Here is a 57671-nt window from a genome sequence, read left to right as displayed (position 1 = left end):
TCCTGCGTGGGCTGCGGCGACGCACCTTCCTCACCGGGGGTGGCAGCGCCTTCCTCGCCCGCCGGCTCCGCCTCGGTCCCCCCCGCGTCCACCGGCTGCGTCGGGGTTCCCGCCTCGCCGCCGGCGGCGGACTGGTCGGCCATCTCGACGGTCAGGGTCCCCTCCATGCCCGCCTCACGATGACCGGGCACCGAGCAGTAGTAGGTCCAGGTCCCGGCGAACAGCTCGAGGGTCGCCTCGTCGGTCCCACCGGGAGGGGTGTTGCCCTGCGGGGGGACGGAGTTGACGTCTCCGAAGGCCTCGTCGATCGTGAAGTTGTGCTCGGCCGACCCGACGTTGTGGAAGGTGACCTTGATGGAGCCCTCGACCGCGTTCGCCGTGGTGAGCTCGAAGAAGAACTCGCCACCGTCGGCGACGATCTCCCCACCGGGGCCGATCGGCTTGGGCGGGTCGTAGCAGTCGCTCCCGCTGGGACACTCCAGCGCTTCAGCGTTCTTCAGCTCATCGGGCGCCCCCCCACAGGAGGCCACAACGAGGACGGCCGCAGCGGCGACCGCGAGCGGCGCCAGCGAGCGGTGCACGGGGATCTCCTTGATCCGTCGGACGAGCGAGGCTATCCGACGGTGAGGGTGCCCTCCATGCCGGCGGGACGGTGGCCCGGCACGTCGCAGTAGAAGGTGTAGGTCCCCGGCTGCAGCTCGATCGAGCCGGCATCGGTCTCCCCCGCGTTGGCCGACAGCTTGAGGTCGTCCTCGCGGCCCTCGATCACGAAGGTGTGTCGTTGCTGGGTGCGGTTGTCCAGTGCGACGCTGACCTCACCGGCTTGGACGCTGACGTTGTCGGGTTCGAAGTCGAACTCCCGCACCGCAGCGACGGTCGCGTCGGCGTCGGCGGTCTCACCTCCGCCTCCGCCGCAACCGGCGAGCGCGACGGCCATCAGGACGGCGAGGAGCAAGGCGAGCGGACGCAACACGGGGATCTCCTGGACGGACGGGGCCGGGAGCCGACATGGTCGCGGTTGGCGCCCTGGCGTGCAAACCTGGGGAACAGCCGCTCGGCGGTAGCGTGACGGGCTCGGGCCGGCGTCGAGCATGCGCCGGGCCGCTGGTTACGATGGCGTCTCGAGTCCGTGCGCCATCCCGGAAGGTCCGTGTCAGGTGTTCGACGCCGTCCTCGTGGCCAACCGCGGCGAGATCGCCGTGCGGGTGATGCGCGCCTGCCGCGAGCTCGGCGTCCGCACGGTCGCCGTCTACAGCGAGGCGGACCGCGACGCGCTCCACGTGCGCTACGCCGACGAAGCGTTCCTGGTCGGTCCCGCCTCGGCCGCGGACTCCTACCTGGCCACCGAGAAGCTCCTCGACGTGGCGGAGCGGGCCGACGTCGACGCGATCCACCCAGGTTACGGCTTCTTCAGCGAGAACGCCGACTTCGCCGAGGCGGTCCAGGCCGCGGGGTTCGTGTTCGTGGGACCATCTCCACGGTCGATCCGCCGGATGGGCGACAAGCTCTCGGCGCGCCGGGCGGCACTGGCCGCGGACGCTCCGGTCGTGCCGGGCACCCCCGAACCGCTCACCGACATCGCTGCCGCCGTCGCGTTCGCCGACGACCACGGCTACCCGGTGGCGGTGAAGGCCGCGTTCGGCGGGGGCGGTCGAGGGATGCGGGTCGTGCGATCCGAACCGGAGCTGCGCGACGCGGTCGCGTCGGCGTCGCGTGAGGCCCAGGCGGCGTTCGGCCGCGGCGAGGTGTACCTCGAGCGGTACCTGGAACGGCCCCGCCACGTCGAGGTGCAGGTACTGGGCGATCTGGACGGGACGGTGATCCACCTCGGCGAGCGTGACTGCTCGCTGCAGCGCCGCCACCAGAAGCTGATCGAGGAAGCCCCGGCCCCCGGCGTGTCGGACGCACTGCGCCAGCGTCTGGGGGCGGCTGCGGTGAGGATCGCCCAGCAGGTGGGCTACCACAACGCCGGGACGTGCGAGTTCCTCCTGGCCAACAACGGTCACGACTTCTACTTCCTGGAGATGAACACGCGGCTGCAGGTCGAGCACCCCGTCACCGAGTTCGTCACCGGCGTGGACCTGGTCCACGCGCAGCTACGCATCGCCGCCGGTGACGGGATGGGCCTGACCCAGGACGACGTCTCGATCCGGGGACACGCCATCGAGGTGCGGCTCAACGCCGAGGATCCCGGGGAGGGGTTCTCACCCGGTCCGGGGCGGATCACCCGTCTGGCGCTGCCGCAGGGGCCGTGGGTCCGCTTCGACGGAGGCGTCGAACAGGGCTGGGAGATCCCGCGGCTCTACGACTCGATGATCGGGAAGCTGATCGTGTGGGGCGGGGACCGCGAGGAGGCCCGCCGACGGATGCTGCGGGCCCTGGACGAGCTGGTCGTCGAGGGGGTCCCCACCGTGGCGCCCTTCCACCGTCTCGCACTCGAGCACCACGACTTCGTCAAGGCGACCCACTCGACCGTGTCGGTCGAGCACGAGTGGGACCTGTCGACCCTCGAGCGGCACGAGGCGGTGGCCGCCACCCAGGAGCCCACTGCCGCCGGCCGCACGATCACGGTGGAGGTGGATGGTCGCCGCTTGGAGGTGACCGTCTTCGGGGACCTGGGGGACCCGGCCGGCTCCGGGGAGCCGTCCGTGTCGGATCGGGTCCGCCGCCGCGCGTCGGGGGTCGGTGGCGGCCAGGTCAGCGCCGGCGGGGCGGACGTGGTGGCCCCGATGCAGGGGACTCTGGTGACCTACGCCGCCGCCGAGGGCGACACGGTGGCCGCCGGTGACCTGGTCGCGGTGCTCGAGGCCATGAAGATGGAGAACCACGTCATCGCCCACCGCGACGGGGTTGTGCACGACCTGCGGTTCTTCCCCGGGGACACGGTCCCGTCGGGCGCGGTCCTCGCGCGGATCGGGGACACGCCGGCGCCGCCCGACGACGAGGCGGACGTCGCCGAAGCCGCCGGCTGAGCGAGGACCTGCTCGTCGCCGAGCGGGCCGCTCACGAAGGGGGCCCGTGCACCCACGCGACCGCCCGCGGGGAGGCTTCGTCGCCGGCCATGCCGACGACGGCCACGCGCGAGCCCAACGACGTGACGGCCAGAGCCCGGGCGCCGGTGACCTCCTCGAACGCGGACCCGTGAACCAGCTCCCACTTGACGCCCTTGTTCGACAGCCACACCGCCGCCCGCCGGCTGTCACCTGAGCCCAGCGCACCGGCCGCCACCAGGAACCCTTCCGGGCCCGCCACGATGCCGCCCATGCTGGCGTGCTGCTCCTCGGTGGGGATCTCGTGGCTGGTGTGCCACTTGCTGGCCTCCTTGTCGAGGGACCGGAACGCCGCCACGGTCTGGGCGTCGGGCGGGCCGATGTCGGCGACCGCGATCAGCGTCGCTTGTGCGCCTGTCGTTATCCCCCGGATGACGGTGTCGGCGGGGAAGATCGGCTCATCCTGATTGGACACCTGCTTCCACTGGCGGCCGTCTTGGGAGGTCCACACCGGGGTGTGCACGACCGTGGTGCCGGCCGTTCCGGGATCCTCGGACGCACCGCCCACGACCACGCCCGGCCCACCGGCGGTGACCGTCAACAGCCGCTGGTGAGCGTCGTCGGCGACGACGGGCGGGACGATCCGCTCCCACAGGAAGGCGTCGGGCGAGCGCCATACCTGCCCGACCGTCCGGTCGGGGTCGCGGATCTCGCCGACCGCCACCCAGCGGCCCTGGCCGCGGGAGGTGATCGCGGTGATCTCGCCCGGCCCGAACACGTCCGGGTCGTGCGGCAGGCGGTCCCAGGTCTCGCCGTTGTCGGGGGAGTGCCAGATCGCCACGACCGACTCCTCATCGGTCCACTCACGACCGGCGGCCAGCACGTCCTGCTGTCCGAACCCCACCGCGGTGAGCTCGATGTTGGCGTCCTCGCCGAGGCGCTGCGCACTGAACGGACCGGTGTCCGCCTCGCGCCAGTGGTGGCCGTCAGTGCTCAGCCACACCGCGGCCTCCTGACGTCCGTCCACCAGGCGGTGGCCGACCGCGACGAAACCCTGGCTGGTATCGCTGGCCGCGCGCATGACGGCGTTCTCCGAGCCGTCGACCCCGGCGACGTGCCAGTTCTCGATCAGGAACGGTGGCTTCTCCGGCCAGAAGGTCGCCACCACAGCGGCGATCAGCAACACCGCACCGATACTGAGCGTGATGCCACGCCAGGGCGGACGCCGCCCCTCCTCCGCCATGACTGCCTCCTGCGTGCCTCCGTTGATGACTGCGTGGGAACGAGCCGTCGCCGTTGGCTGAAGCGACAACAAGGCAGCCTAGCGGCGCGTCCCGGCCGGGCAGCCAGGCGCCGCCCGCCGAAGGCCACCGGCGCCCGCTCGACACGTCGTGTCAGTCGGACATCAGCAGCCGCGCCGCCTCCGACACGGACCCGGCCATGGACGGGTAGACGGTCGACGTCCGAGCCAGCTGCAAGACCGTCAACCGGTTCTCGACCGCGACAGCCAGTGGCTGGATCAGGTCGGATGCGGCATCGCTGACCACCACCCCACCGAGGACGGTCCCGGAGCCGGGCATCGCCACGACCTTCACGAAGCCGTCCGTGCGAGCCGCCATCTTCGCCCGAGGGTTGCCCGAGAAATCCAACCTCGTGGAACGGAACGGCAGGTCCCGCTGACGGCAATCCGCCTCCGTGTACCCGGTCGTGGCCACCTCGGGGTCGGTGAAGATGGTCGACGTGGTCGCATCCCAGCGGATGGGCGAGACCGCCTGCCCCAGCGCGTGCCACATCGCCACCCGCCCCTGCATCGCAGCCACGTTGGCGAGCATGACCCGGCCGACCACGTCCCCGGCGGCGTAGATCCACGGCACGTTGGTGCGTGAAACCCCGTCGACCTCGATCCCCCCCCACTCGGCGATCCGCACCCCGGCCTGTTCGAGCCCGATCCCGCGGGACCGCGAGATCTGTCCGACGGTGAACAGGACGTGACTGCCCTCGACGTGATCGCCATCGCCCAACCCGACCACCACCCCGGCGGAGGTCCGCTCACACGACACGGCGCGGACCTTGCGCAGGATGGTCATCCCGCGCCGCTCGAAGACCTCCTCGATGACCTGAGCAGCGTCGGGATCCTCCGTGGGCAGGATCAGCTCCCGCGAGGACACCAGGACGACGTCCGATCCGAACCGCACGAACGCGTGGGCGAACTCCGCACCGGTCGCACCCGACCCCACCACGATCAGCCGCTCGGGGACCTCGTGCAACCCGTAGACGTCCTTGGCGGTCAGCACCCGGTCACCGTCGGGCTCGAAGAACGGCAGGATGCGCGGCGTCGACCCGGTGGCGATCAGCAGGACGTCGGCGCGAAGCGTGCGGGTCACCCCGGCCGTGAGCTCGACCGAGACCTCGTGAGGGCCGGTGAGGCGTCCCCAGCCGCGGACGATCACCGCCCCGCTGGCGACGACCTTCTGCTCGATGTCGCGTGACTGATTGTGGGCCAGGGCCATCACGCGCCGGGCAACAGCCGGGTAATCGACGTAGGTGCGGTCGAGTTCGCGAGCCTCGGGAACACGAACACCGAGCTCGGCCGCGGCTGAGATCCACCCCATCGCCTCGGCGGAGACGATCAGCGTCTTCGACGGGACACAGTCCCACAGCACGCAGTTGCCGCCGAGCCCTTCGTCGGTCACGACCGTGACGTCCGCGCCGAGCTCCGCGGCGACGAGTGCCGCCTCGTACCCACCCGGCCCACCGCCGAGGATCACGATCCGCTGGTGTTGCACCATGGCCGCACGGTAACCCAGGTCGGTGGTGCGACCGACCGGCGCGCTGTCGTCGGGGGCCTAGATCGTCTCGTGTGGGACGTACGTGCCGAACTCGTCGCGGAGCACGTCGCAGACCTCGCCGACCGTCGCCAGCAGCCGCAACGCCTGCTTGATCGGTGGGAGCAGGTTGCGGTCACCACGTGCGATCTTGCGTACCTGCTCCAACGCGTCGTCGACGGCGTCCTGATCGCGCTCCTGACGCAGCCGGCGCGTGCGTTGTAGCTGTCGGGCGATCGCGTGCGGGTCGCCCCGCTGCAGCTCGACGTCGACGTCGTCGTCGGTCTGGTAGCGGTTCACCCCGACGACGACCTGGTCCTGGCGTTCGATGCGCTGCTGCAGCTCGTAGGCGGCACGCTCGATCTCGCGCTTCTGGAAGCCGGCTTCGATCGCCTCGACCGCACCTCCGAGCTGTTCGATGCGGGACAGGTAGTCCCGGGCCAGCTCCTCCACCTGATCGGTCATGGCCTCCACGGCGTACGCGCCCGCCAGCGGATCGACGGTCGCGGTGACGTCGGTCTCGTGCTGCAGGACCTGCTGGGTGCGGACCGCGAGCGTGGCGGCATGCTCGCTGGGCAGTGACAGCGCCTCGTCGTAGGAGTTGGTGTGCAGCGACTGCGTCCCGCCCAGTGCCGCGGCGAGCGCCTGGATCGTCACGCGGATCAGGTTCACGTCCGCCTGCTGGGCGGCCAGCTGCACCCCGGCGGTCTGCGTGTGGAATCGCAGCTGCATCGACCGGTCACTGCGCGCACCGAACCGCTCCTTCATGATGCGCGCGTACAGACGCCGTGCAGCACGGAACTTGGCGATCTCTTCCAGCAGGTTGGTGCGGGCCACGAAGAAGAAGCTCAGCCGCGGGGCGAACGTGTCCACGTCCAGGCCCGCGTCGATCGCAGCCTGCACGTACGCGATGGCGTTGGCCAGGGTGAAGGCGATCTCCTGCACGGGCGTCGCCCCGGCCTCACCGATGTGGTAGCCCGAGATCGAGATGGTGTGGAACTGTGGCAGGTGCTCCGCGCAGTACGCGAACGTGTCGCTGACCAGCCGCAGGCTGGGTCGGGGCGGGTAGATGTAGGTCCCGCGGGCGATGTACTCCTTGAGGACGTCGTTCTGGATGGTGCCGCGGAGCTTCACCGGCTCGACGCCCTGCTCCTCGGCGACGAGCTCGTAGAGGAGCAGCAGCAGCGCCGCCGGGGCGTTGATCGTCATCGAGGTCGACACGTCGCCCAGCGGAATGCCGTCGAACAGCAGCCGCATGTCCGCCAGCGAATCGATCGCAACACCGACCTTGCCGACCTCCCCGTCGGCGCGGGGATGGTCGGAGTCCAGACCCATCTGCGTGGGCAGGTCGAAGGCCACCGACAGGCCGGTGGTGCCCTGCTCGAGCAGGTACTGGTAGCGGCGGTTGGTCTCCTCAGCGGTCCCGAACCCGGCGTACTGGCGGATCGTCCACGGCCGCCCGCGGTACATCGTGGCGTACGGACCACGCGTGTAGGGGTACTCGCCCGGGCTGCCCAGATCCCGTCCGGGATCGAAGGCCTCCGGGTGTCGGGGTCCGTACACCACCGGAACGTCGAACCCGCTTGCGGCCTGACGCGGTGGCACGTCGCTCATACCGCCAGCGTAATTCACGCGTCGTCGGGGGTCTGTCCGGCTCGGATATGCGCGCGGAGCAGGTCGTCCCCGAAGTCACCGAGGGGATCCCGGCAGACCGTGTGGACGTGGTTGGCGTCGTTCTGAGTGTTGTCCAGCTCGATCAGCAGCCGGGACCCTTGCAGCCGGTAGTAGTGGGGCTGGCCGGGCTGGTCGCCGCCGGCCCACGCGAACCGCAGCTGATCCCGTCCGGCGGTGATCCGGTCACGTCGCGTGTCGTCTCCGCCGGTCGTCCGCTCGAGGTACACCTCGAGGAGGGTGTCGGCGAGGCGGTCGGCCTCACCGACCAACGCCCCCAGCGCCACACCCTGCGCGTCGACGCTGCCGTCCAGCTGCGCCGCCGCATCGGTGAGGACGTCCCCGGGCGCGTCCATCGAGACCCAGGCCTGATCGCGTCGGCCCGGTGGCAGGGCCCACAGCAACGCGAACCCGAGCTCCTCCTCGCGGCCGAGCGGCGCCAACACCGTCCCGCCAGGGGCGGCGAGCCGTGCCGGGTTGGCGCCCAGGAACAGCGGTTCGCAGCGCACATCGCCCGCCGCCACGGTGACGTTGAGCGACACGTGATGGCCCTCCAACCGCCAGCCCCACGCGGTGGCCCCCGGCTCGCCGTGCACGATCATCCAGTAGTCGCCGGCGTGACGGTCCCGCCGCCCACCCTCCAAGCCGTCGAGCACGTCCTCGAGTCCCATGATCGCGGCCACCTGCGCGTGGACGTGGGGGCGGAGCACGCTGGCCAGGAGCCGGTGCGCAGCCTTGGCCTGATCACGCGGCATGCCGGCGAACGCCACCCCGTCCCTGCGGCCCGGCGTGTACGCCCACTGCCGGCGGGCGTCGTCGAACGGCCTGCTCGCCTGTTGTCGGCGCGTGTCATCGAGCGTGTCGAGCCAGGCCTGTGCGGCCTGGGCGAGCTGCGCGCTGGTGGTCACACCTGGCGCTTGCGGCGGATGTGGAACTGTGCCTTGAGGTAGTCGCGGTTCATCATCGCGATGAAGTCGATCGAGATCGCCTTGGGGCACGCCGCCTCGCACTCGGCGAAGTTGGTGCACGACCCGAAGTACTGCTCCATCACGTCGACCATGTCGGCCGCACGCGAGTACCGCTCGGCCTGACCCTGCGGGAGCATGTCGAGGTGTGCCACCTTGGAGGCGGTGAAAAGCTGTGCAGCGCCGTTGGGGCACGCGGCCACGCACGCCCCGCACCCGATGCACGCAGCCGCGTCGAAGGCCCGGTCGGCGACGTCCTTGGGGATCGGGATGAGGTTCGCGTCCGGCGCCGAGCCGGTGTTCACCGAGACGTAGCCGCCGGCCTCGATGATCCGGTCCAGGGAACTGCGGTTGACCACCAGGTCCTTGATCACCGGGAACGCCGACGCCCGCCACGGTTCGACGACGATCTCGTCGCCGTCGCGGAAGTGACGCATGTGCAGCTGGCAGGTCGCCGTGGCGGTCAAGGGGCCATGCGCCCGCCCGTTGATCATCATGCCGCAGGACCCGCAGATCCCCTCCCGACAGTCGCTGTCGAAGGCGATGGGCTCGTCGCCGTCGCTGATCAGCTCCTCGTTGATCTGATCGAGCATCTCCAGGAACGACATCTCGCCGCTGACTCGGTCGGCCACGTACGTCTCGAACCGCCCCGGGGCGGAGGGACCGGTCTGGCGCCACACGCGCACGGTGATCCGCATCCCGTCGCTGGCTGCAGGGCTCTTGCTGGCACCGGGCTCGGTCACTCGTAGGTCCTCGTCTTGAGCTCGACGTACTCGAAGGTCAGATCCTCCTTGAGCAGGTCCCATTCCCCGACCCGGTTGAACGCCCATGCGGCGACGTAGGAGAAGTCGTCGTCGCGACGCTGCGGCTCGCCATTCTCCGTCTGGTACTCCTCGCGGAAATGCCCGCCTGCGGACTCGTCGCGGTGCAGCGCGTCGATGCACATCAGCTCGGCGAGCTCGAAGAAATCGGCGACCCGCCCCGCCCGCTCCAGCGCCTGGTTGAGGGTCTCGCTGGTCTGGGGGAGCACCCGCAGGTCGTTGCGGAACTCGTCGCGCAGTCCCCGGATCTCCGCGACCCCCTTCTCCAAGCCGGGGCGGCTGCGCATCATCCCGCAGTGCTCCCACACGATCCGGCCGAGCTCCCGGTGGAACCACGCCGCCGAACGGGTGCCCTTGAGCGCGATGAACCGGTCGATCTGGTCGCGGATCGCCCGTTCGGACCGCTCGAACTCGGGATGGTCGGTTGGGACGGGGGCCTCTCCCAGCAGCGGTGCGAGGTAGTCCCCGATCGTGGTCGGGATGATGAAGTAACCGTCGGCCAGGCCCTGCATCAGTGCGCTGGCACCCAGCCGGTTGGCACCGTGGTCGGAGAAATTCGCCTCACCGATCGCGTACAGACCCGGGACCGTGGTCGACAGGTTGTAGTCGACCCACAGGCCGCCCATGGTGTAGTGGGGCGCCGGGTAGATCCGCATCGGGACCTGGTAGGGGTCGTCACCGGTGATGCGCTCGTACATCTGGAAGAGGTTGCCGTAGCGGTCGGCGATCGTGTCGCGCCCCAGACGCCCGATGGCGTCGCCGAAGTCGAGGTAGACGCCGTTGTTGAGCGGACCGACCCCGCGTTCCTGGTCGATCATGCGCTTGGCCGCGCGGGACGCGACATCGCGCGGGACGAGGTTGCCGAACGCCGGGTACATGCGCTCCAGGTAGTAGTCGCGTTCGTCGGCGGGGACCTGGTTGGGTGGCCGGTCGTCGCCGGGATCCGCCGGGACCCAGATCCGCCCGTCGTTGCGGAGCGACTCGCTCATCAACGTCAGCTTCGACTGGAACTCCTCCGACTGGGGGATGCAGGTCGGGTGGATCTGGGTGAAGCAGGGGTTCGCGAACAGCGCGCCCTTCTTGTGCGCCCGCCAGATGGCGGTCGCGTTGCTGTTCACGGCGTTTGTGGACAGGAAGAAGGAATTGGAGTAGCCGCCCGTGGCCAGGACGATCGCGTGTGCGGAGTGGGAGGTGATCTCGCCGGTCAGCAGGTCGCGAACGACGACGCCGACGGCGCGGCCGTCCACCACGACCACGTCGAGCATCTCGTGACGGGTGTGCAGCCTCACCGTGCCGGCGTCGACCTGCCGCAGCATCGCCTGATAGCAGCCCAGCAGCAGCTGCTGACCGGTCTGCCCACGGGCGTAGAAGGTCCGCGACACCTGGGCGCCACCGAACGATCGGGTGTCCAGCAGCCCGCCGTACTCGCGGGCGAACGGCACACCCTGCGCCACCGCCTGGTCGATGATCTCCAGGCTGAGCTGCGCCAGCCGGTAGACGTTCGCTTCACGCGAGCGGTAGTCACCCCCCTTGACCGTGTCGTAGAACAACCGCCAGATCGAGTCACCGTCGCTGCGGTAGTTCTTGGCCGCGTTGATGCCGCCCTGCGCCGCGATCGAGTGCGCGCGACGCGGGGAGTCGTGGTAGGTGAAGGCCTCGACGTTGTACCCGAGCTCACCCAACGTCGCGGCAGCGGATGCGCCGGCCAGGCCGGTGCCGACCACGATGATCGTGAAACGACGCTTGTTCGCCGGGTTGACCAGCTTGATGTCGAACCGGTGGTTGTCCCACTTGTCGTGCAGAGGTCCGCGTGGAATCCTGCCGTCGAGCACATCACCGGACGCGCCCGGCTGTGACATCGACCCCGGCGGTTGATCCGGCGACCGCGTCGGCAGCTCGGACGGGGCGTCCTCGGAGATCGGGCCGGCGGGCCGGTGACGTTCCGAGGACGGGGGACGGCTGGGCTGCTCGCTCATCGCACGAGTCCCCCCAGCACCGCGATCGGGAACGACACGTTACCGACGCCGATCACGACCGCGAACGTCACCGCGAAGCCGTTCCGCCAGCGGTTGAAGCGAGGTGCGTTCCATCCCATGCTCTGGAACAGGCTCCACGCTCCGTGGTAGATGTGGTAGGCGAGCGCGATGTTGGCCGCGATGTAGAACAGCGAGACCGGCCAGCGCGAGAAGCTGACGACCACGTTGTCGTACACCTCTCCGCGGTCGAACCCGGGGTTGGCGAACCCCCACGTCAGGTCGGCGAGGTGGAACACCACGAACAGGCCGACGATGACCCCGCTCCAGCGCATGGTCCGCGCCGCGAAGTTCGCCGCGACGTAGTCGCGTCTCGACTGGTACGGGACCGTGCGCGCTCGCCGATTCATCACCGTCAGCGCGTAGCTGGCGTGGACGTGGAAGACGAACGACGCGATCAGCACCGAGCGCATCATCCACAGGAACACGGTCTCGGGCAGCGCCGGAACCATCAGCCCCCGGAGCCACTCCGCGTAGTGGTTCATCTCGTCCTCGCCCACGTACAGCTTGAAGTTCCCGATCATGTGGGCGAGGACGAACGCCAGGAGCACGATCCCGGTCAACGCCATGACGTACTTCTTGCCGAGAGCCGACCGGTACAGCTCCAGCAGCCAGAAGGAGCGGCGGCTGCGGCGCGGTTGTTTCCTCGGCGCTCGCCGCGTCGGGTCGATGCGCGCCGATTCGGTCGGCGTTGGCGTCGGCATCGATCTTCTCCTGCGGCGGCGCGACGAGGCTAGCAACGCCGCCCTGGCGGCCGATCAGCCGCGATGCGCCCGGGGCGGTCGGCTGCCACCATGGACGCGCACCCGAGCGGGAGCCCACGGTGGTCGAGCTGCGCGACGCGATGACCCCCTTCGAGGCGGTCAACTACTTCTTCGAGGAGGCCGCGGACGTCGTCGGCCTGCGCGCTGCCGTCCGTGACGCGTTGCGCGGCACCTACCGCGAGCTGCGCGTGCAGGTCCCGGGCCGCCGCGACGACGGGGCCGTCGACCTGTACGTGGGCTACCGGGTGCAGCACAACGGTGCGCGCGGGCCGTACAAGGGCGGCCTGCGGTACCACCCCAGCGCCCACATCGAGGAGGTGCGCGCGCTGGCGTCGCTCATGACGTGGAAGACCGCCCTGGTGGAGCTGCCGTTCGGAGGCGCCAAGGGCGGGATCGAGGTGGATCCCACGGGGATGTCAACGCGGGAGCGGGAGGGGATGACGCGGCGCTACACCGACCAGATCAGCCACATCATCGGCCCCAACCGTGATATCCCGGCTCCGGACGTCAACACCAACGCGCAGGTCATGGCGTGGATCATGGACCAGTACGGCCGCAGGATGGGTCACACCCCGCAGATCGTCACGGGGAAGCCGATCGCGCTGGGTGGCTCCTACGGCCGTGAGGCTGCAACCGGCCGTGGGGTGGTGGCCCTCACCGACGAAGCCGTCCGCGACGCGGGTCTGAGCGGGTCGCTGACGGTGGCGATCCAGGGCTTCGGCAACGTCGGGTCGTGGGCCGCGCGGCTGGCGCACGACGCGGGGTACCGGGTCGTGGCGGTGTCCGACGCCGCCGGTGGCGTCTTCCACGGTGACGGCCTGGACGTGGACAAGCTCCTGGACGAGGTTCGAGACAGCGGTTCCGTGGCGAACTTCCCCGGCGGGGAGCCGCTCGACCGCCCCGACGACGTGCTGTTGCTCGACGTCGACATCGTGATCCCTGCCGCCCTCGGGGAGGTGATCACCGCCGACAACGCCGACCGTGTGCAGGCGAAGCTGGTGGTGGAGGGCGCCAACCATCCCACCACCCCGGCCGCCGACCGCATCCTGGCTGACAACGGGATCACCATCATCCCGGACATCCTCGCCAACGCCGGTGGCGTGACCGTCTCCTACTTCGAGTGGGTGCAGAACGTGCAGGAGTTCCGCTGGGACGAGGACGAGGTCAACGCCCGGCTGCACAAGCGGCTCACGCGCGCGTACCACGAGGTCCGTGACTTCGCCGAGCGGAAGGGGGTGTCCCCGCGCCAGGCAGCGTTCGCGCTCGCGGTCGACCGAGTCGCCGAAGCCGCGACGCTACGCGGCTACATCTGACGCGGGCTCACCACGCCGGCGAGGTGTCCTGCTGGGGTGCCGCCAGCGCCACGTCGGTCCACCGCTCGCCGACCGGGGGGACCAGCCCGACGGCGTCCTTGGCTGCGGCGAGCGTCGCGGACGCCACCTCGTGAGCTTTGTCAGCTCCGACGGCGAGCAGTCCCTGCAGCTGCACGAGGTCGCTGGCCAGCTGCTGGTAGCGGTCCTGGACGGGCCGTAGCAGCTCGACCACCGCTTCGGCGACTTCCTTCTTGAACTCCCCGTATCCACGGCCGGCGAAGCGTTCCTGCAGCGACGCGACGTCTTCGCCGGTCACGGCGCTCATGAGGTCAAGCAGGTTGGTGACGCCCTGCTTGGTGGGGGCGGCTCGGATCTCGCTCCCGCTGTCGGTCACCGCAGCCATGACCTTCCGCGTGATCTGCTTCGGCGTGTCGGTGAGGTTGATCGTCCCCTTGGGGCTGTCGAGGGACTTGGACATCTTCTTGTCGACCAGCTGAAGGTCCATCACCCGCGCCCCGGCCTTGGGGATGGCGGCGTTCGGGATCGTGAACACGCTCCCGAAACGATGGTTGAAGCGCTGGGCGAGGTCGCGGGTGAGCTCGATGTGCTGTCGCTGGTCCTCGCCCACGGGGACCTCGTCGGCCTGATACAGCAGGATGTCGGCTGCTTGCAGCACGGGATAATCGAACAGCGCAACGCTGACGAACTCCCGCCCCGCCGATTTCTCCTTCCACTGCACCATGCGGTTCAGTTCCCCCATGGACGCCACGCAGTTCAGCAGCCACTGCAGCTCCGCGTGCGCGGGGACGTGGCTCTGAAGGAAGATCGTCGAACGGCGCGGGTCGAGTCCGGCGGCGAACAGTGTGGCCGCCAGGCGCAAGGTGTCCTCGCGCAGTTGTGCCGGATCGTGCGGCACCGTCATGGCATGCAGGTCGACGATGCAGAAGAAACCGTCAACGCGGTCCTGGTCCTCGACCCAGCGGCGGACGGCTCCGAGGTAGTTGCCGACGTGGAGTCCCCCGGTCGGCTGGATCCCCGACAACACGCGTGTCACAGGATCTCCTGTCGTCAGACGGTCAGGAAACCACAGGTCCCCGCGGTTGGCGAAAGATCGTCCGTCCACCAGACTGCACGATGACGGGCCGATGCGACGGACACGACGCTGCGCCTCGAGTCGCGTCGGTTGGTTGATCCGTCGCCAGGACCTCACCGTGAAAATCCCAACATGCGCGCTGATCCTCGCCGCCCTCGTGGTTGCCGTGTCCGCGTGCGGGAACGGGGACGGCTCCAACGAAGCCATCACCTCGCCGGGCCCGACAGCACCCACGACACAACCCACGGGGTCGCCGTCGCCGACCACGGATGGGCCCTCCCCGTCTGGGACCCAGGGCCCGTCGCCGGCCGGGACGCACGCGCCACCGATGGTGCCCGGGCCGGCCACCACAGCAGCCGCGACGCAGGACCCCGACGGTTCGATGCTGGTCGTCACCGACGTCCGTGTCAGCGGGCACGACGCCTTCGACCGACTCGTCTTCGAGATCGCGGGGCAGGGAGACGTCGGGTGGCGCATCGAGTACGACGACGACCCACGCTCGCAGGGCTCGGGCGACCCCGTCTCGATCGAGGGTGACGCGGTGTTGAGGATCGCGCTGACCCACATCGCCTACCCCGGCGATGCACCGGCTCAGCCGCGCCAAGGTCCCGAGCGGCTCCGGCCCACGGACACCGACGTGGTCGTCGAGATCCTCGACGATGTCCTCTTCGAGGGGCGCCAAGAGTTCTTCGTCGGGCTCCGGGACGTCCGCCCTTACCGGGTCGCGCGCCTCGACGACCCCCAGCGGCTCGTGATCGACATCGAGACCCGTTGAGTCGGTCACCGGCGTGAAACCGGTTGCGTCGACGACGGACGCGGCTCAGCGCCAACGCGCCCGACCGGTGGCCGCCACCGCGTCACCCAGGAACGCCGCGCCCACCACCTGCGCGCCGAGCCGGTCGAGGAACGGGACACCGAGCGCGGTCACCCGTGCGGGGCGCGACTGGGCGCCGCTGATGCGGACCGGGACCTCGGCCAGGCGCCCGCCACGGGCCACGACCGCCACGCCGGGAGCCACGTCGTCGACACCCCTGGCGGTGGAATCGGTCTCCAGCTGCAACCGCACGGAGCCTGCCGATCCCCGCGCCAGCCACTGCCGTTCGGTCGCCCGCAGCTGCAGATCCACGCGCGACAGCTGCAGCTCCGTCAGCCAGTGCATCGCCGCCGCCCCGAAGGTGCCGTCCGCCCAGCCACGCAGGTAGGTCGCCACGCGCTCACCGCTGTTGTCGACCGCCTCGGCCTGCAGCACGACGGTGGGGCTGGCCGGCAGCCCCAGCGCCCGTGGCAAGCCAGCGATGCGCGCCCGTCGGGTCACCGCCCCGAGGAGGATGATCCGCGCCCGCCCGTCGCGGCGCGACGGCACGAGGCCCGGGGGCAGCAGCGGGGCGACACGTGACGGATCACAAGCCAGTTCGACCGCGACCAGGTGGCCGAGCTGGGCGGTGAACGAGACCGGGTGCAGGGGGACCAGCGCACGGACCGCCCGGCGGACTGCCGCCTCGGCGGCGGGCTGGGTGCGGCGGGACGTCGCCAGCTGCCAGCCGAACCCGACGGCGAACGCGACGAACAAGCCGACGCTCACGCCGACGATCGGGCCGAACCAGTGCGGCACCGCCACCAGGCCGACGCCGCTGACGATGGCGGCGGCGAACGCCGCGAGGCCCACCAGCCGCACCAGCGGGTGCAGACGGCGCCCCGCCGTCCGGACCAGCGCCAGCCCCACCACGCCGTAGACCACGTTCCCGCCCAGGCCGCTCAACGCCAGCGCGGTCCACTCGATCGCCAGGAACGCCCCGATGGCGCCTTCGGCTGCGGCCGGCGCGACCGCGGGGAGCGCTGCTCCGAGCAGCGCGAACGCGACCAGGTCGGCCGCCACCGCCACCGATGCGACCGCGACCGCGACCGGCCGCCACTGCGGGGGCGCGCGCTCGGCGAGGAGCACCAGGATCGCGAGCAGCCCCAGGCTGGCCAGCCCCCACGACGCCCACGCCAGCGGCCACCCAGCTCCGGCTGCCACGACCGCCGCAGCGCGGTCGGCGACCGGGCCGGCCCCCGCCGAACCATCCGCGAGGGCCGCGCCCGTGAGCGTCGACGCGAGCAGGTTCGCACCGGCGGCGCTCCACGCCAGCAACGACGCGATCCCGGCGCCGCCGACCAGCCCCACAGCCGCCCGCACCGCGTCACGCTGGGCGACGACCGCCCAACCGGCCAGCCCCAGGACCGCTCCGGCGACGCCTGCTGCGGGGACCGCCCACAGCAGCGCGCCCAACAGCAGGTCGGGGAAGCCGTGACCGACGCGGATCTCGACCGGGGCGAGCACGTCGGGGAACAGCGACACCCCCACGGCGGTGACCGCCGCCGAGACGAGCCCCACCGCCGCTCCCTGCGTCAACGGACGCAACCGCCGCCCCCGAGCGACGGCCAGCGGCAGCAGACGAGGGCCGACCGCCGCGGTGGTGATCCCGCCGATCGCCGCAAGCGCCAGGACGCCCGTCCAGCGCACATCCAGCGCCGGCGCCGCGACCTGCGGTCCGATCAGCGCCGCGAGCAGCATGCCGAGCGTGCCCGCGACGAGCCACCAGGCGTTGGTCCGCAGGCGGACGGCGGTGTCCACGCAGGCTCCTGTACCCGGTTGCGACCTGTGACGCTAGTGCACGTCCCGACAGCCGACCTAGAGCAGGTCGGCGACCACGTCGCGCTCCTCGCGCAGCTCTGCAACCGACAGATCGATGCGTTCCCGGGCGAACTCCGACAGTTCGAGGTCATCGACGATGTCGTAGTTGCCATCCCCGTCGGCGCGAACGGGGAAGCTGCACATCAGTCCCTCGTCGACCCCGTACGAGCCGTCCGACAGCACCGCCATCGACTCCCAGTGGCCGTGCGGGGTCGGCGTCCCGCCGAGCCAGTCACCGATGTGGCCGACCACGGCGTTCGCGGCGGACATCGCCGAGGACTGCCCGCGCGCGTCGATGATGGCGGCGCCCCGCTCCTGCACCGTGGGGATGAACGTCTCCACGAGCCAGTCGCGGTCGTTGATCACGTCGGCTGCGGGTTGTCCGCCGATGCGGGCGTGCTCGAAGTCGGGGAACTGCGTCGCGCTGTGGTTGCCCCAGATCGCAACGTGGGTTACCTCGGTGACCGGCACGTCGCCCTTGTGCGCCAGTTGGGCGGTGGCGCGGTTCTCGTCGAGACGGGTCATGGCGGTGAACCGCTCGGGCGGCACTCCCTCGGCGTTGGACTGCGCGATCAGCGCGTTGGTGTTCGCCGGGTTCCCGACGACCAGGACCCGCACGTCGTCGGCGGCCACGGCCGCGATCGCCTCGCCGTGCCCGGCGAAGATCGGCCCGTTCTCGCGGATCAGATCCTGGCGTTCCTGGCCCTTGCCGCGCGGTTTGGCTCCCAGGAGCAGGACCACGTTGGCACCGTCGAAGCCGTCATGAGGGTCGTCGCTCAGCTCGATCCCCTCCAGGAGCGGCAAGGCGCAGTCCTCGAGCTCCATGGCCACGCCACGCAGTGCACCCATGGCCGCGGGGATCTCGACCAGTTGCAGGACGACCGGCGTGACCCCGCCGAACATGTCTCCCGATGCGATCCGCGGCAGGAGCGCGTAGGAGATCTGGCCGGCGGCTCCTGTGACGGCGATCCGGATCGGCCGGGCCATCGCGACGCTCCTGTCGTGTGGTTGGTGTCGCGGCCAGCGTAACCAGGCGGCTTTCGCCGCGGCCTCGTCAACCTGGCGGGTCAGCCGGCAGCCCCGTCGGCGATCGCCCGCCCGGCCAACGCCTCCGGTAGGTGGAGCCGCACCGCCTTGTGCGTGGCGATCTCGATGCAGGCGACGTCGCGGCGTGGGGGTCGTGACCTTCGTACAGCGTGATCGTCACCTGACCTTCGTACAGCGTGATCGTCACCTGCGGTCGCCGGTGTCGACCTCGATCCGGTCCAGGACGGAGCACGGCTCGACACCGGACGTGTCGAAGATCGTCACGGTCTCTCCGGCGTCGGGGCGTCACGGCCGGCGTGGCAGCCCGTGCCGCGCCCGGGCCGCCTCGAGCGTGTTCTGCAGCAGCATCGTCACCGTCATCGGTCCGACCCCGCCCGGGACCGGCGAGATCGCGCCGGCCACCTCCTTGACCCGGTCGAAGTCGACGTCGCCGACCAGCCTGCCGTCTTCGAGCCGGTTGATGCCGACATCGATCACCACCGCCCCGGGGCGCACCCAGTCGGCGAGCACCAGCCGTGGGACCCCCACCGCCGCGACCAGCACATCGGCTCGGCGGCACTCACCGGGAAGGTCCTTGGTGCGCGAGTGGGTCTGAACCACCGTCGCGTCGACGCCCTTGCTCGACAGCAGCACCGACAGCGGCCGGCCCACGAGGATCGAGCGGCCCACGACGACCACTCGTGCGCCGACCAGGTCGACCTGGGCGTCGCGGAGCATCTCCAGGATCCCGTAGGGGGTACAGGGCATGAAGGTCGGGTCGCCGGCCAGCAGCCGCCCCGCCGACTCGGGATGCAACGCGTCGACGTCCTTGGCCGGGTCGACCGCCTCCTGGATGGTGGTCGGCCCGATGCTCAGCGGGAGCGGCAGCTGCACCAGGATCCCGTCGATGGCGTCGTCGGCGTTGAGCAGCTCGATCACCTCCAGCAGCTCCGGCTCGGTCGTGGCGGAGTGGAGCTCGACCTGCCGGCTGGCGATGCCCACGGCCTGGCATGCGCGGTGCTTGGCGTCGACGTAGACCTTCGAGGCCGGATCGTCGCCGACCAGGACCGCGGCGAGGCCGGGGGTGATGCCGTGGTCGCGCTCGAGCGCGGCGACCTCGTCGGCGATGCGTGCGCGTTGGCGTTGGGCGAGGTCCCGCCCGTCGAGCACTCTGGCGGTCACGGTCCCTCCTGTCGCGGGCGGGTGAGCGGCTGCTGCGAACGGCGCGAGCGGTCGGCTCGGCAGTGATCCGCCTGGCGCTCAATGACGGAAGTGTCGCCGGCCGGTGAGGACCATCACGAGGCCGTGCTCGTCGGCTGCGGCGACGACCTCGTCGTCGCGGACGGAGCCGCCGGGCTGGATGATCGCCACGACCCCGGCTGCGGCGGCGGCGTCCGGGCCGTCACGGAACGGGAAGAACGCGTCGCTGGCCAGCACCGCACCGGCGCTGCGATCCCGCGACTTGTCCACCGCCAGCCGGACCGCGTCAACGCGGCTCATCTGGCCGGCGCCGATGCCCACGACCTGCTGGTCGCGGACGACGACGATCGCGTTCGACTTCACGTGTTTGGCCACCGTCCACGCGAAGCTCAGATCCGACATCGTGGCGTCGTCGGCGGTCGCGCTGCTCACCGTCCGCCACTCGTGCCGCGCCGGCGGTGCGACGTCGGCGTCCTGGACGAGCAGGCCGCCCGCGATGCTTCGGACCGCAGCGGGCGGGGCGCCGGGGAGCTCGGGGTCGTCGCGGACCACGGCCACCGCCGGCCGCACGATCTCCAGCACGCGCAGGTTCGCCTTGGTGCCGAGCACGTCCAACGCGTCGCCGTCGTACCCGGGGGCGACCACGACCTCGGTGAACACCGCGGCGATCAGCTCGGCGGTGGCCGCGTCGACCCGGCGGTTGGCGGCCACGATCCCCCCGAAGGCCGACACCGGATCACCTTCCAGTGCCCGCTGGTAGGCGGTCGGAAGGTCGTCGGCGAGCGCGACCCCGGCTGGGTTGGTGTGCTTGATGATCGCAACGCACGGCCGGGGGAACTCGTTCACGATCGCCCATGCCGCATCGGTGTCGAGCAGGTTGTTGTAGGACAGTTCCTTGCCGTGGTGCTGGACAGCGGACGCCAGGCCCCACCGGTCCTGCGACGAGTCGGCGTAGTAGGCGGCGCGTTGGTGCGGGTTCTCGCCGTACCGCAGCACCTGGACCCGCTCGAAGACGGGCCCGTACTGCACCGGGAACGGCTCGTCGCGCTGGAACCACGCCGCGATGGCCGCGTCGTAGGCGGCGGTGTGACGGAAGGCTTTGGCCGCGAGCTGGTGACGCGTCGTGGCGTCCAGCCCGCCGTGGTGACGCAGTTGGCTCAGCAGCACCGTGTCGTAGTCGTCGGGGTCGACGACCACCGTGACCCCGGCGTGGTTCTTGGCGGCGCCGCGCACGAGCGTCGGTCCGCCGATGTCGATCATCTCCGCGACCGCGGCGTCGGCCGCGCCGGCCGCGACCGTCTCGCGGAACGGGTAGAGGTTGACGACGACGAGGTCGACCGGGTCGATCCCGAGCTGGTCGAGCTGCGCGAGGTGCTCGGGCTTGGAACGGTCGGCGAGGATCCCCGCGTGCAGCCGCGGGTGCAACGTCTTGACCCGGCCGTCAAGGCACTCGGGGAAGCCGGTCACGGCTGCCGCCTCGGTGACGGCCACCCCTGCGGCGGCGATCAGTCGCGCGGTCGACCCGGTCGACACGATCGCGATGCCGAGCTCCGCCAGGCCGGCGGCGAGCTCGGCCACGCCGCGCTTGTCGTGCACGCTGATCAACGCCCGGCGCACCGGTGGGTGTTGCGGCGAGGTGGTCACGGGATCCTCTCGGCGTCGGCCAGATCGAGTGTCGTGAGCGCGCGCGCGTCGACGGCCGGCAGGATCCGGGTGCGGCGGCCCTCGATCCGGACGCGACCGTGGCAGACCAGCTTCACGGCGGCCGGCAGCAGGTCGTGCTCCACGTCCTTGATGCGCTCGTGGAGCGTGGTCACGTCGTCGTCCTCGCGGACCTCGACGGGCCGTTGGGCGATGATCGGGCCGTGATCGACGTGCTCGTCGACGATGTGCACCGTGGTGCCGGTCACCTTGACCCCGTGGGCGAGGGCGTCTCGGACGCCGTGGGCGCCAGGGAAGGCGGGGAGCAACGACGGGTGGACGTTGACGACCGCCTGCGGCCAACCAGCGAGGAAGGCCGGTGACAGCAGCCGCATGAATCCGGCGAGGACCACCACGTCAGGCCGGTGCTGCTGAAGCCGCCCGACCAGGGCTCGCTCCCAGGTCGGCCGGTCGGAGTGGGCATCGACGGCCTCGACCACGGTCAGGATGCCGCGCTGGCGAGCACGTTCCAGTCCGAGACAGCCGGGACGGTCGCTCCCGACCACGACGACCTGCCCCCCGAACGTCGCGTCCCGGTCGATCGCATCGACCAGGGCCATCAGGTTGGTCCCGGATCCCGAGACGAGCACCGCGATGGGGCGCGCTCGCGTGGTCGGGTCCGACACGTGCGTCTCCGGGCTGGCGGGAGGCCGAGCGTAGTGGCGCGCGCGATTCGGAGCGCCGACACGCCGACGCCTCTACCATCCGCCGCGTCGACCGACCTGGAGGCGCTCGGTGCGTCGGGGCAGACAGCTCGCCGGCCTGCTGCTGGCCCTGCCACTGCTGGCATCCCCGTCGCTGCTCCTGGGATCCGGCGACCGCTCGGGCGCCGGCACGTCCACGACGGCGGCGGCTGGACAGGTCGGCGCGACCGGCGAGTGCCCTCAGCGGGCCAGCACCGTCCGCGCGGTCGACCGGGTCGCTGGGCCAGACCGGTACGCCACCTCGGCGTGCGCCTCGAAGGCGGCGTTCGCCGGTGTCGCACCGGCGGTGGTGCTGGCTCGCGGCGACGACCACGGCGGCTGGCCTGACGCGCTGGCCGGGACCGTCCTGGCCGACGCGGTCGGCGGCCCGGTCCTGCTCACAGACCCCCAGTCGCTCCCAGTCCCCACCCGCGACGAACTGCGTCGGCTGCGCCCGCTGGAGGTGCTGGTCCTCGGCGGTCCCGCAGCGGTGAGCGACGCGGTCGTGGCCGAGGCGGCCGCGGCGGCACCGCAGGCGACGCTGCGTCGCGTCGCGGGCGAGGACCGCTTCGCGACCGCCGTGGCGGTGTCACGTGAAGCGCGAGCCGGCGGCACCGCGTTCGTCGTGAACGGCTTCCGCCCCGCCGACGCTCTGGTGGCCGGAGCCCCGGCGGCTCGGGCCGGCGCGGCGCTGCTGCTGGTCGACAGCGACGTCGTCCCCGACGTCACCGCCGACGCTCTGAACGGGGTGGAACAGGTCGTGGTCGTCGGCGGGTACGGCGTGGTGTCCGACGCAGCGGAGGCGCGTCTGGCCGACCTGGTCGGGCGTGACCGGATCCGTCGGGTGTCCGGCGGGGATCGCTTCGAGACAGCCGCTTCGGTGGCGCGCGCGTTCCCGGTGGACGGTCGCATCCACCTGGCCAACGGCGCCGACCGGCACCTGGTCGACGCCATCGGCGCGGGGTGGTCGGCCGCGCGCCCCGGCGGGGGCGTCGTGCTGTACGCCGAGCGGGACCGGCCTGGCCACGGCACCGACCGCTACCTGCGCCTGGGCGGGCTGACCCCGACCGCGCTGGTCCGGCTGGTGGGCGGCCAGGCCGTCCTGTCCGCCGAGCTGGTGGCTGCCCTGGAGGCCCGTTACCAGGAAGCCACGGTCGGTGGGCCGGCGCCGCAGCTGCGTGGAACCTGGGTGCACCTGTTCGATGAGGCGTTGAAGTCGCCGCGCTCGATCGACCGGGTCCTGGACGCCGCCGCGGCCGCGAACCTCAACACCGTGATCGTCGAGGTCGCGCGCCGACAGGACGCCTACTACACCTCGCAGGTCCTGCCGCGCACGAACGACCCCACGATGCCGGCCGGCTTGGACCTGCTGGCCCGCCTGTTGCCGGCGGCGCGCGACCGGGGACTGGCGGTCCACGCGTGGGTCCCGACGCTGCCGGCGTGCCACCCCACGGCGTACGACTGCGCCAACCTGCCCGCCGACCACGTCTGGCGCCTCCACGGGCCCGGAAGCGGCGACGACTGGGCCACCTACGACGTCGAGGGCCGTACCGACCGTGACACCTTCGCGCTGGACCCCGGCCACCCCGCCGTGCAGGACCACGCGGTGGCGGTGTACCGGGAGATCGTCGAGCGCTACGCCGTCGACGCGGTCCACCTCGACTACCTGCGCTACCCGGGCACGTGCCGGCGCGGCGACGGCCGCCTGGTCGAGGCGTGCTACGGCTACAACCCGACCGCCGTCGCCCGGTTCAACGACCAGCTCGGCCGCAGCGGACCGCCCGCACCCGACGATCCGGCGTGGCTGGACTGGCGCCGGGCCCAGACCCGGCAGCTGGCTGCGCGGATCACCGAGGCGGTCCACGCGGTGCGTCCCGACGTGGCGGTCACCGCCGCGGTGATCGCCTGGGGCGAGGGTCCCCGCGACGGGCGACGCTTCGCCGACACGCCCGCGTACCGCTGGACGCTGCAGGACTGGCCGTCGTGGGTCGCGGACGGCCTGGTCGACGCCGTCTTCCCGATGGCGTACTTCGACGAGGCCCGCTGGCCGGGGTACTTCGCGCAGTGGACCGACTTCGCGGCGGGGATCGCTGGAGCATCCGACGGGATCGTGGCGGTCGGGCAGGGAGCGTTCCTCAACCCACCGTCGGCGTCGCTGCGACAGCTCGAACACGCGCTGTCCGCAACCGACGGTGCGGTGGTGTACTCGGCGCAGCAGGACGAGAGGAACCCGCCGTTCGGCGGGGTGTTCGCCGGGCTGCGTGACGGGCTCTTCGCCGAGCCGGCGCCGGCACCGTCGCTGCGCTGACGGCGTGCGCGGAGACCTGGCGCTACAGGTTCGGCTGCTGGCGCGACCACGGGGCGTGCTGGGGATGGCCGCCGTGCTGGCCGGCGCCGCAGCGACCGTCGCGGTGTACCTGCCCTGGTACGAGGTCCGCGCCACCGTGGCCATGCTCGGTCATGCCCGTGCACGCACGGTCGCCGCGCTGCCCGGGTGGCAGGCGCAGCCGTGGGTGTGGACGGTCGCCGCCCTGGCCGTCGTCAGCGTCGTGGTGGGCCTGTCGCTGGCGGTCGACCGGCCAGCCCGATCGGCGTCGAAGGTGCTGATCGTGGTCGCCGTCGGCATCGCCGCGATCAGCGCCGCCAGTGCGGTGCTCCGCCCGCCGCAGGGGCGCTTCCGCGGCCAGCAGCAGTTCGACGAGCTGCACGCGGTGATCTCCGCGGTGCCCGCAGACGTCACCGTCCGCTTCAGCGTGCACCCGACGACCGGCCTGTGGGTGGCGCTGGGGGCGGCGGCGGTGCTGCTCACGTCAGCGTTGAGCACCGGCGAGGAGTGACCGCCATGCGGCTGGGTGTCGACGTCGGCGGGACCTTCACCGACCTGATCGTCGACGACGGCGAACAGCTGCGTGCCGCGAAGGTCCCTTCCACCCCGCGCGACCAGACTGACGGGGTCCTGGCCGGCCTCCACCGCCTCGGACTGGACGCCAGCCGCCTGCGACGGTTCGCCCACGGAACGACCGTGGCGACCAACACGCTGCTGGAGCGCGACGGTGCCCGCACGGTGCTGGTCGTGACCGCCGGGTTCCGGGACCTGCTGGAGATCGGCCGCCAGGACCGCCCGTCGCTGTACGACCTCAGCGTCGACCGTCCGCCGCCGCTGGTCCCACGCGGCCTGGTGGTGGAGGCGACGGAGCGGCTGTCGGCCGACGGGACCGTGATCACCGCCCTCGATGACGCCGACGCCGTGGCGGCCGCCGTCGTGGACCTCGAGCCGGAAGCCGTCGCGGTGTGCCTGCTGTTCTCCTTCCTCGACGACCGCCATGAGCGGGCCGTGGCCGACGCGTTGGGGACCCGCGCGCCGGACCTGCCGGTCAGCCGCTCGAGCGACGTGCTGCCGGTCGTGCGCGAGTACGAACGAGCCAACACCACCGCGCTGAACGCCTACGTCACGCCCCGACTGGGCCGCTACCTCGCCACCCTCGAGGGGGCGCTGCACGAACGCGGGCTGCGCTGCCGGTTGGAGGTGATGCGGTCCGCCGGCGGGACCTTCGCCGCGACGGTGGCATCCCGCTACCCCGTCCACACGTTGCTGTCCGGCCCGGCCGCCGGGGCATTCGGTGCAGCGGCGTGCGGCCAGACCGCCGGACACGGCGACCTGGTCGCCTTCGACATGGGTGGGACATCGACCGACGTGACGCTGATCGAGGCGGGCCGACCGACGACCACCTCGCAGGGAGCGATCGGAGGCCTGCCGTTCGCGGTCACCACTACCGACATCCACACGGTCGGGGCGGGTGGCGGGAGCATCGCGTGGCGCGACGCTGGTGGGTCGCTGCGGGTCGGACCACGCTCAGCAGGGGCCGACCCGGGACCGGCGGCGTACGGGCGGGGCGGCAACCAACCGACCGTCACCGACGCCCACGTGGTGCTCGGCCGCCTCGACCCGGACGCCGCTCTGGGAGGGACGCTGCGGCTGGACGCCGACGCCGCCCACGACGCGGTGGGCCGGCTGGCCGCCCGCCTCGACCTGTCGGTGCGGGACTGCGCCGACGGCATCGTCCGCGTGGCGGACGCAACGATGGTGCGAGCGCTGCGGGTGGTGTCCGTGGAGCGCGGGAAGGACCCCCGCCGGTACGCGCTGGTCGCCTTCGGCGGGGCGGGGCCGCTGCACCAGGGGACGTTGGCCCGCGAACTGGGCTGCTCACTGGTGATCGTCCCGCCCCACGCCGGCGTCCTGGCAGCCTTGGGGCTGCTGGCCGCCCCGATCACCGCCGAGGCGGTCCGCACCCGCCTGGCCGTCCTGGACGAGCTGGCCACCGACGAGTTGGCGACCGCGTTCGCCGAGCTCCAGCGCCAGGCCACGGCGGCACTCGCCGAGCAGGACGTCGCCGCCGAGCACGTCACCCGCCGCGCTGACTGCCGCTACCGCGGCCAGTCCCACGAGTTGGAGGTCGCCGTCACCGATCACCATCCGCAGGCGTTGGCCGCCGGCTTCCACGATGCTCACCGCGAGCGGTACGGCTACGCCCAGCCCAGCGAGCCGGTCGAGGTGGTGACCTTGCGGGTCCACGCCGAGGGACCCACTCCGCTCCTGCCTCTGTCCGAGATCGGGCACGGCGACGGTCCCGACGCCGCGCAGCTGGGCGCGCGCCCCGTCGTGATCGACCGGCGACCGCGGACGTGCCCCGTCTACGCGCGCGACCGGCTGGGGCGGGGCGACCGTCTGGAGGGCCCGGCGGTGGTGGCCGGCGTGGACACCACCTGCCTGCTGCTGCCCGGCCAGGTGGCCGAGGTCGATCGGTTCGGGAGCCTGCTGATCCGCGGCTGACCCGGCCGTCGCCACCTACGACGTGATCGCCTCCGCGATGCTGCGGGCGTCGTCGAGCCGGTCCGCCTCCACGAAGACCCGCACGCCCCACTCACCGGCGAACACGAACCGGGAGAAGCGGCCGCTGCGCTTCTCCCAGTGGACGATCCCGGTACGATCGAGCGCCTCGAGCAGCTCGTCGGCGTGCTCGTCGGTGTACTGGCCGAGGTAGGTGGTGCGCATGGCGGGCAGTATGGCCCAGCGGCCGCCCGTGAACGTCACGCGTCAGCACACCGCGGCGGCCAAGGTCGCGATGCGCGAGGAGCAACTGTGGACCCCGTCACGCTGGAGGTGACCCGCAACGCCCTGGTGGGGATCGCCGAGGAGACGGGCGCGGCCCTGCGACGCACGGCCTACTCGCCCAACATCAAGGAACGGGCGGACTGCTCGACGGCGCTGTTCGATCCCGACGGAGCGATGGTCGCCCAGGCCGAGCACATCCCCGTCCACCTGGGCGCGATGCCCGCCTCGGTCGCCGCAGCCCTCGAGAGCTTCGGCGCGCTGGCCGAGGGCGAGCAGGTGCTGGTGTCCGACCCGTTCGCCGGTGGGACGCACCTGCCCGACTGGACGCTGGTCGCGCCGGTATGGAGCGGTGACCGGTTGCTGGGGTTCGTCGCGACGCGGGCTCACCACGCGGACGTGGGAGGCGCGGCGCCAGGCAGCATGCCGGCCGGGGCAACCGAGATCTTCGCCGAAGGTCTGCGCATCCCACCGATCAAGCTGGTGCGCGGCGGGGAGGTCGACCGCGACCTGCTCGCCCTGCTCACGACCAACTCGCGGACCCCACGGGAACGCACCGGGGACCTGCGCGCCCAGGTCGGCGCCAACCATCTCGGGGCCCGGCGGGTGCGCGAGCTGGCGGCCCGGCTCGGTGACGGCGATGACGCCGCAGGGATCGATCTCCTGCTCGAGGCGATGAGCGCGACCCAGGACCACGCCGAGCGGGCGGTGCGCGCAGCCGTGTCACAGCTGCCCGACGGGACGTACCGCTTCGAGGACGTCCTCGACGACGACGGCATCGGCGACCAACCGATCCCGATCCGCGTGGCGGTCACCGTCGACGCCGACCGGATCACGATGGACTTCGCGGGGACGGCGCCCCAGTGCGACGGGCCACTCAACGCGCCGGTGGCGGTGACACGGTCGTGCTGCTTCTTCGCGCTACGCGCGGTCGTCGCCCCCGGCGTGCCCGCGAACGCCGGCGGCTGGCGGCCGCTCGAGGTGCGCGCCCCCGAGGGCTCGTTGGTCGATCCGCGACCTCCCGCGGCGGTCGCGGCCGGGAACGTCGAGACGTCGCAGCGGATCGTCGATGCGCTGTTCGGGGCGTTGGCACAGGCGGTCCCCGACCGGGTCCCGGCCGCCTCGCAGGGCACGATGAACAACACGCTGCTGGGTGGGACCGACCCGCGGACCGGCGAGGCGTTCGCCTACTACGAGACGCTGGCCGGCGGCCAGGGCGCACGTCCCCACGCCGACGGGATGAGCGGCGTGCACACCCACATGACCAACACCAAGAACACCCCGATCGAGGCGTTCGAGCTGGCCTACCCGGTGCGGGTGGTCGAGTACCGGCTGCGCGACGGGTCGGGCGGGACAGGACGCTTCCGCGGCGGTGACGGGCTCCGCCGCACCCTGGAGGTGCTCGGCGAGCGGGCGACCTGCTCGCTGGTGACCGAGCGGCGACGGCGCGGCCCGTGGGGACTGGCGGGCGGGCACGACGGCGCACCCGGCCGTAACCGCGTGGTCCGCCGCAGCGCCGACGGCCACGACGAGGAACGCGACCTGCCCGCCAAGATCACGTTGATCCTGCACCGCGGCGACCGCATCGTGGTCGACACCCCTGGCGGTGGTGGGTTCGGGGCGCCGTCGTAGAGCCCCCCGCTCCGCCCAGGGCGGGGGCACCGCTTGCGCCGCCTAGACTCTCACCGCGACGGGGGGGAGGAGACGCGTTCGTGCCGCGGATCGAGGCGTGGGAGCCGTTCGAGGCCGGCGCCAGCACCACCAAGCTGGTACGGACCTTGAGCGGCGATCCGCACGAGTGGCTCCCGCAGCCGGCGACCGACCGTGGCCCCGGCCACTGGGCGGTCGAGGTCCGCGCCGGACCGGCGTCGCGCCTGGCGACGTGCATGGTCGGCGAGCCGCACGGCGACGAGCACTCGGTCCGCCGCCACATCCGCTGGCGCGCCGACCCCGAGCCCGAAGACGAGCACATGCAACGGGCGCTGCCATCCTTCGACGGCTACCTCACCTTGCGGTCGCGCGACGGCGATTGGCCCGAACTGCGCCTCGAGGGTGACTACGCCGCACCGACGGGTTCGATCGGTGCGGCGTTGGGGCCCAGCCAGCAGCACGCCCTGGCCGCAGCCGCTGCCCGCGGTTTCCTCCACGACGTGTTCGCCAAACTGATCGGTGACGACCGAGCCTGACCGTCGGGCCCCCACGACCGGGCTCGCCTGCTGTGACCGGTCCTACTCCGAGATGCTGGCCGCCCCGTCGGAGGTGTCGGCGTCACCGACCGGAGCTGCAGACCACGAGTGGGCGTACCCGGGTCGGTCCAGCTCGCGTGCCAACGGCGTCAGCCGGAGCGGATGGAAGGTGTCGCACATCACCGCGAGCTCGTCGGTTGACGTCGCACCGAGCGAACGCTCCGCCAGCCCCGGCTGCGGACCGTGCGGCACCCCCGACGGGTGCAGGGTGACCGAGCCGACGTCGACGCCCTCCCGGGACCCGAACGTGCCTGCCACGTAGTAGATCATCTCCTCGGAGTTGAGGTTGGCGTGGCTGTAGGGGATCGGGACCGAGTCCGCGTGCCAGTCCAGCGGCCGGGGACAGAACGAGCAGATCACGAAGTTGCGCCCCTCGAAGGTCTGGTGGACCGGTGGCGGGGCGTGGACCTTCTTCACGATCGGTTCGAAGTCGGCGATGTTGAACGTGTACGGGTAGAGGTAACCGTCCCACCCGACGACGTCGAACGGATGGTGGTCGAGGACGTAGCGCTGCAGGCCGCCGCCGACCCGGACGTTGACCACGAACTCGCCCCGCTCGTCGTGGGTGCGTAGCTCCGTCGGGGGGTGCACGTCGCGGTTGGAGAACGGGGCGTGCTCGAGTAGCTGGCCGTACTCGTTGCGGTACCGGCGGGGGATCTCGATCAGCCCCGGCGAGGTGAAGACGAGGTAACGCTGGGGTCGCCGATCGTCGGGACGGAACCGGTAGGTGATGCCCCGCGGGACCACGATGTAGTCGCCGGGCACGTAGGGCAGGTCTCCCAGCACGGTCTCGACGGTCCCGCCCCCCTCATGAACGAAGATGACCTCGTCGGCTTCGCCGTTGCGGTAGAAGTCGCCCATCGGCTCGGCGGCCCGGCACAGACCGATCTCCACGTCCTGGTTCCACATCAGCAGCCGGCGTCCGCTGATGGCGTCACCGGCTTCCGGCAGCGTCCAGGTGTCGAACAGGTGGTGGGCGTGGGCGTCGGGGATCCACTCGTCGCGTTGCAGTCGACGGAACGCGCCGATGTGCTTGACCCGCACGGGGGTGTCAAGGTGGTAGAGGATCGAGGACGCCCCGGAGAACCCCTCGACGCCCACGACCTGCTCGGTCAGCAACCGCTCGCCCTGCCACAGCTGGGTGTGCCGCTTGCGCGGGATGCGTCCGCGCACCTGGTACATGACCATCCGCGCACACTCCTGGTCGGCTTGCGGGTCCCGCAGCGCTGCGGTCGGCGGGACGAGGATGGCACAGTCGGGCACGCCCGGCAGCACGCGTCCGGTCCGCGCACTTCACCGCCGCAGCGGCGGCGACGGCGGTCCTTCGACGACGCGGTTGGCGATCGCGCCGAGCGCCTCGACCGTGAGGGTGACATCGTCGCCCGGCTGCAACCACGGGTAGGGGTCGGCGCCGTGGACGAGCGCCAGCTCGAGGATGCACCCGCCGGGGGCCGTGCCCGAGCCGATCACGTCGCCGGGGCGGATCCAAGCCCCCCGAGAGGCGTACGCGACGAGCTCGCCGAACGACCAGTACAGGTCCGCGCACGACGTCCGGGTGTACTCGCGACCGTTGACGGACGCGGTCATGGTCAGGGCGTAGCCGCGGCCGACGGCGTAGGGCTCGAGCTCGTCGGGGGTGACCAGGAACGGGCCGAGGGTGGTGGCGAAGTCCTTGCTCTTGGCCGGGCCGAGCTGCGAGCGCATTTCGCCGCGTTGCAGGTCACGGGCACTCCAGTCGTTCATCACCGTGAAGCCGGCGATGTGGCGGGCAGCCGCCTCCGGGTCGAGGTCACGGCCGGGGAGGCCGACGATCGCGGCGACCTCCAGCTCGAAGTCCAGCGCGTGCGAACCGGGTGGGACGGCCACGTCCGCATCCGGGTCCACGATCGCGTGCGGGTTGCTGAAGTAGAACGCCGGCCGCCGGTACCAGTCGGGGTCCATCTCCACGCCGCGGGCCCGCCGAGCGGTGCGCACGTGCGCCTCGAACGCGGAGAAGTCGCGCACGGACGGGGGGTCGGGGATCGGGGCGCGGAGCTGGACGTCGGCCACCGCGACGTCCTCGGCGGGGTCCTGCCCGGCGCGGTGGCCCGCCTCCGCCAGCGCCTGCGGGCCGTCATGGAGCAGCCCCAGCAGGGACACGCCGGGCGGGAGCCCGCTGATGCGGCCGTCGATGACGAGCCCGACGCGGTCGGGACCGTCCGTGTCGTGGCGGTAGGTCGCCCACCTCATGGGTCCTCCGATCGCGGCTTGTAACATCATCACCGAGGACAGGCCGCCCGTCGCTGGCGACGGGGAAGTAGCGACGGTGCGTCGTCCTCGTCAGCGGGCGTGGCGGAACGGTTGACGCAGGGCGCTTAAACCGCCCCGGGGTTGCGACCCCATGCAGGTTCGAATCCTGTCGCCCGCACTTGTCTTCCGGCACGGGCGCGACGACGCGCCGGTGCGTCAGCTCGCACAGGTGGACCTCTCCGCGGACAGGCCGCCGTGCAGCCAGCGGTCGACGACCTCGATGAAACGATCCGGGCATTCCAGCTGGGGGACGTGGCCGATGTCGGTGAAGACCTCCAGCTGCCAGTCGGGGCGGCGCCCGGCGAGGTCACGGGCCACTTCGACGGGAACCAGGCGGTCCCGATCGCCCTGGATGATCAGGGCTGGCGCTTCGATCGCCTCGATCATGTCGGCGACGCGCCGGCGGCCGACCATCCGCGCCACCAGGGACCGGGCCGACTGCAGGAAGCAGCGGCGGCTCCACGGTTGCAGGATGCGCTCGTGGGCCATCTCCACGTGCGCCTCCCACGCCTCGTCGGCGATGCGCGACGCGTCCACGCTGCACAACCTCAAGGCCTGCTCGACGAGGCCTTCGGGTCGGAGCCTGCGCCTGCGCCAGGACAGGAAGCGGTCCGCCAGCCCAGGGATCATGTACACCGCGAACATCCCCAGCACCAGGGGATCCCGCGGCACGATCTGCTCGCGCGGCAGCGCCGCCCCGACCAGGATCAGGCCGGCGACCAGCTCGGGGGTCGAGGCAGCCACGGTCAGCGCCACGTACCCGCCCATGGAGTTGCCGGCGAGCACCGCCGGCTGGTCGAGGTGGCCAAGGTAGCGCTGCACGAGACGGCGGTGGTCGACGATGCGTGCGCGCCGGCCGACCGGTGGGGTGAGGCCGTGGCCGACGAGGTCCAACGCGACCACGTGACGGTGTTCCGCCAGGCGCTCTCCGACCGAGATCCAGTTGGCGTGGGATCCCCCGAGGCCGTGCAGCAGGACGATCGGCTGACCGCTCCCGCCGAAGTCGACGACGTGCAGGGGTCCGTCGCGTCGGAGGGTTCGATGCTGCACGCTTGCGACTCTACGCCGCGCTCCGGTCGCGGCCGCCCCGCGACGTCACCGCCGCAGCCCGCTGCGCGGAGGTCGTCGACGTGTCCGGGCCACACGTCACACCAACCGCACCAGGGGGCCGCGGCCGAACACCGTGACCGGCTCGACGTCCGCGCGGCGCCACACGTCCGCGGGGACGCCCAGGTCGGCCAGGTACAGGTCCCCCACGTACGCGCGGTAGGCGGGGTCGAGCAACGCCGCCTTGGCGGCTCCCAGCGTGATCGTGACGTCGGCGCTGACGCAGGGCCCGACCACGCCCGCGTCGGGGTGGAGCCCGCTGGGCAGGTCCACGGCGACGACCGGGACGTCGTGGCGTTGCAGCCAGGTGATCGCCGCGGCGACGGCTCCGTGCGCGGGTGGGCGCGCGCCCACCCCCAGCAGCGCGTCGACGACGACGTCGCCAGCGGTGGCGCCCTCGCCGAACGGGGCGACCGCCACGCCGGCGGTGCGCAGCACGTTCAACTGGTCCGGGACACGAAGCGCCCCGGTCAGCCAGACTGCGACGTGGGCACCGGCCGCTGCCAGCAGCCGGGCGGCGGCCGCCCCGGCGGCGCCGTTCCCACCCGGCCCGGCCAGGACGGTCACCGCCACACCCGAGACGTCCCCGCCCGCCAGCTGACGCACCGCCTCGGTCACCGGCCGGGCGGCGTGCTCGAGGACCTGTGCGAAGGAGACACCGGCGTCGTCCTGCAGCAGCCGGACCACCTGGCGCGCCTGCCGGGAGCCGACCACCGGCACAGCCGCCGCGGCCACCTCCGGGATCCCCTGCAGCCGCAGTGGTGGCTGCCACGACGGGAAGTGCTCCCAGGGACGCACCTGGCAGTCACGGCCGAGGTCGGTCGGCCGGCGGCCGCCAGCCCAACCCGGGCTGACCACGTCGAGGAGCGCCGCGACCAGCATCGCGGTCGCCCCCCACAGCAGGTCGTCATCGAGCTGCCACGCCCACGCCGCACCGCGTTCGGAGAGCGACACCCACCGCAGCCGCTCGTCCTGCACGAGGGTGACCAGAGGAACGTGCAGCACCTCGTCGACCTCCCAGGGGTTGGGGTCGAGCCGATGACGGTCGCGCCACCAGCCCACCACGGGGACCACCCAGAACCGCGACGGCGGGATGTAGAACGTCGGGGCGGTGCCGAAGATCTCGACCGACTCGGTCCGCAGGGCGATCTCCTCGCGGGCTTCACGCAACGCCGCCTGCTCGAACGTCTCGCCGGTGTCGACCCGCCCGCCGGGGAACGACAGCTGGCCGGGGTGGGAGCGCAGATCCCGACGCCGCCGGGTCAGGACCACGCCGGGTCCTCGGTCGGTGCTCTCGAACAGGGCCAGCACCGCTCCGACCCGAGCATCCGGCGGCGGACGTGACGCGTCGTCAGGCACGCGAGCGATCGCGTCGCGCAGCCGCTCCTGGAACGCGTCGACGCCCACACGGCCGTCCAGCGGTGACCTCCTCGAGGGCTTCAGCGACGCACGGCCTCCCAGCAGAGGATGTCGTGCAGGCGCACGTCGGACAGCTCGGCCCCCAACGCAGCCGGCTCGTTGCAGGTGGCCAGGTTCGCTCGCAGGTCGTCCCACAGGTGGCCCGCCGCGAGGATGTCGTCGCGGATCGCGACCCAGTACAGCCGACCACGCCGCCCCCGACGACCCTGGTCGCGCAACCGTCGCGACGCCTCCGTGGCCGCGTCCTTGTACAGCTCCAGCAGACGCCCGTCCAGCAGCGGGAACAGGTGGCGTCGCTTGAGGTGCAGGACGCGGTGGATCTTCCCGATCGCCAACTCACGCAGCCGACCGCGGTAGAAGTGGCCGTAGAGCTCCTCGGCCGCGTCGTACAGACCGCCCTCCTCGTCGGGGTCCGCCGCGGCGAGCGTCGCGCCAGCCGGGACCAGGTGCCACGGCGCCGAGCGGCCACGGTCGAGGAAGAACTGCAGCTCCATCCCGTCGACGCGCAGCTTGGTGTACTGGGTGGCGAGGACGTCGCGGGCGGTGATGCGGTCGGGGTGTTGCTGGGTGTGCAGGTCGTAGCCGCGGACCGTCTTGTCGTGCTCGGTGAGCCACCGCACGACCGCGCCGTGGGGGTTTTCGACGCGCACGTCAGCGATGTCGACCGCCATGGGAGCCTTCGGGTCGGGGTCGCAAGGGTAGAGCTCGCCGCGCCGCCGGCAGCGTCGCCCGTCGTCAGCGGCGGGCGACCAACCCGTCGAGGATGTCGGCTTCGCTGGCGGTGAGCGCGTCGTACCCGAACCGGTCCAGGACGGCCTCGACCACCAACGCCCCGCCCAGGATGATGTCCTCACGGCCGGGGGCGACCGGGCCCAGCTCGCGCCGCTCGGCCGAGCGCAGTCCGGCCAGCCACCGGGTCAGGTCACCGACCGTCTCGCGGTCGACGACGGTGCCGTGGACGGCGTCCGCGTCGTACTCGTCGAGGTCGAGAGACAGCGCCGCCAGGGTGGTGACCGTCCCGGCCACGCCGATCAGCGAGCGACAGTCGCCGGGGTCGGCGTCCTGGCGCGCCAGCGTCTCCGCGGCGTGGTCGAGCTGGCCGGCGATCTCCGCCCGGGCATCCTGCAGCTCCTCGTCGGTGGGCGGGTCGGACGACAGCAGCCGTTCGGTGAGCCGGACGCAGCCCAGCTGCAGCGAGATCGACGCCTTGACGTCCCCGGCGCGGTCCCCGACGACGATCTCGGTCGAGCCGCCGCCGACGTCCAGCAGCGCAGCGGGGTGGCCGACGTCGAGCTTGGCGGTCGCCCCGTGGAACGCGGTGGCGGCCTCCTCCTCGCCGGACAGCACCTCGGCGTCGACCCCCGCCACCCGGCGCACCCCCGCGAAGAAACGCTCGCGGTCGGCGGCGTCACGGATGGCGGAGGTCGCAGCGATGCGCACGTCGCCCCGGACGCCGAACTCCTCCCAGCGTTGGCGGTACCGGCCGATCACATCCAGGGTGCGGGCCAACGCCTCATCGTCGAGCTCACCGGTCTCGTCGACGCCCTGGCCCAGGCGGGTGATCTCCATGTCGCGGGCGAGCGCATGGCCGTCGTCGTCGACGACGAGCACGCGGACCGAGTTGGTCCCCACGTCCACGGCGGCGCGGCGTCCCATCAGCCTCTGGGCCGCTGGTGAGGTGGCGCGGCGTGCTCCCAGGCGCCGGGCACCGCTGTGGGGGGCGGGAGCTCGCCGTATGCCTCGGCGAGGACGTCCTCGTCGACACACGGTCCCGGACACGGCATCGGCGTGACCTGCTGGTGGGTCTTGGCGCCGACCGGGTTGTCGGCGGTGGCCAGGAAGTGGGCGTGGTGGACGTGCAGGCACTTGATGTGGCCGGGCATGCCGCCGGCTGCGGGATCTTCCCGGATCGGCCGGTCCAGCGCGTCGCGGAAGGCGACGTAGCGTCCGGCTGCGGCGGCGTAGCCGGCCGCGAGCTCCGCGTCGGCCGCCAGGCTGGCGTTGAACGACCCCATCGTGCCGTCGGCCTCGAGCCGGCCGACGTGGCGGCGCGCCACCGGGCACACGAGCCAGAACACCGTCGGGAACGGCGTGCCGTCATCGAGGTACGGGGCGACGCGGACCACGGTGGGCAGCCCGTACACGCACCGGTGCACGACGGCGCTGTGACCGCGGGCACGCCGGCCCAGCTGCTGCGAGACCACGGCACGCTCGGTGGGTCCCATGGTCCGAGCCGCGGCGGCGCGCGCGTACGAGGGCTGGGGGTCGGCTCGGAGAGCATCCCCGGTGGGATCGCGAGCCGCGGACGTCACGGCGAGGCCGGTCAGCGGCGGGATTCGCGCTGGCGGCGCGCTTCCCCCTGGATCATCTGTGACTGGTGCATGAAGCGGCGCAGGCGCTTGTCGAAGTCCTTGTCCAACTTGCTCCGACGCGGCTGGGTCGGCTCGGGCTCCCAGTCGGGGTCCGCCTGCTTGATCGAGAGGTCGACCTTCCCGTCCTCCTTGATGTTGAGGACCTTGACCTCGACCTCCTGGTCTTCGGCGAGGTAGGCGAAGATGTTCTCGACGTAGTCCCGGTCGACCTCCGAGACGTGACACAGGCCGGTGACGACCTGCGGGTCCTCCGGGTTCTCGGGGAACAGGGGCACCTCCACGAACGCCCCGTACTCCTCGAGCCGGACGACCCTTCCCTTGATGATCATCCCTTCGCTGAGCAAGCGCCCTCCTGTCGGCATGGTGGCGAGCCCGTCCGAGGCCCGACCTGTGGGTTGAAGTTGTCCTCGTGGGACATGTCTTGGATCTGCCTGGGACCTGCCGTGTCGCGGCGATCGGACGCCCGGGGGTGCCCGCAGCCAGCCTACGGCTGCCTCTCGCGGCCAGCAACCGTCATGGCACGAGCGCATCGAGCAGGCGTCGGTACCACGGCCGCGGCGGCGGCGGGGCGGGTGAGGCCAGCCGGGGTCGGTCGGTCTCTGGGGTGATCACCACGTAGGGGATCTCTCCGGGTCTGACCAGCCCGAGCCGCTCGCGAGCGCGGAGCTCGACGTGCTCGGCGGTGGTGAGGTCGCGCTCACGTGCCTCCAGCCGGGCGATCTCCTCGCGGAGCGCCTCGCCCTTGGCATCGAGCAGCACCACACGTTCGCGTCCGTCGAGGTAGGTGGTCAGCGGCCTGGCCAGCATCAGCGCGGACACCGCCACGACGCCGACGACCGCCAAGGCCAGGGGGCGGTCGCCCGCCAGCACGGCCGCGACCGCGTCGCGACCACGTCCGGCTGCGCCCGCCACCGCCCGCCGCACCGGCGCCGGCGCCTGCCGGTGGCTGGCGCCGCGCCGGCCGGTGCTGGCGCCCCGAGTGGCCGCGGTCACGTCGCGCGCCTGGACCGGGGGAACGCCGCCCAGCCGGCGAACCGTGCCTGGTCGCCGAGGCGCTGCTCGATGCGCAGCAGCTGGTTGTACTTCGCGACGCGGTCGCTACGGGCCGGGGCGCCCGACTTCAGCTGTCCGGCGTTGACCGCGACCGCCAGGTCGGCGATCGTGGCGTCGTCGGTCTCGCCTGAGCGGTGGCTGACCATGACAGCCCAACCAGCGCGGTGGGCGACCTCGACGGTGTGCAGTGTCTCGGTGAGGGTGCCGATCTGATTGACCTTGATCAGGACGGCGTTGGCGGCCCCGAGCTCGATACCGCGGCGGACGCGGTCGACGTTCGTCACGAACAGGTCGTCACCGACGAGCTGGGAGCGCTCACCGATCCGCTGGTTGAGCAGCTGCCAGCCGTCCCAGTCGTCCTCGTCCATCCCGTCCTCGATCGACACGATCGGGAAGCGGTCGACGAGGTCCTCCTGCCAGGCGACGAACTCCTCGGCGGACATCCGGCGCCCTTCGCCCTGCAGGTGGTAGTCCCCGGCATCGCCGCGCAGCTCGGACGCAGCGATGTCCAGCGCCAACGCGACGTCGTCGCCGGGCGCGTACCCGGCTCGCTCGATCGCCTCGACCAGCAGCTCGCAGGCGCGGTCGTTGGTGGGCAGGTCCGGGGCGAACCCCCCCTCATCTCCCAGGCCGGTGGACAGACCACGGTCGGTGAGGACCTGCCTGAGGACCTGGTAGACCTCCGTCCCCATCCGCACGGCCTCGCGGAACGACGGGGCGCCGACCGGCGCGATCATGAACTCCTGCACGTCGACGTTGCTCGTTGCGTGTGCGCCGCCGTTGATGACGTTGAGCATCGGCACGGGGAGCAGGTACGCGCCCGGCCCACCGAGGTAGGCGTACAGCGGGAGTCCGCAGGATGCCGCGGCGGCCTTCGCCACCGCCAGCGAGACGCCCAGGATCGCGTTCGCGCCGAGCTTGGACTTGTCGTCGGTGCCGTCCAGATCGAGCAGCATGCGGTCGATATCGCGTTGCAGCGTGGCGTCGACTCCCTGCAGGTGCGGGGCGATGACCTGGTCGACGTTCGCGACCGCTTTCGTGACGCCCTTCCCGCCGTACCGGCCGCGGTCGCCGTCGCGCAGCTCGACCGCTTCGAACCGGCCGGTCGAGGCGCCCGACGGCACGGCCGCGCGCCCCAGCGATCCGTCGGTCAGCGCGGCTTCGACCTCGACGGTCGGGTTGCCGCGGCTGTCGAGGATCTCCCGGGCGTGCAGGGATCGGATTGATCTCGGCTCCACGCGGACGCCCCTTCGAACAACAGCAGTTGACAGTAGGCGACAGGACAGCGCTGCCGCAACGAGGCGTTCAGCGGTCCTGGTCGGTGTCGCCCTGGCGGGCGGCGAGCACCGCGACGCCTGCCCCGAGCAGGGTCGCCAGACCCACGAACAGGTCGCGTCGGCGGCGTGGCGCCAGCATCGCAGCGATCAGGCCGCACGAGACGCCGGCGCCCACGATCGTGGCCATCGCGCGGGCCGTCCCGGCCCCGTCGATCCGGTCGCGTGCCTCGGCCGCCGGGGGTCGGTCACGGTCCCAACCCTCGAGCACGTCGCGATCCTCGTCCCGTGTGACCGCCTCGGTGGGCCGGTCCGGCGGGCGGACGCTGCGGGCGGCGGTGGTCGGGGCCGGGTCGGCGACCGACGCCACGGCCCGCTCGGGGGGTTGCTCGGCGGCCTGTTCGGGCGGCTGCTCGGCGGCCCGCTGCAGCGCCCGGGCGTCGTGGAACTGGTCGGCCGTCAACGTGGTGGCGCATCGGGGGCACGCGGCCGGCTCGATCAGCAGACCCTGGACGAACGCGTTGCTGAGGAAGCGACCGCACGAGGAGCACTGGGGCGGCACCGCCACGGCCTCCTGTCGCTGGGCACCACCCAGACTACGCGACGGCTGTCGTGTGACGGGTCACCGCTGGGAGCGCTTGACCTGCTCCCACAGCGCCAGCCAGCCGTCACGGTCGAGGTCAGCCGGGTCGTGCCCGGCGACCTGTGCAGCGGCCAGCACCGCCTCGAACCGGCGCTGGAACCTGGTGGCCGCTCCTCGCAGGGCCGCCTCGGGGTCGACGCCGACGTGGCGGGCGGTCGCGACGACCGCTGACAGCAGGTCGCCCACCTCGTGCGCCCGGCGGTCGCCATCGCCTGCGTCGAGCAGTTCGTCGAGCTCCTGGCGGACGCGCTCGGCGGGTGCGGTGGCGTCGGCCCAGTCGAAGCCGAGCTTTGAGGCGCGCCGTTGGAGCTTCTCGGCCAGGGTGAGGGCCGGCAGAGCGCTCGGGATCCCCTCGAAGGGCCCGGTGCGCTGCTTCTCCTCCTGCTTGAGCACGTCCCAGCGGGCGATCACGTCCTGTGCCCCGGTGACCTCCACGTCGGCGAAGACGTGCGGGTGGCGACGCACCAGCTTGTCGGCGATGCCACGGGCGACGTCGTCGAGGTCGAAGGCGCCACGGTCGCTGGCGATCTGGGCGTGGAAGACGACCTGCAGGAGCACATCTCCGAGTTCCTCGGCGATGGCAGCGTCGTCACCGGAATCGATCGCCTCCAGCAGCTCGTAGGTCTCCTCGACCAGGTAGCGCCCCAGGGACGCGTGGTCCTGCTCCAGGTCCCACGGGCAGCCGTGCTCGGGGTCACGCAGGGCGCGTTCCACCTCCGCCAGACGAACGACCTGGACGCCGGCTGGCGGGAGGTGGAAGACGAACTCCACCTCGGCGCCGGAGCGGGCGGCCTCCATTCCCACCGTGCGGGTGAAGGCGTCGGTGTCGTCGGGTCCCAGCAGGTACACCGCGGTGCCCTCGACCTCGGCCAGGTCCAGCAGGGCCTGGGCGTAGCGGCGGTCCTGCGGCGACCCGGGCAGCGTCAGATCCATCCGCGACAGCTCGATCCCGGCAGGTTCCAGCCGCGCCACCGGCAGCTCGACCATCCGCAGGAACGGGGCTGACGGGTGCGAGTCGGGGTGACGCATCCAGATCAGGTCAGCACCGCTGAGCGCCTCCCAACACTGGAACGGGAACAGGGCCGGCAGCTGCTCGCACGATCCGACCAGGACGACGCGCGCCATCGACCGTCGCGATCAGCCGGCCGGCGTCGCCACCGACCCGTCCAGCCGGACGCTGCCGCGCTCGGGGATCGCGTCGGTGGGGATCACGGTCGCGGTGGCGGGGTCCCACCGGCCGATGCGGGGACCGACCCGCACGTCGGCTGCGGCGACGACCTCGCGGAACCACTCATCGAAGGCTTCCTGGGATGCCTCGGCCTGCAGCTCCTGGCGGATGCGGGGCTCGACCTCCGACAGTGGGACCTCGCGGAACCCGTTGACCTGGATCAGGTGGAAGCCGAACTGGGTCTGCACCGGGCCGACGACCTCACCGGGCTCGGCGTCCCACACCGCCTCGTCGAACGCCTCGATGTAGCGGCCACGCGGCTGCTCTCCGAGCGCCCCGGCGTTGACGGCGCTGAGCTCGTCGGTGGAGTGCTCCCGCGCCAGTTCGCCGAAATCGGCCCCCGCATCCAGCTGGGCTCGGAGGTCCTCGGCCTGCTCGCGGGTCTCCACCAGGATGTGGGACACGTCGGCCACCCGGTACTCGTCGTCGAGGGCCCGGTCGTACGCGGCCCGGATCTCGGCGTCGGTCACCTCAGCCTGGGCGGCGAAGTGCTCCTGGAGCCTCTCACGGCGGATCACCGCGGCGATCTGTGAGCGGATCTCGACCTCGCTCCGGCCGGCCTCGGCGATCTCCTGGCGGAGAGCCTCGGGGCCGCCGAACCGTTCGGCCAGCTCGTTGAACCGCTCCTCGACCACGTCTTGGCTGACTTCGATCCCGAGGTCACCGGCGGCGCGAGCCGCGATCTCGTCGCGGATCAGCTGCGTGAGCGTCTCACGCTGCAGCTGCTCGACGGCCGCGTAGTCCTCGGGCGCGGGGCGGTCGTCGCTCTGGCGTTGGGCGTCGACCAGGACCGCGAGCGTGTCGGTGAGGATGTCGTGGCCGTCGACGGTGGCGGCGATCTCTCGACCGACCGCAGCGCTGGCGCAGCCGGCGATCAGCAGGGCGAGAGCCGCGGCGGCGCCCGCCACCCGCGTCTTGACACGCACGAGGATGACTCCAGGGATCCAGCGAGGCGTCAGGCTACCCCGTCCCCGCGCGGACGGCCGTGACGGCGCGGGGACGGCGTGGCGGCGGTCCGCGCCCCGTCCGGACGCCGCCGCTTGGCGCGACGCAGGTCGTGGACGGCCAGCACCGCGAAAAACTCCGCGACCGTCACCCCGGCGATGGTGGCGGGTCCGGCCGTGCCCAGGTGGTAGCTGAGCAGCAGGCCAACCACCACCCCCACCGCGCCGAAGCCCATGGCCGCGACCATCATGGTCGGGACCCGACGGACGACCAGCGCGGCGCTCGCCGGAGGGCCGACCAGGAACGCGAAGACCAGCAGGACGCCGACCGCCTGGAACGACGCGATGATCGCCACGGTGATCAGGACCAGCAGCGCAGCGTGCGCCAGTCCCGGTCGCATCCCCAGCGCGGCGGCTTTGCGTTCGTTGAACGCCAGCACGATCAACGGCCGGTACAGCACGACCGAGGCCACCAGCACCACCACGGCGGCGACGGCGGTCGCCCGGATGTCGGCGGCCGTCACCGCCAGGATGTCGCCGAACAGGATCACGGTGAGGTCACCGGCGTAGGATCGCGCCTTGCTCGCGATGATCACCCCGAGCGCGAGCATCCCCACGAACAGCAGCCCGATGCCGACGTCCTCGCTGAGCCGGGAGCGGCGGTGGACCAGCTCGATCCCGGCGAGCATCACCGCCGCAGCCACGGCGGCACCTGCGATCAGGTTCAAACCGAACAGGTAGGCCACCGTCAGCCCGGGCAGGACGCCGTGCGCGAGGGCGTCCCCGAGGAAGGTCATGCCGCGCATCACCACCCAGGTGCCCGCGACCGACGTCACGACCACCACGACCACCCCGGCGAGCAACGCCCGCTGCATGAAGCCGAAGACGAACGGCTCGGTCAGCCACTGCACGGCGACTCCCCCGTCACGGCGCGAGCGCGTCGGCGATGCGCTGGGCGTTGGTGGTCATCATCCCCAGGTAGGTCTCCGCGCCCGAACCCGGCCGGCCCAACGCGTCGCTGTACAGCTCGACGACCGCGACCTCGCCGCCCACCTCCGCACGCAGCGCCTCGACCAGCCGGGCCGAGCCGATCGACTCGGTGAACACCGCGGGGACGCCGGTGGTGCGGATGACCTGCGCGAGGTCAGCCAGTTGGCGCGGGCTGGGCTCGGCCAGCGTCGTCCCGCCGGGGACCACCGTGCCGACCAGCCGGAAGCCGTACCGCGCAGCGAAGTAGCCCAACGACGCGTGGTTGGTGATCAGCGTGCGGCGCTCGTCGGGGACGGCCGCGAGCGTGTCGACGATGCGCTGGTGGGTCTCGAGCACCTGGCTGCGGTAGGACGCTGCGTTGGCGGTCGCGGCCTCGGCCACGTCCGGGGCGGCCTGCGCCAGGTGATCGGCGATCACGGTGACCGCGTCCGCGACACGGATCAGGTCCCACCAGAAGTGGGGGTCGAGTGCGCCGTGTGGATCGACGTCGACGTCGGCGTCGTCGTCGGGCTGGGGGTTGCGTTCGGGGTCGCGTTCGTCGGCCTGGTGGGGGCTCCCATCCTCGAACGGGATCGGGTCGACGTGCTCGGCGACGTGGACCACCGCCGCCCCCTCGCGCGCGGCGGCGTCCAGTTCGGCCAGCAGCCGCTCCTCCAGCTGCAGGCCGTTGGCCACGACCAGGTCCGCTTCGCGCAGCATCTGGACCTGAGCGGCGGACGGCTCGAAGGCGTGCGGGTCGACGCCCGCCCCGATCAGCACGTCGACGCGCCCCGCGTCGCCCATCACGTTGCTGACGATGTCACCCAGGATCGAGGTTGTCGCGACGACGTGCACCTCGCTGCGGGCGTCGGGGCCGGCACCGCCGTTCCGCCCTCCGCACGCGCCGAGTGCCGCCACGCCCGCGACGAGGACGGCGGCGGCCAGCACGCGCCCCGCGGCCCCGCCCGCCAAGCGGGTGGCCGACCATATCCTGGTGTCCAACCGGCGGCCTTCAGACGCTGGGTGCTGACCTTACAATCATATTAGGAACGATTCTCGACTCGTGTGGGGACCATCGACGTGGGCAGCGACCGGTCACCGTCGCACCGGGCCGCGGACGCGGTCCGCGCCGACGGGCTCGTCGTCACCTACGGCGATCATGTCGCGCTCGAGTCCGACCACCTGCAGGTCCCTGTTGCTGTCATCACGGCGGTGATCGGCCCCAACGGGTCGGGGAAGTCCACGCTGCTGGCGGCGATCTCGGGGATCGTCGAACCGGCCGCGGGCACCATCGAGGTCCTGGGCCAGCGGCCCGGCGCGACCCGCGGACGGGTCGCTCATGTGCTGCAGGACACCACCGCGAACGCGGCCGTGCCGCTGACCGTCCGGGAGATCGTCCGCATGGGCCGCTACGCCCGCCGGGGACCGTTCCGTCCGCTGACGGTGGGCGACCACCGGGCCGTGGACCAGGCTCTGGAGCGACTGCAGATCAGGGACCTGCAGCGCCGTCACCTCAGCGAGCTGTCGGCGGGCCAGCGCCAACGGGTGTACGTCGCACAAGGGCTGGCCCAGGAGGCGGACCTCGTGCTGCTCGACGAGCCGGCCACGGGGCTGGATCTCCCGTCACAGGCCCAGATCACGGCGATCATGCGTGAGCTCGTCGCCGCCGGCCGGACCGTGATCCACGCGACCCACAGCGTGACCGAGGCAGCCGACGCCGACCACGTCGTGCTGCTGGCCACCCGCGTGGTCGGCTCCGGGACGCCCGCGAAGGTCCTGCAGCCGCACCTGCTTCAGGCCGCCTACGGCGGGCAGGTGCACGTGACCGCCGACGGGGCGGTGATGATCGACGACCCGCACCACCCGCACTGACGCCAGTAGGCTCGGCGCATGGGCTCCCAGTTGCATCGCACGGTCGAGCAGCGGCTGCGCCGGGCCCGGTCGCGGTACACGCGCGGACGCCGACAGCTGGTCGATCTGCTGGCGGATGCCGGTCGCCCGGTCACGATCGGAGAGCTCCTCGACGGGGGCAGCGGCCTGTCGCAGAGCTCGGTGTACCGCAACCTGCAGGTCCTGGAGCAGGCCGGGGCGGTGCGGCGCTTGGTGACCGCCACGGACCCGGGTGCCCGGTTCGAGCTGGCCGAGGACCTGACGTCGCACCACCACCACCTGATCTGCAACGTGTGCGGGGGGATCGAGGACCTCCAGCCGTCAGCCCCGATCGAGCGCGCCGTGGCCCGGCTGACCAGTGAACTGGCCGCCGCCGACCGCTTCGCGACCGAGCACCACCGGCTCGATCTGGTCGGCACCTGCGCCGACTGCCGCTGAGCGCCGGCGGTCACCGCCCCGGCGCGCCCAGCACGTCGCGGAGCGTCGCCGCGACCCAGGCCACGATGTCGTCGACGTCGGGCGGGAACGGGACCTCGAGCACCTCCGCGGTCGACCGCCACCGTGCCCGCGGGTGCAGGCGCTGGAGGCGCACCTGCTGTGAGTCGGTCAGGTGGACCGGTGACGCGCGCAGCACGCGGCGAGCCGGACCGGCGGTGGCCGCACCGCCCAGCAGGACCACCTCGGTGATCCCCCATCGCCGCAGCGCCGCCTTCAGAGCAGCGACGTTGAGGAGACGCTCCGCAGGCGGCGGGAGCCGCCCGAACCGGTCGGCGAGCTCCTCGCGGAGAGCCTTGACCCCGGCCGCGTCACCAACGGCCGCGATGCGCCGGTACAGGTCCAACCGGAGCTTCTCGTCGGGCACGAACCCGTCGGGCAGGTGCGCATCGACCGGAAGCTCGAGCTTGACCTCGATCTCCTCCTCGATCGGCTGCCCGGTGAGGTCGGCCACCTCGTGCTTGAGCATCTCGGTGTAGGTATCGAACCCGACCGCCGCGACGTGGCCCGACTGCTCGGCACCGACGACGTTGCCGGCGCCGCGCAGCTCGAGGTCGCGGAGCGCGATCGCCAGTCCCGATCCCAGCCGGGCGTGCTCGCCGACCGTCTGCAGCCGCTGGTAGGCGCCCTCGGTGATCGCCGCACCGTCGGGGGGGAAAAACAGGTACGCGTACCCGCGCTCGGTGGCGCGACCGACCCGTCCGCGGAGCTGGTGCAGCTGGGCGAGGCCCAGCAGGTCGGCCCGCTCGATGATCAAGGTGTTGGCGTTGGGCACGTCGAGACCGGACTCGATGATCGTGGTGCACAACAGCACGTCGAACTCCCGCTCCCAGAAGCGCACCATGACGCGTTCGAGCTGGTCCTCGGGCGTCTGACCGTGCGCCATCTCGACGCGAGCGTCGGGGACGAGCTCGCGTAGCCGTGCGGCGGCCTGGCCGATGGTCGCGATCTGGTTGTGCACGTAGAACACCTGCCCCTCGCGGAGCAGCTCCCGGCGGACGGCCAACGCCACCTGCGCGTCGTCGTAGGGGGCGACAACCGTGTGGACGGGCTGGCGGTCCTCGGGTGGGGTCTCGATCACCGACAGGTCACGGATCCCCGAGATGGCCATCTCCAAGGTGCGCGGGATCGGCGTGGCCGACATCGACAGCACGTCGACGCTGGTCCGCAGCTGTTTGAGGCGTTCCTTGTGGCGGACCCCGAAGCGCTGCTCCTCGTCGACGATCACCAGGCCGAGGTCCTTGAAACGGACGTGTCCGCCCAGCAGGACGTGCGTCCCGATCACCACGTCGATCGTCCCGGCCGCCAGCCCGTCGAGGACCGCCCGGCGCTCCGCGGACGACACGAACCGGCTGAGCATCCGCACGTCGACCGGGAAACCGGTCAGGCGCTCGCGGAAGGTCTCCAGGTGCTGCTGGGCCAGCAGCGTGGTGGGGACCAGGACGGCGACCTGCTTCCCGTCGAACGCGGCCTTCGCCGCGGCGCGGATCGCGACCTCCGTCTTGCCGAAGCCGACATCGCCGGTGAGCAAGCGGTCCATCGGCAGTGGCGCCTCCATGTCCCGTTTGATCTCGTCGACCACGACCAGCTGGTCAGCCGTCTCGACGTGCTCGAAGGCGTCCTCGAGTTCGCGCTGCCACTCACCGTCCGGGGAGAACGTGGTGCCCGGTGCATGCAGGCGCGCGGTGTACAAGCGGATCAGCTCGGCGGCGACATCGCGGACGGCGCCGCGAACCCGTCGCTTGGCCCGCTCCCACTCGGCGCCGCCCATCCGCATCACCGTGGGCTGGTCGGCGCCGGCGTACCGGGTGATCGCGTCGACCTGATCGGAGGGGACGAACAGCGCGTCCCCCTTGGCGTAGTCCAGAACGACGTAGTCGCGGGCGGCCAGCGCCCCCGACGGGGTGGGGACCTGGCGGGTCTGCATCCCGCGGTAGCGGCCCACGCCGTGCGTGCGGTGCACCACGTAGTCGCCGGGCTCGAGATCCAGGACCGCCTCGTGGGCGGTCGCCCGGGTGCCGAGCCGGCGGCTGGCGGCCCGGCTGCGGCGGACCCCGAACACGTCGTACTCGCCGAGGACCGCCACGCCGAGGTTCGCGCTGAAGAAGCCCTCACGCAGGGTGCTCGCCACGACCTCCGCCCGCCCCGGGTCGTCCTCGGCGACGGTGTCGACCAACCCGACCGGGACGCCCTCTTCGGCCAGGATCTGCGACAGCCGCTGCGCCGGTCCGTGGCCGCCAGCGGTCGCCACGATGCGGTGCCCGTCGACGGCGACCTTCCCCAGGCGGTCGGCGACGGCGGCGATGTCACCCCGGAACGACTCCCACGGTTCGGCCTCCAGCGGCGTCGTGGCGCCCGGCCGCGCGGCGAAGGGGGTGAGCTCCCACGTGGGGCCGGGTGCGCGGTCGACGAACAGCTCCAGGTCGACGTACCCGGCGTCGACCGGCCGGTGACCCGCCGCTGTCTCCCAAGCGATCTCCAGCAGCGCCTCCGCCTCGTCGCGGAGCTTGCTCGCGCGTTCGCGGACCAGGATCGGATCGACGATCGCGACACCGCCGGCCGGGGCGAACTCCGGGAGCAGCTTCAGGCGCGGGTGCAGCAGCGTCACCAGCGACTCCACCCCCTCGAACATCAGCCCGTCGGCGAGCTGGTGGAGGCGATCGGCGATGCTGGGGAAGGCGGTGGCCAGCTGACGGGCCCGTTGTCGGATTTCGGCGTCGACGACCAGCTCGCGGGCCGGGTCGATGCGGACGGTGGCGGCCGGTCCCGTCGAACGCTGATCGCCGACCGCGAACGTCCGCAGCGACTCGACATCGTCGCCCCAGAACTCGATCCGGACGGCCTGCGCCCCGGCCGTGGGGAACACGTCGACGATCCCGCCTCGAACAGCGAAGTCCCCCCGCGTGTGCACCTGCTCGACCCGGTCGTATCCGAGCTCGACCAGCATCTCGATCAGCGCATCGAAGCCACGGTAGTGCGCATCGACGGTCAGGGGCGCACGGTCGCCGAGCTTGGGGTCCATCGGCTGCAGTGCCGCGCGGATCGGCGCCACCACCGCCAGCAGCCGCCCCGGGTGCGCATCGGCGTCCGGGCGGACCAGCCGATCAAGGACCGCCAGCCGCTGCCCGACGGTGGCCGGTTGGGGACTCAGCCGCTCGTGGGGGAGCGTCTCCCACGGCGGGAACAGCGCGACGCGGTCGGCGCCGAGGAACGTCGACAGCGCGTCGGTGAGCGACTCGGCGTCCGAGACGCGGGCCGTGACCACCACCAACGGGGGGGAGCGCTCGGCCAGGAGCGCCAACAGGTACGGGCGGACCGCCGGACCAGCCACCAGCGTGCCCTCACCGAGGACGTCGGCGAGCTGTTGGCGCCCGGGGACGAGCAGGCCCGCGAGCGGGCCGCCGGACACGGGTGTGGGAGGGTGCACGTCCCCATGATGCCGTCGGTGGCCGGCGCCAACGAACGCCGACAGCGGTCCGTGCCGGTGTTACGTTCCTGACGGGTCGAGACGTCGAGGGCGCGGTGCGACGACTACTGCAGATCGCGGGCGTGCTGATCCTGCTCGCCGTCGTCCTGGCGGTGGTGGGGTTCCTGCTGCGAGCGCTGCGCTGGCTGCTGGTGATCGCCGCCGTGATCCTGGTGATCGGGGCGTTGGTCGGTTACCGCGCGCAGCGCAGCACGTCCTGACGACCGGCGACCCGACGACGGGTCAGGGTGACCGCCGGTGGAAGCGGTTCTGAGCCACCTCGAGCCCGTCATGGACCAGGACCAGGACCGCGTCGCAGGCTTCCTCGAGCGACACGTCGATCGTCTCGCGTTGCTCGCGCGAGAACGGCCGCAGCACGTAATCGCGCGGATCCATCCGCCCCGGCGGACGCCCGATGCCGATGCGGACGCGGTGGTAGTCGCGGATCGACAGCCGCCGGTCGATGTCGGCGAGGCCCCTGTGGCCGCCCGATCCCCCGCCCCGCTTCAGCCGGATCTCACCGACGTCCAGGTCGAGGTCGTCGTGGACCGCGACGATGCGCTGGGGCGCGACCTTGAACCACCGGGCGGCACGCTGCACCGGCCCCCCGGACTCGTTCATGTACGACAGTGGCCGGGCGAGGACCAGCCGTGCGTCACCGCGGCGGCCCTGTGCGACCACGCACCCGACACGACGGTTGGGTGACAGCGCAACGCCGAGTCGGCGCGCCAACGTCTGCACCGCCTCGGCCCCGACGTTGTGGCGGGTGCCGCCGTACTCCGCGTCGGGGTTGCCCAGGCCGACCACCAGCCAGCGGTCGGCGTTCATCCCCGCCGCTCGACGTTGGCGGTCTCCGATCAGCCCTCTCGGCCGCCTGCCGCGGTGTGCTCCGGCTCGGGTCGCTCGCTCCCGATCGGGGCGTCCTCCTGGCCCTCAGCCAGCGGCGCCTCCTCAGGCTCGAGCGCGGCGGCGGTCTCCGGCTCCTCCTCCTCGGGGGCTTCGATGACGGTCGGGGCGGTGACCGTCACGACCGTGCGGTCTTCTTCGATGTCGAACTCGGCGCCTTGGGGCAGTTGGATGTCCTCGACACGCAGCACGTCACCGATCACCAGGTCGACGACCGACAGCGTGAACGAATCGGGGATGTCCAGTGGCCGCACCCGGAGCGGAACGGTGTGCAGCACGTGGTTGACCACACCCGGTGACGCCACCTCCTCCAGCCCCTCGAGGTGGATGGGGACCTCGACGCGGATCAGCTGCTGGCGGTGCAAGGCGACGAAGTCGACGTGCAGCACATCTCCACGGACGGGGTGACGCTGAACCTCCCGGGCGATGGTCAGGTGCTCGTCGCCGTCGACCTGCAGGCGGATCAGCGCGTTGAGACCAGCGGAGGTGTGCAGCGCGTGGTAGAGGTCGCGGGCGTCCACGTGCAGCTTGGTGGGCTCGACGCCACGGCCGTACACAACGGCAGGGACGCGACCGTTGGCCCGCAGTCGCCGCGCCACGGAACGCCCGCTGTCGGTGCGGGTGTCGGCAACCAGCTTCACCTGTTCAGCCATGGTCCTACAGCTCCTTCACCACGATCGTTCGGCGTGGTCGGTCCGACCGGAGGCGGGGCGGTTCCGACGTGGCCGACGCTACTTGGAGTGAACAGGCGGCCTTGACCCAGGTTACCGACGGCGTCGTCGGGGCGGCAACGTCACACGTTCTCGCCGCGGAAGATCTCCGACACCGACTGGTCCTCGAACACCGCCTTCAACGCCGAAGCGACGATCGGCGCGATCGACAGGACCACCATCTTGTCGATCCGGTGCTCCAGCGGGATCGGGAGGGTGTTGGTCACCACCAACGTCTCGATCTCGGACGTGCGCAGCCGTTCGGTGGCCGGCCCGGACAGGACCGGGTGGGTGGCACACGCAACCACCCGCGCCGCGCCGTGGTCCTTGAGGACCCGTGCGGCCTCGGTGATCGTCCCGGCCGTGTCGATCATGTCGTCGACCACCACCGCCACACGGTCGCGGACGTCGCCGACGACCTCGAGGACCTCGGCGATGTTGTGCGCGGTGCGTCGCTTGTGCAGGATCGCGATCGGGGCGTCGAGGTGGCTGGCGAACTTCTCGGCGAGCCGCACCCGCCCCGCGTCCGGGGAGACCACCACCGGCTCGCCGCCGTCGAGCTGGTCGCTGAGCCACCCGGTCAGGAGCGGCAGCGCGGTCAGATGATCGAACGGGTCGTCGAAGAAACCCTGGATCTGGCCGGTGTGCAGGTCGATCGACATGATGCGGTCCGCACCCGCCGAGATGAAAAGGTCGGCCATGAGACGTGCCGAGATCGGCTCGCGCGACAGGGTCTTCTTGTCCGCTCGCGAGTAGCCGTAGAAGGGGATAACCGCACAGATGCGCTTGGCCGACGCGCGCCGCAACGCATCCACCATGATCAGCTGCTCCATGATGTGATCGTTGATCGACATGCCGTCGCGCGCCGCACCGGTGTGCGACTGGATCACGAAGGCGTCGGCACCCCGGACCGACTCCATGTACCGGCAGTACAGCTCGCCGTTGGCGAAGCGGGACAGCTTCGCCTCGCCGAGTCGCATGCCGAGGTGGTCGGCAACCTCACGGGCGAACTCCGGGTACGACGACCCGGAGAAGATCATCATGCGCTTCTTGGTGACGACTTCCACCGTCCCCTCCGCCTTGGCGGACCGTGCGCCCCCGCGTCACCCAGCGTACAAGCGTGCGCCGCCACCGTCGTCTGCGATCACGACATGGGGACCTAGCGCCCGCGGCCCTCCTCGCGTTGCCGCCGTCGTGCGGCCCACCCGTCGATGTTGCGTTGCCGCGCCCGCGCGACCGCCAAAGCGTCGGAAGGGACGTCGTTGGTGATGGTCGACCCGGCGCCGGTGACCGCCCCGTCCCCGATCCGCACCGGCGCGATCAGCATCGAATCCGAGCCGATGAACGCCCCGTCGCCGATCAGCGTCTCGTACTTGCCGTACCCGTCGTAGTTGACCGTGACCGTCCCCGCGCCGACGTTGACGTCGTCACCGATGGTGGCGTCACCGACGTACGACAGATGCGGGACCTTCGAGCCCTCTCCCACGGTGGAGTTCTTGATCTCGACGAACGTCCCCGCCTTGGCGCCGCGCTCCAGGCGAGTGCCGGGGCGCAGGTACGCGTAGGGGCCGACCGACACGTCGGGACCGATCGACGCTGCCACGACGGTGGACTGCTCCACGTGCGCGCCGTCGGCAACCTCGGCGTCGACCAGCCTCGTGAACGGTCCCACCGTTGCGCCGTCGCCGACCCGAGTCCGGCCCTGCAGGATGCTGCCGGGCAGCACGACGGTGTCGCGCCCCACCGTGACGCCGACGTCGATGTACGTCGTGGCCGGGTCCACGACCGTCACCCCCGAGCGCATCAGTTCCTCGAGGCAACGGCGACGCAGGACGGCGGCGGCGGCCGCGAGCTCGACCCGGTCGTTGACCCCGCGGACCTCGTCGATGTCGGCCTCGACCGTCCGGACGGTATGGCCACGTTCCGCCAGGATCCCGACCACGTCGGTGAGGTACTGCTCGCCCTGGACGTTGTCAGCATCCAGGGCTCCGAGCACGTCCGCGAGTACGTGGCGGTCGAAGCGGTACATCCCGGCGTTGACGTGGCGCAGTTGGCGCTGCTGGTCGGTCGCGTCGGTCTCCTCGACGATGCCCACGACCCGACCCGTGTCGTCGTGCAACAGTCGCCCGTACCCGGTCGGGTCGTCGAGCTGCACCGACAGCAGCACCGCATCGGAGTCGATGTCGGCGTCGGCGAGCCGCTCGAGCGTCGAGGGGCGCACCAGCGGCGTGTCACCGGGCAGCACGAGCACTCGGCGGATCGAAGCGTCGAGCGCCGGTAGCGCCTGGCGAGCGGCGTGGCCGGTGCCTCGCTGCTCCTCCTGTGTGACCGTCATCAGGCGGTGGAAGTCGGCCGCGTCGGCCTCCTGCGTGACCGCGTCGGCTTGGTGGCCGACGACCACAACGACCTGTCCGAGACCGAGCGGACGGAGCGCCTCCAACACGTGGCGCAGCATCGTTCGACCCGTCACCGGGTGCATCACCTTGGCCCGATCGGACCGGAAGCGGGTGCCGAGGCCGGCGGCGAGGACGACGGCGGCGAGATCGTCGCGGGCGGGAGAGGTCATGGCGCCTCCATGCGGCGCATCACAGCTGGGAGGCAGGGACTGGGAATCCCACGAAAGAGCGTTGCGGCCGATCCCCGCTGGTCGCGGATAGTGGTGCTGCTGACCTGCGGAAGCAAGGTCGTGCTGTCCCCGGCGTTCTTTCCTGTCGCGGACCATACCCGGCCGGTCGGTGTCACGGCGATGTCAGGAGCGGTCGGGGCGGGCAGCTGGCGTCACCGGTTGCAACCCGAACACCTCACACCGACCGAAATCGCGACACCGGTCGTTGGCTCTCGGTGGGCTGGTCCAACTGCGCGCAGCAAGCCGGGGCTTCCATGCGGTCGACGAACGCTCCGACCCTGCCACCGTGTACGGCTACGACACCGAGGGCAGCTGACGTCGATCGACCCGCGCGACCCGCTGGGCACGATCACGATCACCTACGACGGGGTCAGCCGCATCGCCACCGACGGCAACACCACCCGCTACGGCTACGACGCGCTGAACCGGCTGATCGAAGCCACCACCACCGATCCCGTGTTCCGCGTCTGGGTTCGTGACGGAAACCGGGATGGAAAACTCCCCACCAACGGCAGGCCCGTGAGGGCCACCGGAGGTGGATCATGGCAGAGCAGCAGGGCGCGGGGAAGGTCGTCCGGTCGCGCAGGTCGCGCGCGAGCTGGGCATCGCCGAGTCCGGCCTGCGCCGCTGGCTGGACCGCCACGACATCGACCACGGCCGCAAGGAGGGCGTGACCTCCGGCGAGCGCGAGGAGCTGTCGCGGCTGCGCCGCGAGAACCGCGTGCTGAAGATGGAGCGCGATCTGGTCTCTCGAGCCGCGGCCTTCTTCGCCAGCGAGAACGTCCTTCCCCGGCCGTGAGGGACGCGTTCATCGAGCGAGAGAAGGCTGATTTCCCGGTCTGCTTCGCCGGTCGTGTGGACGTGTCACCGTCCGGCTTCTACGAGTGGCGGACCCGCCAGCAACAGCCCTCGCAGCGTGCGCATACAAGGCCGCGCTACGCCGTCCGGGATGTCCGCGGCTACACGCCCGCCAACGGCGCGACCGTCGCGGCGTACACCCGGTACCGCGCCGGGCTCGGCGGCCTCAGCCGGTACGTCTCCTCCGGCACGCTCCCGACGGTCGCGCGCGGCACCACACTCCTCGAGGCGGGCCTCAGCCTGCTCGACGCGTACGCCGACGGCCGGAACGCCTAGACCCGCAACGGTCACCTGTCGAGCGGCGAGCGGGCGCTCGTGACCGCCGGGGCGGTGGCGAACTCGGCGGGGCGGTCGGCCGCGCAGATCGGCGGGACGTACGTCGTCGGCGGCGCTGCGGCCGGTGCCTGCGCGGCGACCGGCATCGGCACGGTCGTCGCGGCGGGGTGCGCGGCCGTCGGCGGTACGGTCGGCGGGTGCGTCGGCGGCAAGCTCTACGACGATGCCTCATGGGCCGCCGACAGGGTCGATACCTTCCTCGGAGGGCTGTTCTGATGCCGGCCAGGACGGAGACAGCGCAGGTGGACGTGGGCTTCGACCGGTCCGCGCTCGTGCGGCTCTGGGTCGTGACGGCGGTGGCGGTCCTCGGCGGGATCGGCATGCTCCTGGCCGAGTACGTCTTCCTCGGGGTCGAGGTCCCGCCGTGGCTGCGGATCACCCTCGGCGTGCTCGCCGTCGTGATGGGCCTGTGGTTCGGCTACGCGGCGTTCGAACGCGCGCGGTCAGACGACCCCGCGATCCGCCTCGACGGTGACACGGTGCTGTTCCACGTGAACCCCGGCCGCCGCATCGTCCTGCGCCGCGACGAGATCCGCGGCGTGGGGCGGGTCCGGGATATGACGCAGGCACCGCAGCGGGCGATCCTCGGCGACCGCGTCTTCGAGGTGGCGACGACGCGGGCCGAGGGGCTGAGGGCGTCGTCGATCCTCGTCGGCAGCCGGTTCGTCGCCGAGGACCTTGCCGCGGTGCGGGAGCGGTTGGCGGCGGCGCTCGGCTCGAGCCGATGGCCGGGTCAGTCAGTCGCCGGCCACCCGGAGGAACTCGGCCCGTGAGGGCCCGGTAGCTGACGCCGAGCTTGGGCTAAAAGCCGGTGTAGACCGTCAATTCTGCGGTTCTCGTGGCTGGGAGGCAGGGGATCGAACCCTGAACACCGACTCCAAAGGACGGCGTGTTGCCAGTTACACCACCTCCCAAGGACACGGGCCGGTCGCGCCGGCCCGCCCGGACGAGGCTACCGGGCGGGCGCTCCACGCACCCGCCCGACGCGGACGGCAAACGCCGTGGCGTCCTGCCCGCCGACGCGCCAGACAAGCGATCGGTCAAGAACCGCTGATGATCTCGGGGCCGCCCGCGGGTGAGCGGGCGACCTCCACGCGGTCGAAGCGGTGCGCAACCGCGGCAGCGAGACGCCGCGCGTGTTGGGGGTCCCCGGCGACACCCAACACGGTGGGTCCCGAACCGCTCATGACCGCGCCCAACGCCCCGGCGTCGAGCAGCGACTCCTTGGCGTCGCGCAGCTGCGGGCGGAGGCGGAACGCTGCCTGCTCCAGGTCGTTGTGCAGCGCTGCACCCAGCGCCTCGGTGTCCTGGGCGCGGAGCGCCTGCAGGACGGCGTCCGGTTCCACCGCGCTCGGCGCCGCGACCCGGTCCCACATCCGGTAGACCTCGGCGGTGGACAGCGGCTGGTCGCTGATCCCAACGGCCCAGTGGAGCGCGCTGCGGCACAGGACCTGTGCGGTCGCGGTCCCGGTCCCGGTCGCCAACGCGGTGCCTCCCCCGACACAGAAGGGAACGTCGGCGCCGACCTCCGCCGCGACGCTTCGCATCTCTGCGCGGCTTAGCTGGGCATCCCACAACTCGTTCAACGCCACCAGCGTGGCGGCGGCGTCGGCCGACCCGCCTGCCATCCCGGCCCCCACCGGGATGCGTTTGGCGAGCTCGATCCGCGTGACCGGGGCGCCTGGCTCAGCACGGACGCGGTCGTGGTCATCGGTCGCCGGACCGCGGCGCACCAGGGCGTCGGCGAGCGCCCGCGCCGCCCGGACGGCGAGGTTGGAGGCGTCTCGCGGCACGTCGATCCCGGCGTCGTGCTCGATCGTGACATCCAGCATCCGTCGGGCCGCCGGGTGGTAGCACGCAACCCGCGGTCCTTCGAACCGCACCGAGACCACGTCGTGGATCCCGATGGTGTGCATGACCGAGACGATGTCGTGCATCCCGTCGGGCCGGGGCCCGCGTACGGCGAGGAACAGGTTGACCTTGGCGGGGACCCGCACCCGCACGGTCGGCGCCGGCAGCGGACGTTCGCTCATGATCCGCTCCCCGCCGTGAGGTGATCGGCGAGGTGACCTGCGAGGCGGCGGAACGCGGCGGCGTCGAGCTCCTCGGCACGCGCCCCCGGGTCGATGCCGGCCGCCTCCAGGGCCTGCTCCACCGCGGGCGTCGGGCCCCGCGCCCGTAGCGCGTTCCGTAGCGTCTTGCGCCGCTGGGCGAACGCCGCCTCGACCACCGAGGCGACCACACGGTGCTCGGCCGGGTCGGGCACCGGGAGGCGGCGGACGATGCGGACCGTAACGCTGTCGACCTTGGGGACCGGGTAGAAGACGGTCGGCGGGACGCGTGCGACCACCTCGACGTCCGCGACCAGCTGCAGCTTCACGCTGACCGCGCCGTACGGCGCATCACCGACCTGGGCAGCCCACCGTTCTCCGACCTCGCGTTGGACCATCACGAACAGGTCGGTGATCGCCCGACCGTCGAGCGCGTGGAACACCACCGGCGTCGCGATGTTGTACGGCAGGTTCGCGACCAGGCGGGCGGGCTCCCCATCCACCAGAGCGTCGAGGTCGACCCGGAGCGCATCGGCGTGAACGATCTCGACGTGGTCGCGGTCGCCGACCACGTCGCGGAGCGCGGACACCAGGCCGGCGTCGACCTCCACCGCCACGATCCGGTGGGCGACCTCGGACAGCGCCAACGTCAACGACCCCAGTCCGGCCCCGACCTCCACGACGACGTCGCCAGCGGTGACACCCGCATCGCGGACGACCTTGCGGACGGTGTTGGGGTCGACGACGAAGTTCTGGCCGGCGGCCTTCCGGGGCGCGAGCCCGTGCTCGTCCAGCAACCGGCGGATGTCCGCCGGCGTCAGCAGCGGCGCCTCCCGCCCTGTGGCCACAGCTCGAGGCTAGAGCGGGTGGCACGGCGCCCAGCAACCGGCGCCTGCGAGACGGCCCTCACAGCGCGAACGCGCGGCGGGCGTTGGTCACCGTGGCTGCTGCCACCTCCTCCAGGTCACGGCCGTGCACCCGCGCCAAGCACGCCGCCACCAACGGGACCATCGCCGGCTCGTTGGGCTCACCGCGGTGTGGGTGGGGTGTGAGGTACGGGCTGTCGGTCTCGGTCAGCAACCGATCCAGCGGGGTGGCGGCGGCGGCTTCCCGCAGGGCGGGCGCGTTGGCGAAGGTGACGTTCCCCGCGAACGACAGGAAGTACCCGTCTGCGGCGCAGCGCTCGGCGAGATCGGCGTCACCCGAGAAGCAGTGCAGCACGACCCGCGCGGGCGGCCCCTCGTCTTCCAGGATGCCGAGGGTGTCGTCCCACGCGTCGCGGCAGTGGATCACGAGCGTCTTGTCGACCGTTTTGGCCAGGTCGATGTGGCGCCGGAACGCCCACTGCTGGCGCTCCGCAGGGGCCCAGTCGCGGTAGTAGTCCAGACCGGATTCGCCGATCCCCACAACACGTGGCTGGGTGGCGAGCCGCTGGATGCACTCCATGACGTGCGGGGTTGCTTCCATGGTGTCGTTGGGGTGCACTCCGACGGTCGCCCAGACCTCGTCGTGGCGAGCGGCGGTCTGCACCGCCTCGGTCGAAGACGCCAGGTCGGTCCCGACCGTGACGAGCGCTGTGACGCCTCGCGCGCGGGCGCGCTCGACCTGCTCAGCGGACCGCAGCTGTTCGTGGTGATCGAGATGGCAGTGGGTGTCGACGTACTCCGGCACGGTGAGGGTCCCGTCCGCGGGCCGCCGTCTTGGACAGCCCGATGTCGTAGGCCGCGACCGTATCAAGGTGGGTGGCCCGACCGCTGCGATCGGACAGTCCTTGGGCGGCGTCCCGTTCGTCAGCACCGAGTGACCGAACAGACACCGCCGGTAGGCTCGCCGGTGTGAGCACCACCACCGCGCCCCGCCGCGCGCCGCGGCCCATCCTCGTCGCGGTCGCCTGGCCCTACGCCAACGGGTTGCAGCACC

The 57671-nt window shown here is 71.8% G+C and carries 55 protein-coding genes, 2 tRNA genes and 1 pseudogene (2 of these 58 cut by a window edge); 18 read left to right on the top strand and 40 right to left on the bottom strand.

What is annotated here, in order from left to right:
* Nucleotides 1-581, bottom strand: partial view of a hypothetical protein gene (locus KY462_04755; protein MBW3577043.1) — the 5' portion only. 55 nt of this gene lie to the left of the window's left edge; only the first 581 of its 636 coding nucleotides appear in the window; the start codon lies at nt 579-581; the stop codon falls past the left edge of the window.
* A 32-nt stretch (nt 582-613) separates the two neighbouring features.
* A complete protein-coding gene (locus KY462_04750) occupies nt 614-973 on the bottom strand; it encodes a cupredoxin domain-containing protein (GenBank protein MBW3577042.1) in 360 nt (119 codons plus the stop codon).
* A 118-nt stretch (nt 974-1091) separates the two neighbouring features.
* Between KY462_04750 and KY462_04745 the strand changes: the two genes are divergently transcribed.
* Nucleotides 1092-2972, top strand: coding sequence for an acetyl-CoA carboxylase biotin carboxylase subunit (locus tag KY462_04745; protein MBW3577041.1), 1881 nt, complete (start codon nt 1092-1094; stop codon nt 2970-2972).
* A 31-nt stretch (nt 2973-3003) separates the two neighbouring features.
* Here KY462_04745 and KY462_04740 read toward each other — a convergent pair whose 3' ends face one another.
* The 7 genes from KY462_04740 to KY462_04710 all read right to left on the bottom strand — a co-directional run bounded on the left by KY462_04740 (nt 3004) and on the right by KY462_04710 (nt 12009).
* A complete protein-coding gene (locus KY462_04740; GenBank protein ID MBW3577040.1) occupies nt 3004-4233 on the bottom strand; it encodes a glycoside hydrolase in 1230 nt (409 codons plus the stop codon).
* A 151-nt stretch (nt 4234-4384) separates the two neighbouring features.
* Nucleotides 4385-5779, bottom strand: a complete 1395-nt coding sequence (locus KY462_04735) for an NAD(P)H-quinone dehydrogenase (protein ID MBW3577039.1) — start codon at nt 5777-5779, stop codon at nt 4385-4387.
* A 57-nt stretch (nt 5780-5836) separates the two neighbouring features.
* A complete protein-coding gene (locus KY462_04730) occupies nt 5837-7429 on the bottom strand; it encodes a methylmalonyl-CoA mutase (protein ID MBW3577038.1) in 1593 nt (530 codons plus the stop codon).
* A 14-nt stretch (nt 7430-7443) separates the two neighbouring features.
* Nucleotides 7444-8394, bottom strand: a complete 951-nt coding sequence (locus KY462_04725) for a DUF3500 domain-containing protein (GenBank protein ID MBW3577037.1) — start codon at nt 8392-8394, stop codon at nt 7444-7446.
* The gene (locus KY462_04720; protein ID MBW3577036.1) at nt 8391-9149 is read right to left on the bottom strand and encodes a succinate dehydrogenase/fumarate reductase iron-sulfur subunit; all 759 of its coding nucleotides are present in this window, start codon (nt 9147-9149) and stop codon (nt 8391-8393) included. The genes KY462_04725 and KY462_04720 overlap by 4 nt, the downstream gene beginning before the upstream one ends.
* Before the next feature lie 41 nt (nt 9150-9190).
* Complete coding sequence (locus tag KY462_04715) at nt 9191-11131, bottom strand: fumarate reductase/succinate dehydrogenase flavoprotein subunit (GenBank protein ID MBW3577035.1); 1941 nt, start codon at nt 11129-11131, stop codon at nt 9191-9193.
* 113 nt (nt 11132-11244) lie between these two features.
* Entirely contained in the window at nt 11245-12009 is a 765-nt protein-coding gene (locus KY462_04710) for a succinate dehydrogenase cytochrome b subunit (protein MBW3577034.1), read from the bottom strand.
* A 140-nt stretch (nt 12010-12149) separates the two neighbouring features.
* Here KY462_04710 and KY462_04705 point away from each other — a divergent pair, with 140 nt between their 5' ends.
* Nucleotides 12150-13382: a glutamate dehydrogenase gene (locus KY462_04705; GenBank protein ID MBW3577033.1), complete on the top strand. Its 1233-nt coding sequence runs from the start codon at nt 12150-12152 to the stop codon at nt 13380-13382.
* A gap of 7 nt (nt 13383-13389) precedes the next feature.
* Here KY462_04705 and trpS read toward each other — a convergent pair whose 3' ends face one another.
* Entirely contained in the window at nt 13390-14682 is a 1293-nt protein-coding gene (gene trpS / locus KY462_04700; protein ID MBW3577032.1) for a tryptophan--tRNA ligase, read from the bottom strand.
* Between the two features lie 121 nt (nt 14683-14803).
* On the opposite strand from trpS, the gene KY462_04695 reads away from it, so the two are divergent.
* Nucleotides 14804-15250 (top strand): hypothetical protein, encoded by a 447-nt coding sequence (locus KY462_04695; GenBank protein MBW3577031.1) that lies wholly within the window; start codon nt 14804-14806, stop codon nt 15248-15250.
* A 45-nt stretch (nt 15251-15295) separates the two neighbouring features.
* On the opposite strand, the gene KY462_04690 is transcribed toward KY462_04695, so the two are convergent.
* The 5 genes from KY462_04690 to purN all read right to left on the bottom strand — a co-directional run bounded on the left by KY462_04690 (nt 15296) and on the right by purN (nt 21636).
* Nucleotides 15296-17089, bottom strand: a complete 1794-nt coding sequence (locus tag KY462_04690) for a DUF2071 domain-containing protein (GenBank protein ID MBW3577030.1) — start codon at nt 17087-17089, stop codon at nt 15296-15298.
* Between the two features lie 57 nt (nt 17090-17146).
* Complete coding sequence (locus KY462_04685; GenBank protein ID MBW3577029.1) at nt 17147-18136, bottom strand: malate dehydrogenase; 990 nt, start codon at nt 18134-18136, stop codon at nt 17147-17149.
* A 345-nt stretch (nt 18137-18481) separates the two neighbouring features.
* Nucleotides 18482-19357 carry a bifunctional methylenetetrahydrofolate dehydrogenase/methenyltetrahydrofolate cyclohydrolase FolD gene (gene folD, locus KY462_04680; protein MBW3577028.1) on the bottom strand — a complete coding sequence of 292 codons (876 nt, stop codon included), beginning with the start codon at nt 19355-19357 and terminating at the stop codon, nt 18482-18484.
* A gap of 78 nt (nt 19358-19435) precedes the next feature.
* A complete protein-coding gene (purH, locus tag KY462_04675) occupies nt 19436-21019 on the bottom strand; it encodes a bifunctional phosphoribosylaminoimidazolecarboxamide formyltransferase/IMP cyclohydrolase (protein MBW3577027.1) in 1584 nt (527 codons plus the stop codon).
* A complete protein-coding gene (purN, locus tag KY462_04670; GenBank protein MBW3577026.1) occupies nt 21016-21636 on the bottom strand; it encodes a phosphoribosylglycinamide formyltransferase in 621 nt (206 codons plus the stop codon). The genes purH and purN overlap by 4 nt, the downstream gene beginning before the upstream one ends.
* A 175-nt stretch (nt 21637-21811) precedes the next feature.
* On the opposite strand from purN, the gene KY462_04665 reads away from it, so the two are divergent.
* Genes KY462_04665 through KY462_04655 form a run of 3 tightly spaced genes read left to right on the top strand, consistent with a single transcriptional unit; the run spans nt 21812 to nt 26590 of the window.
* Entirely contained in the window at nt 21812-24067 is a 2256-nt protein-coding gene (locus KY462_04665; GenBank protein ID MBW3577025.1) for a cell wall-binding repeat-containing protein, read from the top strand.
* 4 nt (nt 24068-24071) lie between these two features.
* Nucleotides 24072-24596: a hypothetical protein gene (locus KY462_04660; protein ID MBW3577024.1), complete on the top strand. Its 525-nt coding sequence runs from the start codon at nt 24072-24074 to the stop codon at nt 24594-24596.
* A gap of 5 nt (nt 24597-24601) precedes the next feature.
* Nucleotides 24602-26590: a hydantoinase/oxoprolinase family protein gene (locus KY462_04655; GenBank protein ID MBW3577023.1), complete on the top strand. Its 1989-nt coding sequence runs from the start codon at nt 24602-24604 to the stop codon at nt 26588-26590.
* 15 nt (nt 26591-26605) lie between these two features.
* Here KY462_04655 and KY462_04650 read toward each other — a convergent pair whose 3' ends face one another.
* A complete protein-coding gene (locus KY462_04650) occupies nt 26606-26851 on the bottom strand; it encodes a hypothetical protein (GenBank protein ID MBW3577022.1) in 246 nt (81 codons plus the stop codon).
* 48 nt (nt 26852-26899) lie between these two features.
* Here KY462_04650 and KY462_04645 point away from each other — a divergent pair, with 48 nt between their 5' ends.
* Both KY462_04645 and KY462_04640 read left to right on the top strand, forming a co-directional pair.
* Nucleotides 26900-28501 carry a hydantoinase B/oxoprolinase family protein gene (locus KY462_04645; protein MBW3577021.1) on the top strand — a complete coding sequence of 534 codons (1602 nt, stop codon included), beginning with the start codon at nt 26900-26902 and terminating at the stop codon, nt 28499-28501.
* An 80-nt stretch (nt 28502-28581) separates the two neighbouring features.
* A complete protein-coding gene (locus KY462_04640; GenBank protein MBW3577020.1) occupies nt 28582-29055 on the top strand; it encodes a hypothetical protein in 474 nt (157 codons plus the stop codon).
* Between the two features lie 42 nt (nt 29056-29097).
* Here the strand turns inward: KY462_04640 and KY462_04635 are convergent, their stop codons facing one another.
* Nucleotides 29098-30303 carry a homogentisate 1,2-dioxygenase gene (locus KY462_04635; protein MBW3577019.1) on the bottom strand — a complete coding sequence of 402 codons (1206 nt, stop codon included), beginning with the start codon at nt 30301-30303 and terminating at the stop codon, nt 29098-29100.
* A 105-nt stretch (nt 30304-30408) separates the two neighbouring features.
* Nucleotides 30409-31344, bottom strand: coding sequence for a fumarylacetoacetate hydrolase family protein (locus KY462_04630; protein MBW3577018.1), 936 nt, complete (start codon nt 31342-31344; stop codon nt 30409-30411).
* A 93-nt stretch (nt 31345-31437) separates the two neighbouring features.
* Between KY462_04630 and KY462_04625 the strand changes: the two genes are divergently transcribed.
* A tRNA-Leu gene (locus KY462_04625) sits at nt 31438-31522 on the top strand.
* Between the two features lie 38 nt (nt 31523-31560).
* Here the strand turns inward: KY462_04625 and KY462_04620 are convergent.
* The 13 genes from KY462_04620 to KY462_04560 form a co-directional block, all read right to left on the bottom strand.
* Nucleotides 31561-32454, bottom strand: coding sequence for an alpha/beta hydrolase (locus KY462_04620; protein MBW3577017.1), 894 nt, complete (start codon nt 32452-32454; stop codon nt 31561-31563).
* Between the two features lie 96 nt (nt 32455-32550).
* A complete protein-coding gene (locus KY462_04615) occupies nt 32551-33918 on the bottom strand; it encodes an NAD(P)H-hydrate epimerase (GenBank protein MBW3577016.1) in 1368 nt (455 codons plus the stop codon).
* A gap of 32 nt (nt 33919-33950) precedes the next feature.
* Entirely contained in the window at nt 33951-34601 is a 651-nt protein-coding gene (locus KY462_04610; protein ID MBW3577015.1) for a hypothetical protein, read from the bottom strand.
* Nucleotides 34602-34665: 64 nt separating this feature from the next.
* Nucleotides 34666-35586 carry a Ppx/GppA family phosphatase gene (locus KY462_04605; GenBank protein ID MBW3577014.1) on the bottom strand — a complete coding sequence of 307 codons (921 nt, stop codon included), beginning with the start codon at nt 35584-35586 and terminating at the stop codon, nt 34666-34668.
* Nucleotides 35586-36155, bottom strand: a complete 570-nt coding sequence (locus tag KY462_04600; protein MBW3577013.1) for a DUF501 domain-containing protein — start codon at nt 36153-36155, stop codon at nt 35586-35588. The genes KY462_04605 and KY462_04600 overlap by 1 nt, the downstream gene beginning before the upstream one ends.
* A gap of 98 nt (nt 36156-36253) precedes the next feature.
* A complete protein-coding gene (locus KY462_04595) occupies nt 36254-36646 on the bottom strand; it encodes a S1 RNA-binding domain-containing protein (protein ID MBW3577012.1) in 393 nt (130 codons plus the stop codon).
* A gap of 169 nt (nt 36647-36815) precedes the next feature.
* Nucleotides 36816-37295 carry a septum formation initiator family protein gene (locus KY462_04590; GenBank protein MBW3577011.1) on the bottom strand — a complete coding sequence of 160 codons (480 nt, stop codon included), beginning with the start codon at nt 37293-37295 and terminating at the stop codon, nt 36816-36818.
* Nucleotides 37292-38593 (bottom strand): phosphopyruvate hydratase, encoded by a 1302-nt coding sequence (eno, locus tag KY462_04585; GenBank protein MBW3577010.1) that lies wholly within the window; start codon nt 38591-38593, stop codon nt 37292-37294. Before eno ends, KY462_04590 begins: the two co-directional genes overlap by 4 nt.
* Nucleotides 38594-38660: 67 nt before the next feature.
* Nucleotides 38661-39197 (bottom strand): hypothetical protein, encoded by a 537-nt coding sequence (locus KY462_04580; GenBank protein MBW3577009.1) that lies wholly within the window; start codon nt 39195-39197, stop codon nt 38661-38663.
* 54 nt (nt 39198-39251) lie between these two features.
* Nucleotides 39252-40070, bottom strand: a complete 819-nt coding sequence (gene mazG / locus KY462_04575; GenBank protein MBW3577008.1) for a nucleoside triphosphate pyrophosphohydrolase — start codon at nt 40068-40070, stop codon at nt 39252-39254.
* 339 nt (nt 40071-40409) lie between these two features.
* Nucleotides 40410-41426: a peptidylprolyl isomerase gene (locus tag KY462_04570; protein MBW3577007.1), complete on the bottom strand. Its 1017-nt coding sequence runs from the start codon at nt 41424-41426 to the stop codon at nt 40410-40412.
* Between the two features lie 29 nt (nt 41427-41455).
* Nucleotides 41456-42319, bottom strand: a complete 864-nt coding sequence (locus KY462_04565) for a metal ABC transporter permease (protein ID MBW3577006.1) — start codon at nt 42317-42319, stop codon at nt 41456-41458.
* A gap of 49 nt (nt 42320-42368) precedes the next feature.
* A complete protein-coding gene (locus KY462_04560; protein ID MBW3577005.1) occupies nt 42369-43415 on the bottom strand; it encodes a metal ABC transporter substrate-binding protein in 1047 nt (348 codons plus the stop codon).
* A gap of 78 nt (nt 43416-43493) precedes the next feature.
* Here KY462_04560 and KY462_04555 point away from each other — a divergent pair, with 78 nt between their 5' ends.
* Nucleotides 43494-44285: an ATP-binding cassette domain-containing protein gene (locus KY462_04555; protein ID MBW3577004.1), complete on the top strand. Its 792-nt coding sequence runs from the start codon at nt 43494-43496 to the stop codon at nt 44283-44285.
* Nucleotides 44286-44303: 18 nt separating this feature from the next.
* Nucleotides 44304-44741, top strand: a complete 438-nt coding sequence (locus KY462_04550) for a transcriptional repressor (GenBank protein ID MBW3577003.1) — start codon at nt 44304-44306, stop codon at nt 44739-44741.
* Nucleotides 44742-44751: 10 nt separating this feature from the next.
* Here the strand turns inward: KY462_04550 and mfd are convergent, their stop codons facing one another.
* Nucleotides 44752-48225 (bottom strand): transcription-repair coupling factor, encoded by a 3474-nt coding sequence (mfd, locus tag KY462_04545; protein MBW3577002.1) that lies wholly within the window; start codon nt 48223-48225, stop codon nt 44752-44754.
* A 95-nt stretch (nt 48226-48320) separates the two neighbouring features.
* On the opposite strand from mfd, the gene KY462_04540 reads away from it, so the two are divergent.
* Nucleotides 48321-48485: a hypothetical protein gene (locus KY462_04540; GenBank protein ID MBW3577001.1), complete on the top strand. Its 165-nt coding sequence runs from the start codon at nt 48321-48323 to the stop codon at nt 48483-48485.
* Nucleotides 48486-48507: 22 nt separating this feature from the next.
* Here the strand turns inward: KY462_04540 and pth are convergent, their stop codons facing one another.
* From pth to glmU, 4 genes are all read right to left on the bottom strand, one after another.
* Nucleotides 48508-49092, bottom strand: a complete 585-nt coding sequence (pth, locus tag KY462_04535) for an aminoacyl-tRNA hydrolase (protein ID MBW3577000.1) — start codon at nt 49090-49092, stop codon at nt 48508-48510.
* Nucleotides 49093-49121: 29 nt separating this feature from the next.
* Complete coding sequence (locus tag KY462_04530; GenBank protein ID MBW3576999.1) at nt 49122-49823, bottom strand: 50S ribosomal protein L25/general stress protein Ctc; 702 nt, start codon at nt 49821-49823, stop codon at nt 49122-49124.
* Nucleotides 49824-49963: 140 nt separating this feature from the next.
* On the bottom strand, nt 49964-50923 hold the full coding sequence (locus KY462_04525; protein ID MBW3576998.1) for a ribose-phosphate diphosphokinase: 960 nt from the start codon (nt 50921-50923) through the stop codon (nt 49964-49966).
* A gap of 116 nt (nt 50924-51039) precedes the next feature.
* Entirely contained in the window at nt 51040-52446 is a 1407-nt protein-coding gene (gene glmU / locus KY462_04520) for a bifunctional UDP-N-acetylglucosamine diphosphorylase/glucosamine-1-phosphate N-acetyltransferase GlmU (protein ID MBW3576997.1), read from the bottom strand.
* 9 nt (nt 52447-52455) lie between these two features.
* On the opposite strand from glmU, the pseudogene KY462_04515 reads away from it, so the two are divergent.
* The 5 genes and pseudogenes from KY462_04515 (at nt 52456) to KY462_04495 (ending at nt 54473) form a co-directional block, all read left to right on the top strand.
* Nucleotides 52456-52959 (top strand): annotated as a pseudogene (locus KY462_04515) (RHS repeat protein).
* 82 nt (nt 52960-53041) lie between these two features.
* Entirely contained in the window at nt 53042-53305 is a 264-nt protein-coding gene (locus KY462_04510) for a transposase (GenBank protein MBW3576996.1), read from the top strand.
* Nucleotides 53302-53640, top strand: coding sequence for a hypothetical protein (locus KY462_04505; GenBank protein ID MBW3576995.1), 339 nt, complete (start codon nt 53302-53304; stop codon nt 53638-53640). Before KY462_04510 ends, KY462_04505 begins: the two co-directional genes overlap by 4 nt.
* A 39-nt stretch (nt 53641-53679) precedes the next feature.
* On the top strand, nt 53680-53916 hold the full coding sequence (locus KY462_04500) for a hypothetical protein (GenBank protein ID MBW3576994.1): 237 nt from the start codon (nt 53680-53682) through the stop codon (nt 53914-53916).
* The gene (locus KY462_04495) at nt 53916-54473 is read left to right on the top strand and encodes a hypothetical protein (protein ID MBW3576993.1); all 558 of its coding nucleotides are present in this window, start codon (nt 53916-53918) and stop codon (nt 54471-54473) included. The genes KY462_04500 and KY462_04495 overlap by 1 nt, the downstream gene beginning before the upstream one ends.
* 66 nt (nt 54474-54539) lie before the next feature.
* On the opposite strand, the gene KY462_04490 is transcribed toward KY462_04495, so the two are convergent.
* The 4 genes from KY462_04490 to KY462_04475 form a co-directional block, all read right to left on the bottom strand.
* A tRNA-Gln gene (locus KY462_04490) sits at nt 54540-54614 on the bottom strand.
* Between the two features lie 126 nt (nt 54615-54740).
* Nucleotides 54741-55733 carry a 4-(cytidine 5'-diphospho)-2-C-methyl-D-erythritol kinase gene (locus KY462_04485; GenBank protein ID MBW3576992.1) on the bottom strand — a complete coding sequence of 331 codons (993 nt, stop codon included), beginning with the start codon at nt 55731-55733 and terminating at the stop codon, nt 54741-54743.
* Nucleotides 55730-56599, bottom strand: coding sequence for a 16S rRNA (adenine(1518)-N(6)/adenine(1519)-N(6))-dimethyltransferase RsmA (gene rsmA / locus KY462_04480; protein ID MBW3576991.1), 870 nt, complete (start codon nt 56597-56599; stop codon nt 55730-55732). Before rsmA ends, KY462_04485 begins: the two co-directional genes overlap by 4 nt.
* A gap of 58 nt (nt 56600-56657) precedes the next feature.
* Entirely contained in the window at nt 56658-57485 is an 828-nt protein-coding gene (locus KY462_04475; GenBank protein ID MBW3576990.1) for a TatD family hydrolase, read from the bottom strand.
* Between the two features lie 101 nt (nt 57486-57586).
* Between KY462_04475 and metG the strand changes: the two genes are divergently transcribed.
* A protein-coding gene (metG, locus tag KY462_04470; GenBank protein ID MBW3576989.1) for a methionine--tRNA ligase crosses the window boundary here: on the top strand, nt 57587-57671 show its 5' portion. 1619 nt of this gene lie beyond the right edge of the window; only the first 85 of its 1704 coding nucleotides appear in the window; its start codon is at nt 57587-57589; the stop codon falls past the right edge of the window.

The sequence above is a fragment of the Actinomycetota bacterium genome (assembly GCA_019347675.1).
Classification (GTDB): domain Bacteria; phylum Actinomycetota; class Nitriliruptoria; order Nitriliruptorales; family JAHWKO01; genus JAHWKW01.
Note: the sequence above shows the minus strand (reverse complement) of the source record. Positions and strands in the feature narration are given on the sequence as shown.

Coding starts and splice junctions, on each gene's coding strand:
- KY462_04745 (MBW3577041.1), top strand. CDS start 1,092: ATGCGCCGGGCCGCTGGTTACGATGGCGTCTCGAGTCCGTGCGCCATC.
- KY462_04740 (MBW3577040.1), bottom strand. CDS start 4,233: ATGGCGGAGGAGGGGCGGCGTCCGCCCTGGCGTGGCATCACGCTCAGT.
- KY462_04735 (MBW3577039.1), bottom strand. CDS start 5,779: ATGGTGCAACACCAGCGGATCGTGATCCTCGGCGGTGGGCCGGGTGGG.
- KY462_04730 (MBW3577038.1), bottom strand. CDS start 7,429: ATGAGCGACGTGCCACCGCGTCAGGCCGCAAGCGGGTTCGACGTTCCG.
- KY462_04720 (MBW3577036.1), bottom strand. CDS start 9,149: ATGCGGATCACCGTGCGCGTGTGGCGCCAGACCGGTCCCTCCGCCCCG.
- KY462_04715 (MBW3577035.1), bottom strand. CDS start 11,131: ATGTCACAGCCGGGCGCGTCCGGTGATGTGCTCGACGGCAGGATTCCA.
- KY462_04710 (MBW3577034.1), bottom strand. CDS start 12,009: ATGCCGACGCCAACGCCGACCGAATCGGCGCGCATCGACCCGACGCGG.
- KY462_04705 (MBW3577033.1), top strand. CDS start 12,150: ATGACCCCCTTCGAGGCGGTCAACTACTTCTTCGAGGAGGCCGCGGAC.
- trpS (MBW3577032.1), bottom strand. CDS start 14,682: ATGGCTTCGTTGGAGCCGTCCCCGTTCCCGCACGCGGACACGGCAACC.
- KY462_04695 (MBW3577031.1), top strand. CDS start 14,804: ATGGTGCCCGGGCCGGCCACCACAGCAGCCGCGACGCAGGACCCCGAC.
- KY462_04685 (MBW3577029.1), bottom strand. CDS start 18,136: ATGGCCCGGCCGATCCGGATCGCCGTCACAGGAGCCGCCGGCCAGATC.
- purN (MBW3577026.1), bottom strand. CDS start 21,636: ATGGCCCTGGTCGATGCGATCGACCGGGACGCGACGTTCGGGGGGCAG.
- KY462_04655 (MBW3577023.1), top strand. CDS start 24,602: ATGCGGCTGGGTGTCGACGTCGGCGGGACCTTCACCGACCTGATCGTC.
- KY462_04635 (MBW3577019.1), bottom strand. CDS start 30,303: ATGGTCATGTACCAGGTGCGCGGACGCATCCCGCGCAAGCGGCACACC.
- KY462_04630 (MBW3577018.1), bottom strand. CDS start 31,344: ATGAGGTGGGCGACCTACCGCCACGACACGGACGGTCCCGACCGCGTC.
- KY462_04610 (MBW3577015.1), bottom strand. CDS start 34,601: ATGGCGGTCGACATCGCTGACGTGCGCGTCGAAAACCCCCACGGCGCG.
- KY462_04605 (MBW3577014.1), bottom strand. CDS start 35,586: ATGGGACGCCGCGCCGCCGTGGACGTGGGGACCAACTCGGTCCGCGTG.
- KY462_04600 (MBW3577013.1), bottom strand. CDS start 36,155: ATGGGACCCACCGAGCGTGCCGTGGTCTCGCAGCAGCTGGGCCGGCGT.
- mazG (MBW3577008.1), bottom strand. CDS start 40,070: ATGGAGGCCGCCCGCTCCGGCGCCGAGGTGGAGTTCGTCTTCCACCTC.
- KY462_04565 (MBW3577006.1), bottom strand. CDS start 42,319: ATGCAGCGGGCGTTGCTCGCCGGGGTGGTCGTGGTGGTCGTGACGTCG.
- KY462_04550 (MBW3577003.1), top strand. CDS start 44,304: ATGGGCTCCCAGTTGCATCGCACGGTCGAGCAGCGGCTGCGCCGGGCC.
- pth (MBW3577000.1), bottom strand. CDS start 49,092: ATGAACGCCGACCGCTGGCTGGTGGTCGGCCTGGGCAACCCCGACGCG.
- KY462_04530 (MBW3576999.1), bottom strand. CDS start 49,823: ATGGCTGAACAGGTGAAGCTGGTTGCCGACACCCGCACCGACAGCGGG.
- KY462_04525 (MBW3576998.1), bottom strand. CDS start 50,923: ATGATGATCTTCTCCGGGTCGTCGTACCCGGAGTTCGCCCGTGAGGTT.
- glmU (MBW3576997.1), bottom strand. CDS start 52,446: ATGACCTCTCCCGCCCGCGACGATCTCGCCGCCGTCGTCCTCGCCGCC.
- KY462_04495 (MBW3576993.1), top strand. CDS start 53,916: ATGCCGGCCAGGACGGAGACAGCGCAGGTGGACGTGGGCTTCGACCGG.
- KY462_04485 (MBW3576992.1), bottom strand. CDS start 55,733: ATGAGCGAACGTCCGCTGCCGGCGCCGACCGTGCGGGTGCGGGTCCCC.